A 57,671-nucleotide genomic window follows, 5' to 3' on the forward strand; every position below is an offset into this window, starting at 1 on the left:
ACAGTCAAACTACATCCTATTAGAACTACCATCTAGCACGATCCCTGCCTATACGCTTGAGATGATAAAGCAATTAAAGTCATCTGGCTATATACCAATTTTGGCTCATCCAGAGCGAAATTTTGCCATTCGGGAAAATCCAAAGAAACTGGACACACTTATTCAACAAGGAGTATTCACACAATTGACGACAGGGAGTTTGATAGGTTCGTATGGTAAGGAGGTACAGCGTTTATCACTTGCTTTAGTGAGGGGGAATTACATTCATACGATTGCCTCTGATGCCCACGATACACAAAAAAGGAACTTCTGCTATCAAGCAGCCCTTCAATATCTGGAGAAAAAGAAAGAGGTAGATACGATTAATCGTCTATTAAATAATAATGCAAAGGTTTTAGCAAATAAGCCTATTTTGCCACTTGAATTAGATGACATAACGCTAAAGAAACGATGGTTTTTTTTTAATATGTCTTTGTAGAATTGAGCGTGAGAACCACATGAAATTATTCTACACATTAATGTTCAGCTTACTAATTTTTATGAGCCTCATGCAGCCAGTTGCTGGTATTTTTCATAAATTATCTTTAGTAATTAGCTTGTTTATCATCATAGTTTCTGTTGTCCTACATAAAAAAATAATTGTTCAAAATGTACAAGCTAGTGTTTTCTTTAGTATGTATACCTTTTTTTGTGTCATAGCAGCTGGTGTGAATCAGGACATGGTTTTATTGAAAAACAGTCTACAATTAATGTGTCTATTTTTCGCTGTGTCCATTTTTTTTAATGACCTTGTGAAAGAGCATGTTTTAGAAATTATTTTAAATAGTGTCCAAATCGCCTATATACCATTTTTAGTTTTATGCTTTCAGCAAGCGAATTATATGTATGAAGCATTTGCAGGTGTATTTGAGAACCCAAATACAATGGGATTTTCAATGATTGGTTTAATGATTGTTGTGTTGATGAGGCTATATGATGTGGCAATAAAGATGCTACATGGACAACAACAGATAAAAAATATACTGTCATTTCTGCTCTATACGATCATTTATTTAGTTGGAATGTATGTCATTCTGCTATCAAATGCACGTACTTCATTATTAACAGTGGCTTTTGCGACGGTTGTTGTCATTGTTTGTATTGTTAAAAGCATGAACAAAACCTTCCTGCCATTCATAAAGTTTGTCGCACTCTTTACAGCTGTAGGTGTAGGGCTGGTAATGGTGATGCTGAAAATGGATAGGATGCAAGTGGCAGTGCAAAGTATTCTCTTAAAAATGGAGAGAAAGTCTACAAACATAACGGATGGTCGCCTTGAAATTTGGCAATATGTTTTTGAGCATTTTAATTTTTGGGGACATGGTGTCGAATCTTTGTGGTCTATAGGCGTTTCTCATGCACATAATACATTTATTAATATTTTACAGGAAGCGGGATTACTTGCTCTCATTAGCTATGGCTTGTTTCTTTTGACCATTGCCAAAGGATATCGCCAAATGAATGAACAACTGATCGTATTTACAGGCTTGATTATTGTAGCTGTATTAGGCATTTCCACATTTGAAATTCTTTATTTCAATATGCTCCATATCCTTGTATTTGCTGTAAGTGGAAGCATACGAGATAAGGGCAAAATAGCAACTTTGTCTGAATAACCAATAGGCTTGTTTAATATACTTTATTAGCAATGTACACGATTTGCCTATTAGGAGGGGATCCATTTGTGAATGAAGAAATGACAATACAAAGTCTAGTAAAAGTACTGAGAAAACGCTGGTTCTTCATCCTAATGCTGATGGTTCTATCAATAGGCGTGGCGTTATTGATAAGTTACTTTATTCAAACACCGATTTATGAAGCAGAAACACAATTATTAGTTAATCAAAAAAGCTATGAAAATCAGCAACTTATAGGGGCACAGAACGTTGATACGGATCTTCGGCTCATTAATACGTACAATGTGATTATTAAAAGCCCTGTTATTTTAGCGAAGGTTATTGATGTGCTGGAACTTAATATGACGCCTGAGGAATTAATGAAGCAAATCGAGGTTTCGAGTGCTAATAATTCCCAGGTTGTGAATATTCGTGTGCAGGATGAGAATGAAGAGAAAGCCGTAAAAATTGCCAATACGATTGCAGAAGTTTTTAAGGAAGAAATCCCTGTATTAATGCATGTAGACAATATTAATATTCTATTTGTTGCTCAAAATAGTGAGCACCCAGTTCCTGTGAAACCAAATAAAATGCTGAACCTCATTATAGCGGCTATTAGCGGTTTCAGTTTGGCAATGGTGCTTGCGTACTTTTTAGAAACGATTGATAGGACCATTAAAACAGAGCAAGATATCGAGGAAATCTTATCACTACCAGTGATTGGGATTGTTAGCAATATTGAATCACTTACTAGAAAAAAATCAAGAGTCAGGAGGTCAACATAGTGTTTTTCAAGAGAAAAACAAAAAAATCACCAATGGCTCGTAAACTAATTACTGTTTCAGATATGACGTCGATTCCTTCAGAACAATATCGAACAATCCGTGCAAATATTAAGTTTTCTCAACCTAATCAAGATGTGAAAACGATTTTAGTAACCTCATCTATTGCTGGTGAAGGAAAATCTACAAATGCTGCAAATATTGGTGTGGTATTTTCACAAGAGGGCAAAAGCGTGCTCATTGTCGATGCTGATATGCGGAAGCCTACGTTGCACTATACATTCTACCTTGACAATATTTTAGGGCTGTCCTCCGTATTATCACGGCAATCAGCAATACAGGAAGTTATTCAAGAAACCTTTGTTGAAGGGGTGGATATTATTTCAAGTGGACCGATTCCGCCCAATCCTACAGAGCTGTTAGCTTCAGAAACGATGACCAACTTCTTGACTGAAGTGAAAGCTATATACGATATTATTATTTTGGATGCACCACCATTGCTCTTTTTATCAGATGCACAAATTTTATCGAATAAATGTGATGGGACTCTTTTAATTGTCAATACAGGGGTAGTTGGAAAAGCAGCTGTTGTAAAGTCGAAATCAATCTTAACGGTTTCCAAAGCCAATATATTAGGGGTGATCTTGAATAATTATAAGATAAAAGGCAGTACGTATGAGCATTATTATGGAAAAGAATAAGGGTGAAAAATGGCATTGAAAAAGATTCTGCATATTATTCCAACAACAGATTTTGGTGGGATTACGACAATGATTGTAGATATTTGGACGAATACAAATAAATCATTGTACCACTTTGATTTCGTGTCTTTTAATAAGGGGCAATACCATGAAATGATAACCCAACAAGGCTCTAAGATATTTTACGAAAAATACATTACAGAGCAAGGTCCGCTCGCTTATATCAGGAATATTTATCGCATCCTAAAGCAACAACAGTATGACGCAGTTCACGACCACACAGGTTATCGAGCCGTATTTACATTACTGGCAGCACGATTAGCAGGCGTTCCATGCCGCGTATTACACAGTCATACGAATGTTGCAGAAGAGTGGAATAATAAAGTGATCTTAACTTTGTTAAAAAAACTCAGTGTTTTTAATGCAACAAAGTTAATAGCCTGTAGTAGAAAAGCGGGAGAGTTTTGCTTTGATAAGAAACCTTTTGAAGTAATCGCAAATCCAATTGAACTTCAAAAAATAGAATGTCTATCGCTAGAAGAGAAAAGACGTATGAAAGAAGAATTAGCGATACAAGATGGTGATTTAGTGTTAGGACATATTGGACGGTTTGTCCCCGTAAAAAATCATTCATTTTTAATTGAACTAGCTGCAAAATTAAAGCAACAAGGTATCCCGATAAAATTATTTCTAGTAGGTGACGGCCCTTTAGAACAAGACATCCAGCTTCTTGTCCAACAAAAAAACGTAGAGGAGTGTGTTCGATTTTTAGGGCATCGTACAGATATTCTCAAGCTTCTTCAACTCTTTGATAAGTTTCTTTTACCATCGCAATACGAAGGCTTTGGGATTGTCCTTTTAGAGGCACAAGTTTGTGGTATACCCGCTATTGTTTCTTCCACTTTACCAAGAGAAGTAGATCTAAATATTGGTTTATTGCATTATTTAGACCTGAATGGGGAGATGGATAGCTGGATTCAAGCCATTGTGACAAAAAATGTGAAAGTGGATCATCAAATGATTTGTGACAGTATCAAATGGAAAGGTCTTGATGCAGAAACGATTACAAACAAATTATGTGCCGTCTACATATAAAGAATATAAGTCGAAGGATGAGACTATTCAAAAGAAGATTAAAATTACTCATATCATCACCACCATCGGCCTTGGTGGAGCGGAAGCCATGCTTTATCGCCTCTTACAACACATGGATCGGGATGATTACGAGGTAGAGGTCATTTGTTTAACAGAGATGGGATCGTATGGGGAGCTTATAGAACAGCAATTAAACATCAAGGTATCGATATGCGATATGCGTAGCAATCAAGTAAGTGCATTATTGCATTGTTATCGATTATGTCGAGATAGCGATATTATTCAAACATGGATGTATCATGCTAATTTACTAGGGTATATTTTAGCAATCTTGCTAAAAAAGAAATTAATTTGGGGTATTCACCATAGTAATCTTAGTAAACAGGATAATAAACGTAGGACAATTTTTATTGCCAAGCTCTGTGCAAGATTGTCTAAACGTGTAGATGCCATTATTTCGTGTGGACCTAAGGTGAAGGAAATTCATGAAGCAATTGGCTACAGTAGTAAAAAGCATCGTGTTATTGTAAATGGTATTAATACAGATCTATATAAACCAAGCATGAAAAGGCAATATTTTGTAGAGCGATTTGATATCGTCAATCAATCAATTTTATTGCATGTGGGTAGATGGGACCCATTAAAGGATTATGCGAATTTGATGGCAAGTTTAAATCATTTAAGACAGCAACGACAAGATTTTTATCTATTTTTAGTCGGCTATGAAATCGATCACTCGAATCGAGAATTATTGCAAATGATTAAGGATGCCCATTTAGAGCAGGTGACATTCTTATTAGGCAGTAGAGAGGATATGCCGCAGTTAATGGCAGCAGCAGATTTATTCGTTTTATCCTCAGTAGGAGAGGGACTACCGAATGTATTAGTGGAGGCTCTGGCTAGTGGTACATGTTGTGTCACAACAAATGTTGGGGATTGTGCCTATTTGGTTGGGAATAGTGGCGAGGTTGTAGCTGCTAAAGATGCAGAGGCTTTAGCAAGTGGGATTAATACGGCTTTAAATTACAGTTCACAGCAATATGCACAAAAAGCGAGTCTTGGTCGTGAACATGTTTTAGCAAACTTTCAAATTCAACAGGTCGTTGCGCAATACCAATCATTATATCCAGCGATTTTAAATGAAAGTCCATCCTAATTAATAGAAAGGTGTGCTCATGAAAGAAATAAAGATTGGAGCCATTCTTTCTTATATAACGATCGGCTGTACAATGCTCTCCTCGCTAATTTTCACACCGATTATAATATCACTCCTTGGTCAGAAAGAATTTGGTTTATATTCCTTAATGATAGTACTTGTAGGCTATCTCTCCATTTTAGATTTGGGGTTAGGCAATGCGATTGTACGCTATATTGCTAGAAATCGAGCAGCAGCGGATAAGGTATTAGAAGCATCATTAAATGGATTTTTTCTGAAGTTATTTATTGGCATCGGCTGTCTTACTTTATTGATAGGATTTTTCTTATTTTCCCATGTGGCTATTATTTTTGGGCAAAGCCTATCGGGGGAACAATTAGAAAAGGCTAGGCTAATGGGCTTTATCATGACGATTAGTTTAGCGATGCAATTCCCGTTAGGTGTCTTTACTTCCATCCTACAAGCATATGAAAAATTTATTTTTATTAAATTAACAACATTATTACAGGTGATTGTACAGCCTTTGACAATGTTGTTTTTTTTGTTACAGGGAACAGATGCGGTGACACTCATCTATATTATCGCGATATATAACATACTTTTTTTAGTGTTAGATGCCATTTATTGCATGAAGGTGCTGTCCATCCAATTTACATTTACCTTCAAAAATACAGCACTTATAAAGGAAATCTTCATCTATTCATTTTTTATTTTTATCACGGTTATTGTTGATAAAATTTATTGGCAAACCGATCAAGTATTATTAGGCATTTTAAAGGGAACCGAGGATGTTGCTATTTATGCAGTAGCGATTCAAATTGTGCTGATTTTTATGTCACTAGCTTTAGCGATTAGCGGATTATTTTTACCTCGTATTTCTATGCTTGTAACAAAAGAAGATGGATTAGTAGAAATTAATCAGCTATTTATTAAAGTGGGAGCCATTCAATTTTTAGTAGTGGGGTATATACTAGGTGGTTTTTTCCTTTTTGGTCGTGAGTTTCTACTGTTGTGGCTCGGGCAAGATTTCATTGCCATTTATGCAATTGTACTCATTATTATGTTGCCGTTTAGTATTGATCTCATACAAAATTTAGGTCTTAATGTGCTGAAGGCAAAAAATATGTTTAAATTTAGAACCATTTTATTAATCAGTGTTGCCGTCGCAAATATTGTCGTATCCATTCCAGCTATCTATTTTTATGGCAAGGTCGGCACGGCAATTATTACAGCTTGTTCTTTATTTATCGGAAACGTCGTCATTATGAATATTTATTACCATAAGAAAATCGGCTTGGATATCTTTGGGTTTTGGCGAACTATTGGTAGGCTAGTTCTCGCTTTTGCCATCGCTATTTGCTGTAGTCGACTGTTATGGGAACTAACAAACTTTCATGTTACTTGGCTTTCTATTAGTTTATCTATTTTTTATTATACGCTATTGGCAGCTGCCAGTCTTTTCTGTATTGGCTTGAGGAAAGAACAGAGAACAAAGTGGATAGAGCTTTGCCGTAAAGGAGGCAAAAAGTTTTGGCGTTCAAAGTCTTAGTAAGTGTTATTGTGCCAGTTTACAATGCTGAGCAATATTTGGAGAAATGTCTCGCAAGTATTTGTCATCAAACATTAAAGGATATTGAAATTATTGCTATCAATGATGGCAGTCAAGATCGATCATTATCCATCTTGCAAAAATTTGCCCAACTCGATCAACGCATAACCGTTTTTAATCGCGAAAATGGTGGTGTCAGTCAAGCAAGAAATGTAGGAATAGAACATGCTAAAGGTCAATATGTCACCTTTGTAGATGCAGATGATTGGCTAGAGCTAACAATGCTTGAAGAACTGTATCAAGCATGCAGGTTGACTGGTTCCCATATTGCGAAATGCGATTTATTTTGGCAAGAAGCGGAAGGCAGTAGACAATTACATTATCCAGCCAACACTTACCGTTTTTACAATGCCATAGAGTGTTTACACAAATTATTTACTGAAATAGGAGAACAACATTTTGGTTTTGCCAGCTGCAAATTGTATGAAAAATCCTTTTTAGATTTGCATAAGCTAAGGTTTGATGAGGGGATGAACTTCGCAGAAGATACAGTTTTTCTAACAAGAGCTATCCTCAAAAATCAATCTATCTGTCATGTACCAAGACAGCTTTATTATTATAATGTAACCAATCAATGCTCCTTAACAAGAAAAGCGATGGTTCATTTACGGCATAATTATGATGTATTGTATAAAAAGCTCTTAAAAGAATTACAGTGTGGAGAGGTTTATGGTGAAGTGAAAAATAGCTTTCTGAATTACCAATTCGAAGGGTTATTGATTATTCTTCATCAAAGTGCTACTAAACAAAATATGAAGTATGAGCTTCAATCCTTTTTAAAGGCTTATCCAGACATACTAAAGGTTAAGTTAATAAATCGCAATATGAAACAGCTTGTTTTTTTAAAGCTCATCAAAATGAATTGGCTTACCTTATCCTCGACACTGATTTACATGAATGTGAAAAAGCCCAAAGTGATTTCACGCTGTTAGATTGTATTTTTTATTTTGCGTAATCCTTCGCCTAGCGGTACAATTAGGGATGGTATTCAAGGTGCGAAGTAAAGTCTCTAGCACAATCATAGAGGCGTAATGGAAAGAAAGAGTGGTTAAAAAATGAAGGTTTTATTTATTGGTGATATTGTTGGTTCAATTGGTCGAGATGCGGTGGAAAAATATTTACCTCGCTTAAAAAAGAAGTATAATCCAGATGTTGTTATTGCAAATGGGGAAAATGCTGCGGCAGGCCGAGGGATTACTCGTAATATTTATAACAGCCTGTTACAAATGGGTGTAGATGTCATTACAATGGGCAATCATACATGGGACAATAAAGATATTTTTGATTTTATTGATGACGCGGATTATTTAATCCGTCCGGCAAACTTTTCAAGTGAAGCACCTGGTAAAGGTATGGTCCAAATTTCTAAAAATGGTGTGACATTATCTGTCATAAATTTACATGGTCGTGTATTTTTACCTCCACATGAGGATCCGTTTACAATGGCAGATCAATTGATCGAAGAAGCTCGACAAATATCTCCACTTGTCTTCGTGGATTTTCATGCGGAAGCGACTAGTGAAAAAATTGCTCTTGGTTGGCATCTAGATGGGAAAGCTTCAGCGGTTGTTGGGACACATACACATGTGCAAACAGCAGATGCGCGAATTTACCCAAAAGGTACAGCTTATATTACGGATGTTGGTATGACGGGTCCGTATGATGAAATTTTAGGTATGACAAAGGAAAGTGTCATCTATAAATTCCAAACAAATATGCCATCTCGTTTTGAAGTACCGAAAAACGGACGAGAGGTTTTAAGTGGTTTCTTTGTAGAGATGGATGATCGAACAGGAAAAGCCATTGCCTGTGAACGCATTTATATAAATGAAGATTATCCATTTCAAGGATAGATAAGTCGAAGAATGTTTTTTTACGTTTCTTTTACGAGGATATAGGTTTCTTTGTCAAATTAGTCTATTTCCGTTTTACGGAGCATAAAATGTGCTACGGACAATAACTTGAGGTCCAAAAAGGGGGACATGAGTTGTTGAGCGTAAACACTATTCGCGAAACGGGGAGGAATAATTGTGGATTCATTAAAAGTATCATCACGCTCTAATCCAAATTCAGTTGCAGGTGCATTAGTCGCGGTAATCAGAGAAAAAGGGCAGGCAGAAATGCAAGCAGTTGGGGCGGGGGCACTTAACCAAGCCGTGAAAGCAGTGGCCATTGCACGCGGATTTGTAGCGCCAAGTGGCACAGATTTAATTTGCGCACCGGCGTTTGCCGATATTTTAATTGCTGGCGAAGAACGTACAGCCTTGAAGCTGCTAGTGGAAAAACGTACTCGATAAAAAAGTAATGAAGTAAAATGCTCTGTCACATAATAATGTGGCGGGCATTTTTTTCGTTTTCCTGTTTTACATATGATAGATGTCACTTGAAATAGGTGCGTGATTTTGCTTGGATTTGAAAATTACAACTTTATGAACAGGATTTTCAGTCAAAGGTCTGATTTTCACCTAAATCGTGGAGAAACAATAGTCCAGACGGTTTCTTCGTGTTAAACTTATGAAGGAAAAATAATAGTACACATTGGATTTAAGGAGTTGTTGACATGTTACATCAGCTTTCATGGAAAGTCGGTGGGCAACAAGGTGAAGGGATTGAGAGTACTGGTGAGATTTTCTCAATGGCAATGAATCGTCTAGGCTATTTCCTATACGGTTATCGTCACTTCTCTTCTCGAATTAAAGGTGGCCATACGAATAATAAAATTACAGTTCGTCCAACAGAAGTACGTGCAATTGCGGATGATTTAGATATTTTAGTGGCATTCGATCAAGAAACAATCGATGTCAATTATAAAGAGCTTACAGAAAAAGGTATTATTTTAGCTGATGCAAAATTTGATCCTGTTAAACCAGAGGATTCCAAAGCGCCATTATTTGCAGTACCGTTCACAGAAGTAGCAGCTGAGCTTGGTACTTCGTTGATGAAAAACATGGTGGCTATTGGCGCAACAGCGTCATTGCTAAACCTAGAGGATGCAGTATTCCAAAATGTTGTCGATGATATTTTTGGTAAAAAGGGCGAAGAAGTCGTTCAAAAAAATATGGAAGCTATTACACGTGGTCGCCAAATCATGAATGAGCTTTTAGTTGATCGTATAGGCGAATGGGAGCTTGCACCTGCAGATGGCAAACGTCGTATGTTTATGATTGGGAACGATGCAGTAGCGCTTGGCGCATTAGCAGCTGGGACACGCTTTATGGCAGCCTACCCAATTACGCCGGCTTCAGAAATTATGGAATATTTGATTAAAAAATTACCGAAATTTGGTGGTACGGTAATTCAAACGGAAGATGAGATTGCAGCAGCAACAATGGCAATCGGAGCTAACTTTGGTGGCGTACGTTCCTTTACCGCTTCAGCGGGTCCTGGTCTTTCATTGATGATGGAAGCAATCGGTCTTTCAGGTATGACAGAGCAACCATTAGTAGTAGTGGATACACAACGTGGGGGCCCTTCAACAGGATTACCAACAAAGCAAGAACAATCTGACTTGATGGCTATGCTTTACGGAACACATGGAGAAATCCCTAAAGTAGTCATTGCACCTTCGACGATGGAGGAAGCTTTCTTTGATACAATCCAAGCATTTAATATTGCAGAGGAACTACAATTACCAGTCATCTTAATGACAGATTTACAATTATCTCTAGGAAAACAATCTGTTGAGCCATTTGATTATAATAAAATTGAAATTCGTCGCGGTAAAATTGTGATTAATGACCTTGAAGAAGCGGCAGACAAAGCCTACTTCAAACGCTATGAAGATACAGAGGATGGTATTTCACCTCGTGTATTACCAGGTACACTACATGGTATTCACCACGTTACAGGTGTTGAACATGATGAAACAGGGAAGCCGTCTGAGGCAACGGGTAATCGCCAAACACAAATGGATAAACGCTTCCGTAAATTAGAGAGTTTGAAATTTGATAACCCAGTCTTTGTCAATGCACCACATGAGGAAGCCGAGATTTTATTAGTAGGCTTTAACTCAACAAGAGGCGCTATTGAAGAAGTACAAGAACGACTGAATGCGCAAGGAATGAAAGTGAATCACGCACACATTCGTTTAATTCACCCATTCCCAACTGCAGAAATGACATCTCTAGTTGCACAAGCGAAAAAAGTGATCGTTGTAGAGAATAACTATACAGGTCAATTAGCTAATATTATGAAGATGAATGTTGGTGGTCACGATAAAATCGCGACAATCACTAAATATAATGGTACACCATTCTTGCCAGGTGAATTAGAAAATCGTGTGAAGGAGTTGACTCGCTAATGGCAACATTTAAGGATTTTCGTAATACAGTGAAACCAAACTGGTGCCCAGGTTGTGGAGACTTCTCTGTACAAGCAGCTATTCAACGTGCTGCTGCAAATGTCGGTATTGAACCAAATGAACTTGCGGTCATTTCAGGCATTGGTTGTTCTGGTCGTATTTCAGGTTATATCAATTCTTATGGCTTCCATGGCATTCATGGTCGTGCACTTCCAATTGCACAGGGCTTAAAAATGGCTAATCGTGATTTACATGTCATCGCTTCTGGTGGTGATGGTGATGGATTTGCAATTGGTATGGGGCATACAATTCATGCAATTCGCCGTAATATTGATATTACTTATATTGTTATGGATAACCAAATCTATGGTTTAACAAAAGGTCAAACATCACCACGTTCTGCTGCTGGATTTATTACAAAATCTACACCAGGTGGAGCGATTGAACCATCATTAAAACCATTAGAGGTAGCATTAACAAGTGGTGCAACATTTGTGGCACAAGGCTTCTCTACAGATATTAAAGAGTTAACAGCTTTAATTGAAGCTGGTATTAACCATAAAGGCTTCTCATTTATCAATGTCTTTTCACCTTGTGTAACGTATAACAAAGTGAACACATATGATTGGTTTAAAGAGAACCTAACAAAGCTAGCGGATGTCGAAGGTTATGATCACTCAGATCGTGGTATGGCGATGCGTACAGTGATGGAGCACGAGGGCTTAGTAACAGGCATTATTTATCATGATACAGAAACAACGTCGTATCAAGAAAAAGTACCTGGCTACTCAGAGCTACCATTAACAGATATCGATATCAAAATGAGCGAAAATGATTTCAATGATTTAGTAAAAGAATTTATGTAAAAATGATAGAATCGAAGCATTTGGAATGATGACATTCCAAATGCTTTTTTTATGCTTTAGTAAGGAACCGCGAGTAAATATACTGCTTTCGCGAGTATTTAGTGATCAATCGCGGGTAAACGCATAGCTACCGCGAGTATTTAGTAATCAATCGCGGGTAAATACATAGCTTCCACGAGTAATTGATAAGGTTAGGATTACAGGTTTATCTCGAGAGTAGATCAAAGTCATTGCTCTAATGATTCCTTCATGTTACCCTAATAGTAAATTTAGTCCTTTTTATTGGAGGTAAGGTTTTACAACTAACTATCCTTATAAAGGACTTTTTCTATAGAAAAAAATGTTTTATGTGTACTTAAATGGAGGAGTTTTTTATGGCAGAAAGAGGTAGACCTAAAGGCGCAAGTGGAGAAGAAAGTCGCGCATTATTACTTGAAATTGCAGCGAAAGAGTTTGCGCAGCATGGATATCATGAAACGAAGGTGAGTACTATAGTAAAAAGTGCATCATTAAGTCAGCCTACTTTTTATCTGTATTTTAAAAATAAAGAGGCCATTTTTGAAGAATTAGAAAATCTTTTTCGCTTACGAATGATGGATTTAGCTAAAAAAAGCCGCTTACAGCCTGCATTGGAGCAAGGGACAGTAAGAGCGCGTATTATCTATAATGTTAAGGAATTATTAGCATTTTTTGCCAAAAACCCTAATTTAACACGGATTGGCTTTTATTTATCAACAAAGGCTGATGAAATAAAGGTACAAATTGTCAAGCAAATTAAAGAGAATCTGGATTATGAAGTAGATGCTGGCTACTTTCGCAAAGATATAGATACACATATAGTGGCAGAGTGCTTAATAGGCATTATTGAGCGATTAACATTTGTTCAACTACTGCCAAAGCTAAAAAAGCCAGAAGAGATAGCCACTGAAATTGTAGACTTACTCATTGAAGGAATGTTGAATAGAGAACAAAGTGTCCAATAGTTCAACTGCACCGTTAGGGAAAAAGGAAAATACAAATTTTTTCTTTTTTGTAGTTGAATATTACTTTTCAGTAATATAATATGAAATTGGAAATAAGTAACGGTTATAGCCACTAGATATTGTTATACATGTGAGTCTATTTATTTTAGTAGTAAGGCATATCAGATAGGAATCTACAGAAAGAGGGGAAGATATGGCAACAGTTGTATCGTTTTATTCGACAGGGTAGCAGTGCTTGGAATTCAAACGATGACGCAAAATGGTATTTTGTACCTTTATATTATTTTTGAGTAATATAAGTTGGAATTTGATAGAGTAACGGTTATAGCTTTTATTTCTAGAATATTGGATCCTATTTGGAAGACTCATACAAAAAGAGGTTATTTTTATAAAGTAATAAGAAAGAAGGGCTGTTATGAGAAAAGTGTGGCAACAGTTGATGTTGCTTTTTACCATCTGTTTATTATTTGCACAAGCTTTATTTGGTAGTATAACTGTGTCTGCAACAGCTAATGAGCCACTTACAATTATCCTGACAACAGAAGGAGAACCTTATATAGAAGGACATATCGCTTTAAATCCTGTCACGATCCAAATGGCAACTTCCTCGATTGATAGTGAAGGTATGCAAGTAGAGTGGTCAGTCAATGAAGGGGATACATGGGAGATATTCGATATGATGGATCCACTTGTCTTAACTGATGCAGGTGATTATTCAATTTGGTTTAGAATTATCGGACAACCAAATATCAGTAAGCATACTATTCGTGTTGCAGGATCTCAGCCTTCACTATTATCGGAAAGTAATTCCATTATTTATGTGAATCTGAATACTGTTGAAGGAAGTAATGATGGTACAAATTGGGTAAATGCCTTTGATAATTTACAATCAGCATTAGATAAGGCACAAAGTGGAGATCAAATATGGATTGCCCAAGGAACATATACGCCAACTAGAAAAGTGAATGGTAATGATCCACGTAGTGCAACATTTCAAATGAAAAATGGCGTGGGGATTTATGGTGGTTTTAAAGGTGATGAAACGACATTAGCAGAGAGAGATTTTGAGACATACAAAACCATATTAAGTGGCGCACTACCTAATGGTAGTAGTGCTTATCATGTTTTTTTCCATTCCTATTTCCTAGAGTTAGATAAAACAGCAGTTCTCGATGGTGTCACGATTACGAAAGGAAATGCTAATGGGAGCACTATGGATTTATATGGAGGAGGTATGTTCAATATTAGTAGAAATAGTCCGACTTTAACGAATGTTAATTTTTATGGTAATAAAGCGGGCCTTCAGGGCGGTGGACTCTACAATCATAGTGAAAGTAATCCTATCTTAACAAATGTGACATTTACTGAAAATGAGGCTGGCTTCCAAGGTGGCGCTATCTATAACTATAATAGTGGACCGACTTTTCAAGATGTAATTTTTGAAAAAAATAAGACAACTGGGTCACAAAGTGAAGGTGGGGGTATCTACAATTATGGGAGTAGTCCTATTTTAACAAATGTAACATTTATTGAAAATGAAGCAGAGAATAAAGGAGGGGCTATGTCCAATACGAAACAAAGTAATCCTAGTTTAACAGGAGTGAGTTTCGATGGAAATAAGGCCTTAATTTCAGGGAAAGGAGGAGGAATGTACAATAGCGAAAGTAGTCCAATGTTAACAAATGTACAATTTAATAAAAATGTAGCAAGCTATGATGGAGGTGGTATAGCTAATGAGATGAGTAACCCGACCTTAATAGATGTATTATTCACCAGCAATACGGCAAGTAGTTATGGGGCAGGGATGTACAATGCAAGTAGTGATCCGAGCCTAGACAATGTAATATTTATTGGAAATGAGACATTTATGTATGGAGGGGGTATGTACAACGATAATAGTAACCCAACTTTAACAAATGTAACATTCAGCGAAAATAAGGCAGGGTATGGAGGGGGGATATTTATAACTGGTCGTGACAGTACCCCAGTCATAAGAAATACGAGATTTAATAATAATCAGGCACTTCAGATAGGTGGAGGTGTTTTTACTTCCAATTATAGTAGTCCTAGCTTTGATGAAGTGAAGATTAATCAAAACCGTGCCATCAATGGAGCTGGTATGCATAATCAAGATAGCAGTCCAATTATTATGAATACTTTATTTAGCGGAAATACAGCAAACTATGGTGGAGGGGCTATGTCTAATAATGGTTCTAGCAGCCCGATTTTGACAAATACAACATTAACAAGTAATGATGCATATATTGGAGGGGGCCTGTTCAATCAAGATAATAGTAGCCCTAATCTAAGAAATGTATTATTCACTGGAAACAAGGCAGAATTTGAAGGAGCTTCTATAAGTAATGACTCTCCAAATAGTAATATAATCTTAACAAATGTGACTATTAGTGGGGATATTCCAAGATATGGGGAGAGTGCTATTTATGGAGGTGATCTAGTTAGTAAAATTCAAAATACTATTATTATTGGAAATAGTAGGAAAATTGCTATTTCGAATTATAAGGGCAAAGTTGAAAATAGTTTGCTAGATGTACAGGTAGGAAGGAATGTACGAGGGAAACTTATTGATGGGGACGGGAATACTACAGATACATCCAACTATATACCAACAGATATTTTTATGGATTCTAGCAAGAAAGATTATCGCTTAAAAGTTGACTCACCAGCAATAGATAGAGGGAAAGTTAATTATCCTGAATTAGCAGATGTAACAACAGATATTGCTGGCAACAAACGTATTCAGGGAATAACAATCGATCTAGGCGTATATGAAGTGACACCATTCTACTCAGTAATATATGATGCAAATGAGGCAACAGCGGGTCAAGTACCAGAGGATAGTGCACAGTATGAAGAAAATCAAACGGTGACAGTCCAAGGAAATGTCGGCCAGTTAATGAGGACGGGCTATACATTTACGGGATGGAACACCAAGGTAGATGGAAAAGGTATAGCGTATAAAGCGAATGACACTTTTCGAATAGGCACAACAAATGTGATCCTTTACGCACAATGGACAAAAAAACAAACTGCAACATATACGGTTACCTATGATGCAAATGAGGCAACAGCGGGTCAAGTACCAGAGGATAGTACACGGTATGAAGAAAATCAAACAGTGACAGTCCAAGGAAATAGCGGCCACCTAGAAAAAGCAGGTTATACATTTGTAGGATGGAACACCAAGGTAGATGGAAAAGGTATAGCGTATAAAGCGAATGACACTTTTCAAATAGGCACAACAAATGTGATCCTTTACGCACAATGGACAAAAAAACAAACTGCAACATATACAGTTACCTATGATGCAAATGAGGCAACAGCGGGTCAAGTACCAGAGGATAGTGCACAGTATAAAGAAAATCAAACGGTGACAGTCCAAGGAAATGTCGGCCAGTTAATGAGGACGGGCTATACATTTACGGGATGGAACACCAAGGCAGATGGAAAAGGTATAGCGTATAAAGCGAATGACACTTTTCAAATAGGCACAACAAATGTGATCCTTTACGCACAATGGACAAAAAAACAAACTGCAACATATACAGTTACCTATGATGCAAATGAGGCAACAGGAGGTCAAGTACCAGAGGATAGTACACAGTATGAAGAAAATCAAACGGTGACAGTCCAAGAAAATAGCGGCCACCTAGAAAAAGCAGGTTATACATTTGTAGGATGGAACACCAAGGCAGATGGAAAAGGTATAGCGTATAAAGCGAATGACACTTTTCAAATAGGCACTTCAAATGTGATCCTTTATGCACAATGGGCAAAAAAACAAACTGCAACATATACAGTTACCTATGATGCAAATGAGGCAACAGGAGGCCAAGTACCAGAGGATAGTGCACAGTATGAAGAAAATCAAACAGTGACAGTCCAAGGAAATAGCGGTCACCTAGAAAAAGCAGGTTATACATTTGTAGGATGGAACATCAAGGCAGATGGAAAAGGTATAGCGTATAAAGCGAATGACACTTTTCAAATGGGCACAACAAATGTGATCCTTTACGCACAATTGACAAAAAAACAAACTGCAACATATACAGTTACCTATGATGCAAATGAGGCAACAGCGGGTCAAGTACCAGAGGATAGTACACGGTATGAAGAAAATCAAACAGTGACAGTCCAAGGAAATAGCGGCCACCTAGAAAAAGCAGGTTATACATTTGTAGGGTGGAACACCAAGGCAGATGGGACAGGAACAGTGTATAAAGCAAATGAAACTTTTCCAATTGGTAAAGTGCATGTCATATTATATGCTCAATGGATAGTAAATCCACCATCATCAGGTGACAATACCACATCACCCAACGATAATGACTACTCTTCATTATCAACTGTGAAAATCACTTTTCATACAAATGGTGGTACACTACTTCCTCCACAAGAGATTACTTATAATACAAAAATACGTGATTTACCTTTACCTACCAAAGATGGTTTTCGCTTTGATGGCTGGTATGAGGATGCAGCATTTAAAATTGAATGGGATGAGGATACAGTTATTCGAAAGAATATAGTAATATATGCAAAGTGGATACCTTTGCTAGTGGACGAATCAGACACACCACTACCCAAAGAAATGGTAAGGTTTTATGATATGGATAGCCATTGGGCAAAAGAGATAGTTGAGGAACTAGCGATACTTAAGATTATCCATGGTTATGAAGATGGCACTTTCCGTCCAAATGAACCGATTAGTCGTATGCATGTGGCAGTATTATTTGCACGCGCCTTCGAGTTTGAATCAATTCGCTCAGCAAAAGCCTTTTCTGATATAGCAACAAATCATGTCTACTATGAAGAGATCAACACGCTACAGCAAGCGGGAATTATTGATGGGATGGGTGACACATTCCATCCAGTAGAAGCTATTACACGTGCACAAGTAGCAAAAATTTTAGCAAAAACATTACGACTACCTTCTGAGGGTACAAGTTCATTTAGTGATGTTTCTAGTAATCATTGGAGCACGGGTTATATTGCAGCACTAGAACAGGCTGGGATTGCATTTGAGAGTAATGGTGAATTTCATCCCGATGTGCCAGTAACACGTGCAGAGCTAGCGACATTTTTATACAGGGCACTCCAATTTTAAATATCTTTTTGTGTAATCTAACAGCTTCACATCGTTATGAACACAGTAAAATCAAATATTACTTTAGGATAATATAGATTAGCTAGAAATAGATATTTTTATTAAAACATTGAAGCTACTTAATTTAAAGAAGACAAAGATGATGGATATTACGAATAATGTGTAGCAACAAAGGGAAAAATATTTTTTGTTTGTAAATAGTCTAATAGATAGAGGAAATTATAAATTAAGTTAGTCTATTATTAGAAGTAAGAAAATACTGATTTTTCTATTTTTCTTGTTGTATATTACTTTGAAGTAATATAAAATCGAAAATAAGTAGTGATTATCATTAGCTTATCTGATGGTTGTTCACTCAATAAAAAAGAAAGTGAGGTGAAAAATTTTGATGTTTCCACCAATAGTGAATTTCCCAAAAGGTGATACAAAGCCCTTCGGTAAATAATTATTACCTCAAGGTCTGACTTTTTAGTCAGACCTCATCTTTTGAAAGAAGGCTGTTTAACATGCTTGAACCAATATATGAATTAGAAAATGTAACTTTCTACTATAAAAAAGGTAAATTTAAAGCAAATAATGGCATTTCACTGACCATAAATAAAGGAGAAATTATTGGCTTATTAGGGCCGAATGGAGCAGGAAAAACCACATTGATTAAGCAAATGATTGGACAGTTAGCACCAACAGAGGGATCAGTGAAGTTTCATAACCAAGAAGTATCCAAGAATACGAAGTATGTATTGAGACAGACTGCCTATTATTCACAAGAGACTTTTGCTTTATCATTTTTAAAAACATGGGAAGCCATTTATTTTACGGGTAGGTTAAAGGGGCTTTCAAAAAAAGAGTCGAAACAACAGACTGATGACATTTTGCTGAGGTTAGGCATGGAAGCTTATCGAGATAAGCTATTATCAAAGCTTTCGGGTGGCCAAAGAAGACTCATTAGTTTAGGAACTACTTTGATTGGTCAGGCATCCGTCATGATTTTGGATGAACCTACAAACGAGCTAGATCCATTAAAACGGAAATTAGTATGGGACATCATTCGTGAGCTTAACCAAAAGGGTACAACAATTATTTTAGTCACTCACAATATTTTGGAAGCTGAAAAAGTTGTCCATCGTGTGGCTGTTATAGATAACGGAAAGCTTTTAGCCATTGACCATATCGAAAAGCTGAAGAAAAGGGTAGACCAAAGAATGCGTTTAGAAATTTATGCGCAGGAAGCCTCTATTCAAAATATCCAAGACAGACTAAAAGCTTTTGGGCAAGCTGAATTAGTAGAGGATACAAAACTCACCCTGCTAATTGAGAAAAACGCGGTCCGTACTATTATTGAAATAATACAGGATGAGACATTGAACATCAGTCAGTACTCTCTGTTACCTCCAAGTCTTGAAGATGTCTATTCATTACTTCAAGAGCAACAAAGGAGTGAATAGCTTATGAATTCCTTTATTCAATTCTTTGTTGAATTATTTATTCTATTTCGTATACAAATAGCCATCGTAAGGCATCAATTATTATGGATCATTGCAATGTCTTCCATTTTTCCAATGGTTACTTTAGTGTTTCTTGAATTTTTACTGGGTGAATCAAGTTCAGAACAATTGGCACGATTAATTATTGGTAATATGATTTTTAGTATTCTGTTAATGGGAATGAATATTTTAGGGCAGGATATATCGTATCAAAAATTCGGAGGTTATTTTACATATTATTCATCCCTTCCCATCCGTAAAGTTAATTTTATTTTATCTTTGTTGTTTTATGGTATTTTAACTTCCTTACCCTCTTTTATTATTGTATTTACTTTCGGTCAGCAAATTTATGGGGTGAATCTTCATTTCGAGTGGCTTTTAATACCAGTAGCATTATTGGCGATTTTTAGTGTAGTGGGCATTGGTGTATTAATGGGGTTTTTATCTCCAAATCCACAATTTACAAATATTGTAGCCCAATTTTTACTGATGTTTGTCACTTTCTTAACACCAGTTATGATTGAGATGAAAGATCTTCCTATTATTCTTCAGTGGATTTCCTATGTGCTACCCACAACGTATGTAGCGAATGTATTACACGGTATGCTAACTGTTGGATGGTCCAATTCTACATTAATAGATGTTTTGATTCTACTTATTTTTTCATGCTTTTCTTATCTATTAATCAGTAAAAAAATACATTGGCGTGTTCATTAAAATATTAAAAATTGGGAGTTTAACATAGAATGAAAACTTTTGAAACTAAAATAGAACAGTACGCGGAGTTGGTCATTAAAGTAGGAATAAATATTCAACAAGGACAGACTTTAGTGATTTCTGCCTCAATAGCTGCTGCCGATTTTGTTAGAAGGGTTTGTCGACATGCCTATCTCAATGGTGCACATTATGTTTATATAAGGTGGATTGATGAAGAGCTTGCTCGAATTGAATATGAATATATGACAGAGCAAGGCTTAGCCTATACACCTGATTGGCTTGTGAAAGGGTATGAAGAAATGGCGAGTAGTGGTGCCGCTTTTCTTTATATAATTTCACCCCACTTGCAAAATATGGAGGGAGTAGACCCTGTTAAGGTAGAAAAAGCAGAGTATGCTTCTGCACTTGCTTTTCGCTCGTTTACCGAAAAATTGATTAGAATGCAAGTTAGTTGGACTGTTATTGTTTATCCGACGGAGCAATGGGCAGGGTCTATTTTCCCCGATTTAGAGCCCAAAAATGCTCTGGAAAAGTTATGGGAAAAGTTTTTTGAAATACTAAGATTAGAAGAAGAAAATCCACTAAAAGCCTGGAGGCAACATATCCAAACATTAAATAAAAGGGCAGCTTTATTGAACGATAAGTATTTCCGTTATTTACATTTCATTAGCGAAGACACAAATTTAAAAATTGAGCTACCGCAAAATCATCGTTGGGTTAATGGCTTAGAAACGAATGACAATGGAAGTTCATTTATTTGTAATATGCCGACTGAAGAAATTTATACAACACCACTCAAAAAAGGTGTAAATGGGATAGTCAAAAATACAAAGCCATTAGTTTATGAAGGGCAGATCATTGATCAATTTACACTTACGTTTAAAGATGGAGAGATTATTGATTTCTCAGCTGAAAAAGGAATGGAAGCATTACAAAATATGCTTAATAAAGACGAGGGAGCAAGATATATTGGCGAAGTGGCATTGGTTCCTCATGATTCTGCAATCTCCAGAAGCAATCTACTATTCTATCATAATTTATTCGACGAGAATGCATCCTGTCATTTAGCTATTGGGCAAGCCTATACATCAGGCTTGAAAGAAGAAGATCGTGCGAATCTAGAAAACATAAATAATAGTATGATCCATATTGATTTTATGTTAGGTTCACAAAAATTACAGGTCAATGGTATACGTGAAGACGGTACTGTCGAAGCCATTTTAGTGAATGGTAAGTGGGCCCACTAAATAAGGGGGAAAAGGAATGGAAATAGTGCAATGTAAGACTGACAAGGATTATGAAAAATTCGCGGTTTTCTTTTTGCAAAATAGAAATATATTTGATGATATGTATCCAATTTTAGATACACTAGGTAGTTTATATGTCATGATAGAAGAGACAAATCTGCTTCTCTTTCAAAATCCACAACAGGAAGTAATCGCGGCGGCGAGCTATACATTGGGTATACGAGAAGATCAATTTAAAAATAAAAATATCGTTTTTATTGATTGTGCGCTATTAAAAAAAGATTATCAAAATAGTCGATCCTTTGTTAATGGTTTTCTACAAATGCTTAATCATATTTTAGAAGAACATCCAGAAGTGAAGGAAGTCCAGTTTTATGCTTATCGCCATCATGGCTATATTCATCGTCTTTATAAAAAGTTTGCCACGGTTATTGATGAAAAAGAGGGCTATTTTGGTATGCAAGATGTTTTCTCTGTGGAATTTCATCAACTGACTACTTTTTTAGAGGAATTTACTAAAAAACAAACCATTTAAATCAAGCTTATGAGGAAGCATCCAATAGAACGATTTTTTTACACAGTTTGAGGGCTTTATTCAGATGGAACATCGCCACTTCATACCCTTGTCATTGGTGAATAAAAATGCCTAAAGATCTTTCTATTATAGAAAAGAGTGGGGCTATTTCAGGCATTCTTCCTAAAAAAAATGCTACAATAAAAGAAAAAAAGAGGCGATGAACGTGAATAACGTCATTGATTTTATTGCAAAAAAAAAGGAACGTGAAGACCGAAAGCGTGCTCAGGATTTAGAACGTTATGTAGCTACACAATGTAATTTTCAGCAGCCTGAAAATATTGATGCTCTTGTAGAGGACAAACTGATTGAAGTCAAAGATCATACGTTATTTCTTGGCTTTCTATCCATTTTAAAGGATGAGCAAATAGAGCCGCTAGATATTTTTCAAGATGTCTTTTCATTAGAACCTTCTCGTTTTGAGATGTCGTACAATATGAGATGGTGGTCAGTTGTACAACTGGCATTTACATTTTTAACAATTCTCAAGGAAAATGAGCCGCATACATATGCTGATTTTTTAGGTCTCTCCAAATAACCTAGGTATGTGTACGTCTGTAAAGCAAACGTACACATACCTAGGTTTTTCCTTATTCTCCTCATACAACTTTACAATTCTACTTCACTTATTCATTATTTTCATAGATATTTATAATTCCTCAATAATTTTTACTAAATATTTTTAACACCTCCATACTTGCTTAATGTTTGTTTTATACCATTACGGATGTAAGCAAATAAAAATAAAGCAAAACAAATGGAGGGTCCAACACATGGCAATTCAAAAACTGTGGAAAAAAGGTCTAATCGGTGCATTAGCCATTTCCATGTTGGCAGCTTGTTCTGACAGTTCATCTAGTGCAAATGAGGTAAACAAGGATTTATCGCTTGAAGAAATTACAGAAAAAGCAAAAGAAGAGGGCACTGTTAATTCTGTTGGTATGCCAGATACATGGGCGAACTGGGTAGAAACTTGGGAGGAACTCGGGACCGAATATAGCATCAAACACAAGGATACGGATATGTCGAGTGCCGAGGAGTTAGCGAAGTTTGAAGCAGAGAAAGATGATGCTACAGCAGACATTGGAGATGTCGGAATTGCTTTTGGACCAATTGCTAAGGACAAGGGCTTAACATTACCATACAAAACGTCGTATTGGGATGAAATACCTGATTGGGCTAAAGACGAAGAAGGACACTGGATTGTTGGCTATACAGGAACCATTTCTTTTTTGACAGATAAAAATAATGTGAAGAATGCCCCAACATCATGGGAAGATCTGAAAAATGGGAATTATACAGTCAGTATTGGGGATGCATTAACGGCTAACCAAGCACAGTTTGCTATTTTAGCAGCGGCAATGGCCTTTGGAGGGGATGAGTCGAACATCCAGCCAGGCATTGATTTCTTTGCCGAATTAGCGAAGCAAGGGCGTTTACAGGGAGATCCATCAGTAGCGAACCTAGAAAAAGGTGAAATAGATGTTGCAATCTTATGGGATTTTAATGCACTAGGCTATCGTCACCAAATCGATGAGGAGCGCTTTGATGTAGTGATACCAAAAGAAGGGTCTGTCACTTCTGGTTATGCAACGGTAATTAATAAATATGCCAAAAACCCACATGCTGCCATGCTAGCACGTGAATATATTCTTTCAGATGCTGGTCAAGAAAATTTAGCAAAAGGCTATGCGCGTCCGATTCGAGATAAAGTAGACCTTCCTCAGGAAGTAAAAGACTTATTATTACCAGCAGATATGTATACGAATGCACAGCCAGTAAAAGATCAAAAGAAATGGGAAGACACGACGAAGCAAATCCCTCAGCTTTATCAAGAGCAGGTGTTAATCCATGCAAAATAACAAAGTGGTTCTTATTGTCATCGATGCATTGCGTTTTGATACAGCCTGTACACATATGGGATTTTTGCACCATTTAGTCGAGCGTCAGGTGGCTGCTCGCTATAAGATTTGCGCAGAGGTACCATCATTATCCAGACCATTGTATGAGACGATTTTAACGGGTACACCCCCCATTGTGCATGGCGTTACTAGCAATATGACTGTGCGTTTATCGAATCAACAAAGTGTCTTTCATGTCGCAAAGGAGCATGGTTTGTCCACCTCCGCCTCCGCCTATTATTGGGTAAGTGAGCTTTATAATAGAGCGCCCTTTAATCATATGGAAGACAGGCTACAACTTGATACGCAATTACCAATTGACAACGGTATGTTCTATTTTGAGGATCATTATCCAGATAGTCATGTGTTTGCCGATGCAGCATGGTTAATGGATCAAAAGCAACCTGATTTCCTTTATATTCATCCAATGAATGTTGATGATGATGGCCACAAATTTACGGCGGATTCTGCTCAATATCGCAATCGTGTTTTAGCGATGGATGCCTTACTTTCATTATTTATTCCAAAGTGTATGGCACAAGGCTATGAGATAATTGTGACAGCTGACCATGGTATGACAAGTGATGGCAATCATGGTGGAACAACGCATGAGGATCGTTATGTCCCACTGTTTGTCATATCAGATTCCGTAAAGGCTGGTATAAAGGAAGGCATTATTTCGCAATTACAAGTTGCGCCACTGTGCTGTCATTTATTAAATATGAAGCCTGCAGAAGATATGGTGCCACTTTTGCTAGAAGGTGTGTATACAGCAAAAGAGGTGTAACTAGGAGTAGTCGCTCCTTTTAGGTTGGAGCGACTACTATCCCTCTTGAGCCGCAAGTAATTATAGAAAGAAGTGGTTGTGTTGATATCGAAGCGGCAGTCCATTGCTTGGCTTTCGCCTTTTCTTGTTCTACTCTTATTATTTTTCCTAGTACCTTTACTGTATATGCTTATTACGAGCTTTCAAAATAGTGAGGGCTTTACACTGGCGCAATACAAGTCCATTTTTACGAACGATTATATTTTGCAAGGATTTAAAAATAGCATAACATTGTCCGTTATCTCGGCTGTCATTGCATTGTTTGTCACATTGTTTGCTGTCTATGCCATGATGAAGTTTTCTGAGCCAGTACGGGAGAAAATTTTAATACTAACGAACTTAACATCCAATTTTTCAGGCATTCCGCTAGCATTTGCTTTTATTGTTTTACTTGGTAATAGTGGATTATTTACATTGTTATTTGACAAATGGGATATTGATGTGTTGACGTCCTTTTCTCTTTATAGCTGGGGCGGTTTGTTACTTATTTATATTTATTTTCAACTACCATTAGCGCTTATGCTGCTATATCCCATTTATGATGGGATACAGCAGCAATGGAAGGAGGCAGCAGCCCTTCTAGGGGCATCTAGCTGGCAGTTTTGGCTGAAAATTGGTTTACCGGTTATGCTTCCAGGGATTGTGGGAACCTTTAGTGTATTGTTTGCCAATGCAATGGGGGCGTATGCCTCTGCTTATGCATTAACAAGCAGTAATTATAATTTAGTGGCGATTCGTATTGGCTCCTTAATAAAAGGTGATATATTTGCTCAGCCAGAGCTAGCCAGTGCCATTGCGGTCATATTAGCAGTGACAATGGTGACGGCCATGCTTATTAGTGAGTGGAGTATCTCTAAAACAAGGAGGAAAGTAAAATGAAAAAGCGTGGCTTGGCTGATTTTTTCTTCCTTCTGTTAGTGGGGTATTTACTATTACCAGTGTTGGCAACGATGCTCTATGCGTTTGCAACAAAATGGAATAAAACGATATTGCCAGAGGGACTCACATTCAAATGGCTTGCCACATTGTTTCAGGATACCGAATTTATTCAGGCATTTGGCCGTTCAGTACTTTTAGCAGGTGGTGCAGTTAGTATCGCACTCCTCGTTATTGTGCCAGCCATCTTTGTCATCGTCCTGTACTTTCCTAAATATGAGAAATGGATACAGATGGCAGTGGTGATGGTGTATTCTTTCCCAGGAATTATTTTAGCAGTAGGGCTTATACGTGTTTATAGCAAAATAGGTATACCGATGATATTCGTTGTTTTAGGCGCCTATGTTGTGGGAATTCTTCCTTATATCTATCAAGGTACACGAAATAGTTTAAGAAATATAGATGCGAGGCAGCTACTTGATGCGGCTCAATTGCTAGGTGCATCCAAAAGGCAAGCATTCACAAAAATCTTACTGCCTACCGTTTATCCTGGCCTATTTGCAGGCGCATTGTTATCCTTCTCTGTCTTATTTGGTGAATTTGTCTTGATTAATCTTGTTGTTGGCTCTCGCTTTGAAACAGTTCAAATTTATTTAATGAAAAAGCTTAGCACAAGTGGACATATTGCTAGTGCAGTTGTTTTCATCTATCTCGTGCTAATTGGTCTATTAACATTTGTCATTGCAATCGTAACGAAACGATCGAAAGGTGCTACAAATCTATGAGTTATCTTGTTATTGAAGGACTTCATAAAAAATATGGACAAGCAACTGTTTTAACCAATATTCATATGGAAATTCAAAAGGGTGAATTTATCACACTGTTAGGTCCTAGTGGCTGTGGAAAGAGTACCATTTTGCGCATTGTTGCTGGCTTAACAGATGCATCGGCAGGTAAAATTTTGATTGAAGGAAAAGATATGAGTGGCGTACAACCGAAGGATCGTCAAGTGGGCATGGTCTTTCAATCCTATGCACTTTTTCCTAATATGACTGTGCTAGAAAATGTTGCTTTTGGTTTGCATATGCAAAAAGTCAGTAAGGCAGATATTGAACAGCGTGTTCAAGAAATGCTAGCACTTGTTCATTTAAGTGAGAAAGCCAATGCTTACCCGAAAGAATTATCTGGGGGACAACAGCAGCGTGTTGCTCTGGCACGTGCATTAATTGTCCGCCCTAAAGTACTGTTATTAGATGAACCGCTTAGTGCGCTTGATGCTCAAATTCGCAAGAAACTACAAGCCGATTTAAGAGCAATTCAACGAAAATTAAATATGACAATGATTCTTGTTACACATGATCAGGAGGAGGCGATGGCTGTTTCGGATAGAATATTCGTCATGAATAATGGCCATATTGCCCAAAATGGTACACCAACAGAAATCTATACGCGACCGAATAATGAATTTATTGCTAATTTCATCGGTCATTATAATGTCTTTCCACGCCAGTCTTTAGAGAAAATGCTTGGAAAATCTTTAGTAGAGCTATCCTCTAAATTTGCCATTCGACCTGAAGCATTGCATCTCGATCAAAGAGATGGAGATTTGTGTCTCTCCGGAATTGCCAAACAATCATTAATGAGTGGCAATATTATTCGTACTACGTTTGATGGGGAAATGGCGTTTACAATGGAACAACTGCATCAACAAGGCTATTCGATTGAAATGGGAAAAACCTATAAGTGTTATGTCGCACAAGAAGATGTGATTGCATTAGCATGACTTACGCAAAACTGGAAAGATTTGAATTTATTTTAAAACAATTAGATATAGAAGGAAAAATTATTGTTGCCAATATTGCCGATGCCCTTCAAGTAGCACCAGAAACCATTCGCCGAGATTTTGATGAATTAGAGCAACAGCATTTATTATCAAGAGTTCATGGTGGGGCTATTAAATACACAAACGTACGCAATGAACCGGTGTTTTTACGCAAGCTACAAATGCAAAAGGAGGCAAAGCGACAAATTGCTCGTATGGCAGCAAAACGCATTTGCGACGGCGATACTATTGCAGTAGATACAGGTACTACAACAGTGCATATGGCCGATTTTTTATTAGCTGTCGATGATATAACAGTTGTCACGAATTCGATTGCAGCAGCTATTCAATTTAATTTAGCTATTGAAGAACGACGCATGACAGGCAAGGTCATATTACTAGGGGGCACTGCGAATCCAAAACAATCTTCAGTTGCAGGTGCTATGACGTTAGAAATGCTAGATAATATGAATTTTGATAAGGCCTTTTTATCGTGCGGTGGCATTAGTGAGGGCATTGTTTATGATTACGATTTGGATGAATCTCTTATTTCTAAGAAAATGCTCAAGCATAGTAAAGTGAGTTATTTATTAGCGGATGCAGCCAAAATCAATGGCAAATCATTTTTTCAAATCTGTCATCTTGATGAATGTACAGAAATTCTTTGCGAAAGCACTTGTCCATTAGAATGGCAAGCTTATGAGGAAAAATGGACGGTATGTAATGGAGGGAAGAGCTGATGACAATTGATTATCATGTACATTTAGAAGAGGGACCCTATTCATTTCGCTGGCTAGAGCGTACATCACAGGCACTGGCGTTTTTCCATCAGGAGGATGAGATGGAAAAGGGCTCTAAGCAACAAATGACCTGTCAAGTACAGCGGCTAGCACAACGTGTGAAAAATGGCTGTTATAGTGAGGAATGGTTGGATTTATATCTCGAACAGGCAAAGCGGCTTGGCTTGCGTGAGGTAGGTATTGTTGATCATTTATATCGTTTTCAAGAAACACGGCCCTATTTTGAGCGCTTTATGAGGCTAGATGATAGCGAAATTGGACAAATACAGCGCTATTGGCTGGATCGCGTGATGACAGAAAATATAGATGCTTTTGTCACGACCATTCAGCAGGCAAAGGAAAAATGGCGTCAACATGGCATTACACTGAGGCTTGGTATAGAGGCAGATTATTTTGTTGGTGGGGAGGAGGAATTAACGGCTTTACTGGCTGGTTATCCTTGGGATTATGTGATTGGTTCAGTTCACTTTGTTGATGGTTGGGGCTTCGATAATCCGCAAACACAATATTTTTTTGAGCAAATGGATCAGCCCACTTTACAACAAAGTTATGAGCGGTTTTTTGGAGTAGTTGAGCAAATGATTCTTTCTAATATGTTTGATTTTGTTGCCCATTTAGATAATTTTAAAGTATTTAATTATCAAGTGGAGGATCGTACTTTTCTTGAAGTTTGGTATAAACGTATTGCACAGGCACTAACGTCTACTCAAACCGCCACTGAAATCAATGCCGGGCTGTATTATCGCTACCCTGTAAAGGAAATGTGTCCGGGTCCTCTTTTTTTACAAACCTTACTTGACCATGGAGTTGCTTTTACCGTATCCTCTGATGCGCATTTCCCGGATGATTTAGGTAAATATACATTTGCCAATACTGAGCTACTAAAGGGTTATGGCGTTCAAGCCATTGTCGCTTTTGAGCAGCGAGTTAAAAAAATGATCACGTTATAGGTAGAGAAAAGGCACTAAAGTTTCATTGTAGTGCCTTTTATTCGTATTACATAAGTACAATTTAGCTTGCATACAAATGATTAAATTCATTTTTATAATGTGAGGCGAATCAAATTGACATCCATTAAAGAACAACCTTTTTTGCCAATTATTATACAATCGGGTCAGCATGCCTATGGGGTAGCCCGCTCTTTTTATGAAGCCTATCGCATCAAAAGTCTTGTCATTGAGCCAGCTAAAAAAGGGCGAACGATGCGCTCACTCTTTTTGGGAGGCTCTCAGGGAATTGCCACGCAAAATAGCGGTATTCTGGATTTTCAATATGTGGAACATTTAGATGATCCTAGCCGTTTTGTACAAGCGCTAGTCGGATTAGCCATGCAGTGCCAACAAAAGAAATTGATTTTATTAGTTTGTGACTGCTACTATGCAGAGCTTATCATTAAAAATAAAGAGCTGCTTGAAAAGTACTTTATTTTACCTTATATTGATCAGGCTTTACTAAAGATGGTGCAAACAAAGGAAAAGTTTTACCAGCTTTGTGATAAATATCAGTTAAAATACCCCAAAACCATGATCATCACAAAGGAACATCATGCAAATAGTGAACTCCCGATCCAGTATCCCATTATTATTAAACCTTCCAATGCCGTGACCTATACGAACTGTTCCTTTCCCGAGAAGAAAAAAATATTTTTAGTGCATGATGCAGACGAGATGCAGCACATCATTCGCAGTATTTATCGTTCTAGCTATCAAGATGCCTTAATCGTTCAAGAATTTATTCCAGGCGATGATTCCTATATACGTGTACTAGATGTATATGTAGGAAGGGATCAAAAAGTAAAGTTGATGTGTGTAAGCAACAAGCTACTTGAAGATCCATCTCCGCAAAACAAAGGTATTTCTTTAGCTGTCATGACGGACTATGATGAACAGCTAATGGAATCAATTCGCCATTTTTTAGAGGAAATTGGCTATACAGGTTTTGCTAATTTTGATATGAAATATGACGCTAGGGATGGGGAATATAAGCTATTTGAAATGAATTTGCGAGCAGGGGCTTCAAGCTACTATGTAACAGCGAGTGGTCATAATTTAATGCAGTATGTGGTGGATGATTATTTATTCCAGGTTAATCATGAGCGAACATATGTCCAGACGAAGCATGTATGGTCACTACTTCCTCCAAAAACATTATTTAAATACATGAAGAATGAAAAATTAAAAATTGAAGCAAAGCAATTAATGAAAGAAGGGCAATACACGAATGCATTACTGTATAAAGAAGATATGAATATAAAGCGTTGGATGAAGTTGAAATTGTATGATTCGTATTTACATGTAAAGTACAGCAAGTATTTTAATGAAAGCAATGGTTAGCATATGCAAACAGAAGGATCGCGCTTCGAAACAGGAGGATACAAAGCCCTAACGGAAGGATAGAACATCAAAGCGGATGGATAATTACGCCTATCTTCATGTAATTAAGTCGAAACCACGACATTTGAGGCGCAAACCTTGTAGGAAGTATCAACTATTCAGTATAATAATAAAATGGGAATTCAAGTGCATGGATTTCGTTTGAAAGGAGTTACCTGATTGCGATGAATGAGGAACAACGCTTAGCTAATCAACAAGTCAATCAACCAAAAAAAGAAGACAAGCCTGAAAAGGATTATAGTAAATATTTTGAGAGGGTCTTTACGGCTCCTTCCTTAAAAGATGCTAAAAAACGTGGGAAAGAAGATGTCAAGTATCATAAGGATTTTAGCATTGCAGAAGAGTTCGCAGGAATGGGCAAAGATCGCACCTTCTATATTCGTACTTATGGCTGCCAAATGAATGAGCATGACACAGAAGTAATGGCTGGGATTTTTATGCAGCTGGGCTACACACCAACAGAGGTGATTGAAGAGGCTGACGTTGTCTTGCTAAATACATGTGCAATTCGTGAAAATGCAGAAAACAAAGTATTTGGAGAACTTGGTTTCCTGCTGAAATATAAACGAAAAAACCCTGAGATGCTAATCGGGGTTTGTGGCTGTATGTCGCAAGAGGAATCTGTTGTTAATAAAATTTTAAGAAGCTATCCACATGTCGATATGGTATTTGGTACACATAATATTCACCGTTTGCCAAACATTTTAAAAGAAGCTTACATGTCGAAGGAAATGGTGATAGAGGTTTGGTCTAAAGAAGGCGATGTCATTGAAAATCTGCCGAAAAAACGTCTTGGTTCCATTAAGGCTTGGGTTAATATTATGTATGGGTGCGATAAATTCTGTACGTATTGCATCGTTCCGTATACACGAGGTAAAGAGCGTAGTCGCCGACCAGAGGAAATCATTGCTGAAGTACGTGAGCTAGCGGCAGCGGGCTACAAAGAAATTATGTTGCTGGGACAAAATGTCAACGCTTACGGCAAAGATTTTGAGGATATTGATTATCGTCTTGGTGATTTAATGGATGAATTAAGAAAGATTGATATTCCACGGATCCGTTTTACAACGAGTCATCCACGTGACTTTGATGATCATTTAATCGAAGTGCTTGCAAAACGTGGCAACTTAGTTGAGCATATCCATTTACCAGTACAATCTGGCTCGAATGATGTCTTAAAAATTATGGCGCGTAAATATACACGCGAGCATTTCCTAGGTTTAGTGGACAGAATTAAAGCTGCTATACCTGAAGTAACATTAACAACAGATATTATCGTTGGCTATCCGAATGAAACAGAGGAGCAATTTGAGGAAACATTGTCCTTATACCGTGAAGTCGGCTTTGAGGCAGCGTTTACGTATATTTATTCTCCACGTGAGGGCACACCAGCTGCAAAAATGATCGACAATGTACCTGAAGAGGTGAAAAAAGAGCGTCTTCAACGTTTAAATGAAGTAGTGGGTGAATACTCACGCAAAGCATTAGAGCGTTTAAATGGTGAGGTTGTCGAAGTATTAGTTGAAGGTACAAGTAAACGACGCGACGATGTGTTAGCAGGCTATACGCGGAAAAATCGTTTAGTTAACTTTAAAGCACCAGCAGAAGTAATTGGTCAATTAGTAAAAGTAAAAATAACAGAGACTACATCTTATTCACTTACTGGTGAATTTTTGGAAGTCGTAAAAAATGAAAAGGTGGAAGCGTAAATGACACAAGTCTTATATACAAAAGAAGATTTAATTAAAAAATCACATGAAATTGCACATATGATTGCAAATACGCCAGAGGTTGAATTTTTCAAAAAGGCAGAAGCACAGATTAATGAAAATCAACAAGTACGTGAACGTATTGCCAGCTTAAAAAGCTTACAAAAACAAGCGGTTAATTTCCAACACTTAGGGAAAGAAAAAGCATTAAAAATGATTGAAGATAAAATTGCTAAAATCGAAGAAGAAATTAATGCCATCCCAGTTGTGCAACAATTTAAAGAATCACAAGGCGATGTGAATGATTTATTGCAACTTGTTTCAAATACCATCGCGAATAATGTTACAAATGAAATTATTCGCTCAACTGGTGGCGATGTTCTTCGTGGTGAAACGGGTTCATACGTAGAAAATACTCAGCCAGGTAGCTGCTCTTAATAAACCCTTGGAAATCAAAGCTCGAATGACAGCATTCGAGCTTTTTTCATGTCTTCTTCTATTGAAGCATTCCCACGCTATAGCAGACCTCTCACGGAAAAAGATCTGGACGATACTTTTCATTCTCTAAAAATATATGTTCACCCAATGGGCGCTACCTGCATATGATGGAGTGAAAAGAGTCGAAGGAGGAATTGCGCTGAAACGTTTACGACAAATCGTGACGAAAGCAGTAGTTGCCAAAGGGAAGAAGAGAACGGAAGAACGTGTGACATTATCACCAACAAATAAACCGACAAGTATTTTAGGATGCTGGGTAATCAATCACACTTGCTCTGCAAAAAGAGTCGGGAAATTTGTAGAAGTAACAGGGAAATTTGATGTCAATGTGTGGTATGCCTATAGTAATCATTCGAAAACAGCTGTGTTTTCTGAAACGATTCACTATAAAGACAAAGTGAAGCTTCACTATCGAGAAGGTGAAATTAGCGTTGGTGATGACGTTCGTGTACGTGTGATACAAGAGCCAAATTGTATTGAAGCGATTATCTCTCCATGTGGTACGAAGTTTGAAATTGTAGTGGAACGTGAAGTAGTTGTGGAAGTAATGGGTGAAACAACAATTTGTATTAGTGTCCATCCACTAGACTATGAAGAAGATTGGAGCCTGAATGATGAGAGTTCATCTTCATCCTCATCAAGCTCTAGTTCCAGCTCATCTTCAAGTCCTGAAGGAGAAGGTAGGTATGTGTTAGAGTCTTCATCGTTTCCTGATGAACGACCAAGATAAGTTTAAAAAACATCATTTTTTGATACATGCGAAATGCTAGCATCTTAAAAAAGGTGAATGAAGCGTTTCGCATGTATCTTTTGTTATAATAAAAATATCTATAAGGCAAGAGCGAGGGAAATAGTGATATGACAACTTATACACCAATGATGCAACAGTATCTACAGGTAAAGGAAGATTACAAAGATGCCTTTTTATTTTTTAGATTAGGTGACTTTTATGAAATGTTTTTTGAGGATGCTATCAATGCCTCACAAATTTTAGAGATTACATTAACAAGCCGAGATGCAGGCGCAAAAGAGCGAATACCAATGTGCGGTGTGCCGCATCATTCGGCTAAAAATTATATTGAAACACTTGTGCAAAAAGGCTATAAAGTGGCCGTTTGTGAACAAACAGAAGATCCAAAGCAAGCAAAAGGTGTGGTCAAACGTGAAGTGGTTCGGCTTATCACACCAGGAACAATTATGGAAGGGAAGGCACTTGATGGTAAATCCAATCATTTTATTGGCGCGGCAGAGCAACTAGATGCCACAACATTTGGCTACGCTTATTTAGATTTATCAACAGGTGAAGCAGTGGCGTCGTCTATTGAAGGCGATGGGAAAGCATTATTAATGCAAATGCAGGCTTATGGTATTCGAGAGCTTATTGTAACGGATAGTTTGCAGCTATTGTTAGCAGAGCATGCCGTCAATGCTGGTATCGTGCTTTCGATTGAAGTGAATGAAATGTCTATGGACAAAGCAGCAAGCTATTTAGAAGCTGTACCACAACCGTTACAAATTGCGTGTCTTCGCTTGTTAGCTTATATCGATCAAACGCAAATGCGATCTTTATCACATATTCAAGCATTTACGTTTAATGAAATCAAAGATTATTTACGCATTGATTCTAGCTCTAAGCGAAATTTAGAGCTTATTCAATCGATTCGTGGTGGAGATCAAAAAGGGACACTTTTATGGCTATTAGATGACACCGTGACAGCGATGGGTGGGCGAAAATTAAAACAATGGCTACACCAGCCGCTTGCCACACGTTCAGCTATAGAAGCTAGACTAGCGATTGTTACGGATTTATTGGAAGAATATTTTATACGAACAGAGCTCCAAGCATCCTTAAAACAAGTATATGATTTAGAGCGGTTGGCTGGTCGTGTTGCTTTTGGCAATGTGGGTGGACGAGATTTAGCCCAGCTGCGTGATTCTTTACGCCAAGTACCGGCTATTCAGCAACAGTTGATGGGGTCAAATAAAGAAACATTACAGCAATTAGGTGTGGAACTTGATACATGTACAGATGTCGAGGAACTGTTAGCAAAAGCGATTACAGATAATCCACCTATTACCATTAAAGAAGGGGATGTCATCCGTGATGGCTATAATGAACGCTTAGACGAACTGCGCTATGCTGCTCGTAATGGTAAGGATTGGATTGCCCAGCTTGAACAAGAAGAGCGTGTGAAAACGGGGATTAAAAATTTAAAAATAGGCTATAATCGCATTTTTGGTTACTACATTGAAATTACAAAATCAAATATTCATTTAGCGGATTTAACACGCTATGAGCGCAAACAAACGCTGGCGAATGCGGAGCGCTATATTACACAGGAACTAAAAGAAAAAGAAGCATTGATTTTAAATGCTGAAGAAGAAAGCTTAACATTAGAGTACAACCTGTTTGTGGAAATTCGTGATGCATTAAAAGCTTATATTCCACGTGTCCAAGCACTGGCAGCAAGCATTAGTGAGCTAGATGTTTTACTAAGCTTTGCGAGCGTCTCAGAAAAATACCGTTTTACGAAACCAGAATTTCATGGTGGACGTGCCCTAGAAATTATTGAAGGACGCCATCCTGTAGTTGAAAAAATGCTGAATAAGCAAATGTATGTGCCAAACGATTGTGTGCTAGAAGAGCAGAACAATATGATGCTTATTACAGGGCCGAATATGTCTGGTAAAAGTACTTATATGCGTCAAGTAGCATTAATTGTTGTCATGGCGCAAATGGGCTGCTATGTACCTGCTGAAAAAGCAAAATTGCCTATTACCGATCAAATTTTTACTCGAATTGGAGCGGCCGATGATTTAGCAGCAGGGCAATCTACATTTATGGTGGAGATGCTTGAATCGCAACATGCTATTATGCATGCAACGAAAAATAGCTTGATGCTATTTGATGAAATTGGACGTGGAACATCAACCTATGATGGTATGAGTTTGGCACAATCGATGATGGAGTATATTCATGACAAAATTGGAGCAAATACGTTATTTTCTACGCACTATCATGAATTGACAGCACTTGAAAAGGATTTGCCACGCTTACAAAATGTGCATGTTTCGGCCACTGAAAAAAATGGTACGGTCGTTTTCCTGCATAAGGTGAAAAAAGGCGCGGCTGATAAATCCTATGGTATCCATGTGGCACAACTTGCTCAATTACCAGAAGAAATTTTAGCTAGAGCACGTGTATTACTTGAGAACTTTGAGGCAGGGAAAGAGGTAGTTGCCGAAACACAGGTGATAGCTGAACAACCAGTGCAGATGTCTTTATTTGCAGAAGCAGAGCCGCTTTCACCAGCCGAGGCAGAGGTGCTAAAGAAATTAGAAAAGGTAAATATTTTAGGTACATCACCAATGCAGGCGATGAATATTTTATATGAGCTACAGCAAGAGCTAGTGAACGCTAAAAAATAAAGGAGTGATACGTTAGTGGGAAACATACAAATTATGGACGAATGGCTATCCAATAAAATCGCAGCAGGAGAGGTAGTAGAAAGACCAGCTTCTGTTGTCAAAGAGCTAGTGGAAAATGCTATTGATGCTGGAAGTACGTCCATTGATGTTTTTTTACTAGAAGCGGGTCTCACTTCCATTCAAGTAATAGATAATGGTAGCGGTATGGATGAAGAGGATGCAGTAATATCATTCTCTCGTCATGCTACTAGTAAAATTCATCAAGAACATGATTTATTCCGTATTCGAACACTTGGCTTCCGTGGCGAGGCTTTAGCATCTATCGCCTCTGTTTCCAAAATGACATTGATTACATCAAATGGTGAATCTGGTACTCATTTAGAGCTTGAAGGTGGACATATCCTCACTCATAAGCCTGGTCCGTTGCGCAAAGGGACTGATTTAACAGTATCACAGCTATTCTTTAATACACCCGCCCGCTTAAAATATATGAAAACCATTCAAACCGAACTTGGGCATACAATAGACCTGATGAATCGCCTCGCACTTGGTAACCCACAAATTGCATTTAGATTACTGCATAATGGTCAACAATTACTGCAAACAAATGGTCGAGGAGATGTACAACAAGTACTTGCTGCTATTTATGGTGTACATAATGCCAAGAAAATGGTGTCATTTCAAGGCGAGTCATATGATTATCGAATTTCTGGCTTTGTAACCTTACCAGAGGTAACACGTGCTTCTAAAAATTATATGTCCCTATTTGTCAATGGTCGCTGGGTCAAGCATTATTTAGTACAAAAGGCTATTGTCGATGCCTATCATACGTATTTACCTATTGAGCGTTTTCCAATAGTTGTTCTTTATATAGAGGGTGATCCCTACTTAACAGATGTGAATGTGCATCCTGCAAAACATCAAATTCGTTTAAGTAAAGAGCCTGAGCTTTTGAAGTTAATAGAAGAAACCATTCGTGAAAAGATACGCAACATTATTCGAGTCCCACAAATGGAGAAGAAAGAAAAAATCGTTAAACCAGTTACGGAGCAATTAAATATTTGGAAGCCTGCCCCTAAGATTAATGTGGAGAAAATGAATGCCATCGTAGAAAAACTTTATGATGTCCAAACCATTCAAGAAAACAATCGTGAACAGATAGTGGAGCCTATGCCTATTTCTACTGTTCAGGAGGAAAGTTGGCAGCCAACACCACAAATGGACGCTGAAACAGTTGATGAAGTAACGATCGTTGCACATTCGGAAGTATTGGAAGAGGCACCTACGAAGGAACCTTTTCCTGAACTAGAAGTAGTAGGGCAAATCCATGGCACATACATTGTCGCGCAAATGGAGGATGGTTTTTACTTAATTGATCAGCATGCCGCACAGGAACGCATTAAATACGAATTTTTCCGTGAAAAAGTCGGTCAAGTCAATCCTCATGAACGTCAGGCATTATTGTTGCCACTAACATTCCATTATGCAGCTGATGAGGCACTGATATTAAGAGAGCACAAGCATGAGTTAGAAGCTGTAGGCGTATTCTTAGAGGAATTTGGACAGTCATCTTTCGTTGTGCGTGAGCATCCGAGCTGGTTCCCACAAGGGGAGGAACAGGAAATCATAGAGGATTTAATTGAACAGGTGCTGACAACTAAAAAGGCTGATATCAAAAAACTACGTGAGGCAGCAGCGATTATGATGAGCTGTAAGAAATCGATCAAAGCCAATCATTATTTAACAAAAGAACAAATGGAAATATTGCTACGAGATTTACGCAATGCAGATAATCCATTTACATGCCCACACGGACGTCCAGTGCTTATCCATTTTACATCATATGAAGTGGAAAAAATGTTCAAACGGGTTATGTAATGAAAAGGGGGAAAATGGATGGGCGAATTTATTTTAGCGATTGATCAAGGAACGACAAGTTCAAGAGCCATTTTATTTAATAAAAAAGGTGAAATTGTTCATGTCGCACAAAAGGAATTTCAACAAATTTTTCCAAAGGCTGGCTGGGTAGAGCATAATGCAAATGAAATATGGGGCTCTATTTTGTCCGTTATTGCAGCCGTATTGACCGAAAGTGGGCATGAAGCAAGTGAGGTTCATGCGATCGGTATTACCAATCAGCGCGAAACGACCGTTGTGTGGGATAAACACACAGGTCAGCCGATTTACAATGCGATTGTCTGGCAATCACGCCAAACACAGGACATTGTGAATGCCTTAAAAGAACAGGGGCATGAAGAACGTTTTCAGCAAAAGACAGGGCTACGCCTAGATGCTTATTTTTCAGCGACAAAAATTAAATGGATCTTAGATAATGTGGATGGCGCCCGTGAAAAGGCTAACAATGGAGATTTATTATTCGGCACGATTGATTCCTGGATAGTTTGGCGATTATCAAAGGGAAAGGCTCATGTGACCGATTACTCAAACGCAGCTCGAACTTTGCTCTACAATATTCACGAATTGCGGTGGGATGAGGAGCTTTGCCAGCTTTTAGATATTCCGATGTCCATGCTCCCTGAAGTAAGGAATTCATCAGAAATATACACAGAAACGGCTCCAAGTATATTCTTTGGAGAAAAAATCCCGATTGCTGGTATTGCGGGTGATCAGCAAGCCGCGCTCTTTGGTCAAACTTGCTTTACCAAAGGAATGGCGAAAAACACGTATGGCACAGGCTGCTTTATGCTATTAAATACTGGACGGCAGGCAGTGACATCTGAAAATGGTTTATTGACGACCATTGCTTGGGGAATAGATGGGACGGTGACCTATGCATTGGAAGGTAGTGTTTTTGTAGCAGGGTCAGCTATCCAATGGCTTCGTGATGGACTACGGATGATTCGTACAGCTGAGGATTCTGAAACCTATGCTAGAAAAGTAGACAATACGGATGGCGTCTATGTTGTCCCCGCCTTTGTTGGGCTCGGTACACCTTACTGGGATACTGATGCTCGTGGCGCCATTTTCGGCTTAACACGAGGAACATCAAAAGAACATTTTATTCGCGCAACACTTGAATCATTAGCCTATCAGACGAAAGATGTACTGGATGCAATGGAGGAAGCAGCGGGTACTCCGATTGAAGTACTCCGTGTAGATGGTGGAGCTGTCAAAAATCAATTTTTAATGCAGTTCCAAAGTGATGTTTTACAGCTACAAGTTGAACTAGCAAAATTGAATGAGTCGACAGCACTCGGTGCAGCCTATTTAGCGGGGCTCGCGACACGCTTTTGGCCAAACCAAGAGGCTTTATCCACATTATGGGTGAGTGGGCAAACCTACCAACCTCACATGGATGAAGTGCAAGCCACAGCTCTGTACACAGGCTGGCAGAAGGCTGTAGAGGCAACACGAATTTTTAAATCATAGCTATTGGGGGAGAAAGGTATGTTTTCATTTGAGCAGCGACCAAAAATTTTATATTATCTAGAGCACTATAGCTTTGACGTATTAGTCATTGGTGGTGGTATTACAGGTGCAGGAATTGCATTAGATGCCGCATCAAGAGGCCTTTCTGTCGCATTAATTGATATGCAGGATTTTTCAGCTGGTACGTCGAGCCGATCAACCAAACTGATTCACGGTGGCCTGCGGTATTTAAAGCAATTTGACGTAGGAGTTGTAGTGGAAGTTGGGCGAGAGCGTGAAATCGTTTATGATAATGCGGTACATGTGACAACGCCTGAAAAAATGCTATTACCTTTATATAAAAAGGGTTCGCTTGGTCCATTCACAACATCTATGGCACTAAAGGTCTATGATCGCTTGGCGGGTGTCAAAAAACATGAACGTAGAACGATGTTAAACGCCCAAGAAACCCTAGCATTAGAGCCTTTGCTTAATCAAGATGGATTGGTTGGTGGCGGCTACTATGTAGAATACCGTACAGATGATGCCCGTCTGACAATTGAAGTATTAAAAAAGGCTGCAGAATATGGAGCACTTTGCCTCAATTATGCAGAAATGGCGGAATTTATCTACGACAAGAAAAAGCTTGTTGGCATTAAAGTGAAGGATCATGTAACGGGTAACATACTCGATGTCCATGCCGCACAAATTGTAAATGCGACAGGCCCTTGGGTTGATGACGTACGACAAAAAGATAAAGTAGCAGATAACAAGCAATTACGTCTGACAAAGGGCGTTCATATTGTCCTCAAACAGAAGGATTTTCCACTAAAGCAAGCTGTTTATTTTGATATTGTCGATGGACGCATGGCCTTTGCTATTCCTCGAGATGGCAAAACCTATGTAGGGACGACGGATACTGTTTTTGAGGGTAATCCTGTACATCCAGTGGCAACACAGCAAGATGTGGATTATTTAATTGAGGCAGCTAAAAAGGTCTTTCCAACAGCTACTATTACAAGAGAAACAATTGAATCCTCCTGGGCAGGCGTACGACCACTAATTTATGAAAAAGGCAAGGACCCATCTGAAATTTCAAGAAAAGATGAAATTTGGACAGCGCCCAGTGGTTTAATGACGATTGCTGGTGGCAAGCTCACAGGCTATCGCCAAATGGCTGAAACGATTGTCGATAAAATTGTGAAGGCACGTCGTTACAAGCATGCGAGTGCCTGTTTAACTCGTGAGCTAGCACTTTCTGGCGCAAAAGGAATCAACGCTATTAATTTCCCTGATTATATTGCCTATAAAGCACGAGAAGGTGTACAATACGGCTTAAATTATGATGAAGCCAAACAGCTTGTACAAAAGTATGGCACGAATGTAGATGCCTTATTTGATCGTGTGAAATTTTTACATGAACATGGCAGTACAATGCCTCTTGCCCTACATGCTATGCTACTGTATGGCATAGAAGCCGAAATGATCTATACACCTAGCGACTTCTTTATTCGTCGTACGGGCTTATTATACTTTGATATTGAAGCAGTAAAGCTTTATAAGCAGCAAGTGATTCAGGTGATGCAACAACGCTTGAATTATACAGAGGAACAAAAAAACAGGTATATTGCTGAATTAGAGCAAGCCATTATCGATGCAACAAATTTTGTGAAAGAAGGGGAGTAAGAGATGGAGCGTTATATTCAAATGTCGGATGAACATTTTGTCTTCACTCGAACATTGGAGCCTTCAACGCCATGTATTGGACATATTCACATTTTGCATGGCATGGCAGAGCACAGTGGGCGCTATTTAACATTTGCGAAAACACTCAACGCAGCAGGCTATGTCGTGACGATGCACGATCATCGTGGACATGGTGAAACGGCAGCTTATAATGGAACATTAGGCTTCTTTGCTGAAGAAAACGGCTTTGAGCGTGTTGTAAAAGATGCTCATGAGGTGATCACACAATTACATGCATTGTACGCTGATGTACCATTAATTCTTTTTGGTCATAGTATGGGGTCTTTCATTACTAGACGCTATATTCAACTATACGGAGAGCAAGTAGACAATGTTATTCTCTGTGGTACTGGAAATGTGACAGCCTTACATGCTGTTGGAAATATTTTAGCTAAGGCATTAGCAAAGGGGCTAGGGAAAGAAACTGAAAGTAAGCTGTTAAATCAACTGAGTTTTGGTAGCTTTAATAAACAATTTCCGAATCCAAAGACTGCCTATGACTGGTTATGTTCAGTTCAACAAGAGGTGCAAAAGTATATAGACGATCCCTATTGTGGCTTTATTCCAACGAATCAATTTTTTGTAGATTTAACAACGGGCTTTGCAACACTAAATCGTAAAAAAGAATTAGCAAGAGTAAGAAAAGATCTTCCTATTCTCTTGATAAGTGGCAGTAAAGATCCCGTCGGTGAACAGGGGCTAGGCGTTTACACAGTTGCTGAACAGTTAGCAGCGGTGGGCATAGAGGATGTAACGGTTTATTTATTCGAGGATAAACGACATGAAATTTTAAATGAAGACAATCAAGAAGCAGTCTTTCAAGTTTTAATACGGTGGTTAGAAAAATATGATAGAAATTAAATTACAGCAGGCAGAGGTCATAGCGATTGTGGGACCGACTGCCTCTGGTAAAACGGCTTTAAGCATTGAATTGGCAAAGAAATATAACGGTGAAGTCATTAATGGTGACTCTATGCAAATATATAAAGGGCTCGATATCGGGACAGCTAAAATTACGGAAGAAGAGATGGAGGGCATTCCTCATCATTTACTAAGTTTTTTAGAGCCGACAGCATCTTTTTCAGTGGCAGACTATCAAAAATTGGTACGCGCAAAGATTGCGGAAATTCAATCTCGTCAAAAATTACCTATTATAGTAGGAGGCTCAGGCTTATATGTACAAGCTGTCCTCTATGATTTCCAATTTACTGATGAAAAAGTAGATGAGCGAGCACGTAAAGCCTACTATGAGGAATTAGCAAAGCTTGGCCCTAAGGCAATGCATGACAAATTAAAACAACTAGACCCTCAAGCAGCGGAGACAATTCATCCAAATAATACACGACGTGTTATTCGTGCATTAGAAATGCTGGAATTAAGCGGTGTCTCGAAAGCAGCCGAAGCACAAAATCGAGGGGAAGTACCCCTTTATAAGCATGTTATTTTGGGACTAGGTCAAAATATGTCTCGTGAGGTGCTTTATGACCGCATTAACCGTCGTGTTGATTTGATGATGGAAAATGGCCTTTTGGAAGAGGTAAAGGGATTATGGCAGCAAAATATCCGAGGTGTGCAGTCTATACAAGCCATTGGGTATAAGGAATTATATGATTATTTGGATGGCAAATGTACCCTAGAAGCAGCCATTGATAGCTTAAAACAAAATTCCCGTCGCTATGCAAAAAGACAGCTTACTTATTTCCGCAATAAAATGGATATCCATTTTATTACGGCAGATGACCGATTATAAGAATAAAGAAAAATTTCTAAAAATTACTAATTGATAAATTGGTAGAACGTGCTACTATAGGAATGAAGAGGTAGAAAGTTAGTAGGGAGGCTATTTGATGAAATCAATCAACTTGCAAGATACGTTCTTGAACCAACTACGAAAAAACAGTGTTTTTGTAACTGTATTTCTGTTAAACGGATTTCAGTTAAAAGGGACTGTGAAATCATATGATAATTTTACAGTTTTACTGCTGGATGCTGACAATAAGCAGCACCTAATCTACAAGCACGCCATTTCTACATTCGTTCCAGCAAAACAAATAGAATTTTTAGAGACAGAAGTATAAAAAGATTGTTAAACAGTTAGTGTTCTCCACACTGGCTGTTTTTTTTGCTACAAGCTATAATGATAGTGGAATTTGATATTTTGGAGGACAAAGTTAATGAAAACAATGGAAACAACACAATTATTAGATCTTTTAGATGCAAATGAGGACCTATATATTATTGATGTTCGTGAAGAAGATGAAGTAGCACACGGCATGATTCCAGGCGCTCAGCATATTGCACTTGGAACAATCCCTGAACGTTTAGAGGAATTAGATGTAGAAAAGCCATATATTATTGTGTGTAAGGCTGGTGCTCGTTCTGCCAACGCCTGTGCTTACTTAGAGGCACAAGGATTTGATGTAACAAACCTTGAAGGCGGCATGCTGGCTTATGATGGAGAATTAGAATTTAAATAAACCATGAAAAAAGAAAGAGCATATACTCTTTCTTTTTTTATGTTGTTGAAAAAAATCGTGTCACTAGCAGAAAAAGACCTTTTGGCAAGGTAAGGGGTTGATTTCCGCTCTGCCAGCGTCCTTTCCAGGGGGCGTCCGAGGAGCTTTCCCTCACTAGCGTTCGCCCACAGGAAAGCAAGTAGCCTGCAACGGAAACCATTTTCACCTTTCACAAAAAAGCTATTGCTGGTTTTGTTTTTCTTATGCTTGTTTTTTCAGGGAGTCCATGATGAAATTAAAATTCTCCTCAAAATTTTTGTAGAGATGAACATTTTTTTGTCCCTGCACCTTTGAAGCATAGCTAGCAAAGTTTAGACCAGCGCCATAAATTTGTAGTGCTCCATTCGCCAAATCACCCTTTTGGAGAAGCTCAATGCCGTCTTTCAAGAAATTTTGACTCTCCTCGAAATGACACTCCGTAATGTATTTATCACCACTATGAAATAACTTTAAGTTTTCTAGTATTTTATTTGCTGTCTCTTCATTGATTAATTTTACGAGCTGGGCAATGCGTTTCACAGGTTTCAGCAATGGCGTTTCTTAATTCGTTTGCATTCATCGTATCTTCCCCTAACTTTTCATCGTTTTATTACTTGCTGAACCTTACCCTAATTTTAATATTTTAAATCCCGAATTTTCAGAAATATGTTATGATTATAGTGAATGAAGGAGGGATTTTGTATGTTTCGATCCATAGCACCCCCAACAATGTCTTTGCAGTAGAATCTACTGTTTAGGCATTCGATAATAGCTTGCTCATTTCGATAGATTCTACTGTATAGGCTAAAACGATATACGTAGAAAGTAGGAATTTGTAATGAGCGGAAAATTAGCATTTGTATTGTCCATGATTATTTTTGGCGCTGTCGGTGTTTTTGCGAAGTTTATTCCTTTATCCTCAAGTGAAATTGCCTTTTGGATGAGTATCATTGGCTCTTGTTTTTTGTTGGCCATATTTGTTTATAAAAAGGAAAGCTTTTCGAGGATCACGATTGTCCAAAATAAATGGCCGTTAATGCTTTCAAGTTTAGCATTATGCGGTAATTGGATATTTTTATTTCAGGCTTATAAGGAAACGACCATTGCTAATGCAGCACTAAGTTATTATTTTGCGCCAGTACTAGTCATCTGTTTATCTCCTATTATTTTAAAAGAGAAGTTAGTAGGGAGAAAAATAGTGTATGTTGGTGTAGCATTAATAGGTCTATTTTTGATTGTCCAAAGTCAAAGCATAGACAACAGTGGTCACTTTATTGGTATTGTCTATGGTTTGATCGCAGCATGCTTTTACACGGTACTAACCTTTACAAATAAACGTATTCGTGGTTTAAAAGAGCCCGAAAATACAATTATCCAACTCTCTTTAGCTGCATTTTTCCTCTGTCTCTATATTGTAGGGACTACGGGTTTCCAAGTGATGCAAATTAGTTTTGGGTTCGTTCTAGTATTAATTGTACTTGGTATTGTGCATGCAGGTGTGGGGTTCTTTTTGTTCTTTTTAGGTATGTCTCAGCTAAAAGGTCAAAGTATAGCCATTCTTAGCTATATTGATCCACTGACATCATTAGTAATCTCAACAATGATTATTGGTGAACAAATGACAGTCCTACAAATACTAGGGGCTGTTCTTCTATTAGGCTCAACATTACTAAGTGAATTGGAAAAGACATAAGCCACTTTATAGTTTATTGTTTAGTTTTACAAGTTTACTTTTCACATATTGACAGGAAAAGTGAGCTGTCGTAGATTTAAAGTAGTTAAATAAAAGCAATAGGTGCCCAATAGGGAGAATAGGGAATAAAGTGAAAAGCTTTAGCGGACCCGCCACTGTATAAGGGAGTTTCATAGTGAATGCCACTAGCAAATTGCTGGGAAGGTGCTATGAGATGTTGAACTTGAGCCAGGAGACCTGCCTACATGCTTTAGAAGATATAGATGATGGAAAAGTCTGTAGTTTATTTGTCATGACAATAAACTACAGACTTTTTCTTTTTGTCTTAAAAAGAGAGGAGCAATTATCATGCAATTACTACAAGACACGATACAAAACATCCAAGGTGCTGACCTGAAGGTGATGGAGCAAGCTAGACAGCGTATAGATGCCCTATGTAAGCCCCCTGGCAGTTTAGGAAAACTAGAGTCCATTGCCGTGCAGCTTTCTGGCATAACTGGACAATTATTTCCGGTGATTGATAAAAAAGTCATCATTGTTTGTGCAGCAGACCACGGTGTTTGTGAGGAGGGTGTAACCACGAATCCACAAGATGTGACGGTCTTTCAAACATTAAATTTTCCTAAGGGAGGTACAGGTGTTTGTGCGATTGCGGGCATTACCAATGCAAAGGTAGTAACAGTAGATGTTGGGGTAAAAGAAGATATTCCACTTGATGCAGGTGTCCTCATTCATAAAATTAAATATGGTACAGATAACATGGCACAAGGTCCAGCTATGTCTAGAGAAGAGGCTATTCAATCCATTGAAGTAGGAATTCGTGTGGCAACAGAGGAAATCAGAAAAGGTGCCAATGTACTTGGAACTGGGGAAATGGGCATCGGCAATACAACACCGAGTGCTGCGATATTAGCTGTTCTAACTGACTGTGACCCAATTGAAGTAACAGGATTTGGAGCAGGAGTTGGTCAAGGTGGAATTGCCCATAAAGCGGCGATTATTGAAAAAGCAATTAGCTTAAATACGCCTAATCCTAAAGATGTCATCGATGTTCTAGCTAAGGTTGGCGGGTTAGAGATAGGGGCGATGATAGGCATTATACTTGGCGCTGCAGTCCATCGTAAACCTGTTGTCATTGATGGATTTATTTCAACTATTGCCGCGCTCATTGCTTATAAGCTCGAACCAAAAGTAAAAGATTATATTATTCCTTCCCATGCCTCAGAGGAACCAGGGGCTAAAATTGCCGCTGCATTACTTGGCATTGAACCAATGTTGTACATGAATATGCGTTTAGGTGAAGGCTCTGGTGCAGCCCTAGCCTTTCCCATTTTAGATGCAGCCTGCTCGATGATGAAAAATATGGTGACTTTAGAAGAATCAATGCAGTTGTTAAAAAGATAAAAACAATAAAACAGCCAATGACTTAATTTTTGGTCATTGGCTGAATGGTATTTATGCACGATTTAATTTTCGTAATGGCAAGCGCCACTTCATCATATAGGAAAGAATACGTAACGCTGTAATTACTGCGAATAAAATATAAAGGAAAATGTCCCCTGTAAAAACCTCAAATCCGATTATCAGCCCTGCGAGAGCTGCCCAAACACCATAGACTTCATCACGGAGAACTAGTGGTTTTCGTCTAGCTAATAAATCTCGTACAATACCACCACCTGAACCTGTCAAAACTGCAGCTACAATGACCGCGCTAATTGGCATATCAAGCTTCACAGCATAGAGTGCCCCTTGAATAGCGAATGCTGATAAGCCAATAGCATCTGTGAAGTTACCCCAACGATGCCAATGCTGAATCAGATGATGTGGAAAAATAAAGAATATCGTAATTGCAGCCAGTGCAATTTGAAACATCATATCCTGCCCCCATAGTGTTGTGACAGGTAGTCCGATGAGTAAATTTCGAATTGCTCCACCACCAAAGGCCGTAACAATACCAAGTATATATACACCGAATAAATCGTATTCTTCTTCCATGGCAATGATTGCCCCAGAAATAGCAAAGGCAATTGTTCCTATAATACTAAAAACCTCCCAAGCCATCCCTTTCACCCCTTCTATCAATAAATAAACTTTTTTATAAGTTAAAAGACTTTTTTACGTAACAGAATCTATGAATTTAATAGCCAAAATCAGTCATTAAATACGCTTCTTGAAATAAGTCCGCACATTAGCTTAGCGTAAAATTCCTTTAGAAACAATAGGCAAGTTTTACAGGTGCACATACAAATTGATAAAATGTGATTAAAATAAAGAAAAACATTCGTCAAAAGCATTTATATACCAGTGTTTGGTTAGGGAATTCTAGAGTGATTGATGTCAATTTAGATAGTCAATAAATCTTACTGAATGAAATGCGGGACAATTGTGAAATGGAGAAGAAAGAATGACGTTTACATCAAATTTATCTACACAAACGATATCCTTAGCGACAAAAATAGAGGAGCAAGTGCGGCCTTATCATGCCAAGGTAGAAGAAATGGCATTTTATAACCAGCAGAAGGTGCTAGCAGCATTTCGCAAGCATCAAGTGAGTGACTACCACTTACATCCATCTAACGGCTATGGCTATGATGATGAGGGAAGGGATAACCTAGAACGTGTTTATGCGGAAGTATTTGGAGCAGAGGCTGCCATTGTTCGCCCCCAAATTATTTCAGGGACACATGCAATCACGCTTAGTCTATTCGGTGTTTTGCGTCCTGGTGATGAGCTGCTTTATATTTCTGGTCAGCCATATGATACATTGCAATCCATTGTTGATGGTGGTGATAAAGATACAGGCTCACTGAAAGATTATAAAATCGGTTATCGACATGTGGATTTACTAGATAACCAGGCCATTGATTGGGCAGGTGTAGAAGCGGCCATTACAACACAAACAAAAATGATTGCCATTCAACGTTCAAAAGGCTATGCAACACGTCCATCCTTTACGATTGATGAAATTGCTGATATGTGTGCAAAGGTACGTAAATTAGCCCCGGAAGCTGTTATTTTTGTAGATAACTGCTATGGTGAGTTCGTAGAGGCGCAGGAACCTACAGAAGTTGGTGCTGACTTAATGGCTGGCTCGCTCATTAAAAATCCTGGTGGAGGATTGGCGAAAATCGGAGGCTATATTGCTGGCCGAGCAGATTTAGTGGAGAAATGTGCCTACCGCATGACATCTCCAGGTATAGGTGCAGAAGCGGGAGCCACATTAAATACACTAGGTGATTTTTATCAAGGATTTTTCCTAGCGCCACATGTTGTATCGCAAGCATTAAAAGGTGCGATCTTTACAGCTGGAATGCTGGAGGAAATCGGTATGAACACTTCTCCAAGCTATCATGCGAAACGTACAGATTTAATTCAATCTGTGTCTTTCCAAACAGCGCAGCAAATGATTGCCTTTTGTCGTGAAATACAAGCGAATTCACCAATCAATGCCCATTATGCTCCGGAACCAGCATATATGCCAGGCTATGAAGATGATGTCATCATGGCGGCTGGAACGTTTATTCAAGGTTCCAGCATTGAGCTGACAGCAGATGGCCCAATACGACCGCCATTTACTGCTTTTATCCAAGGTGGACTAACATATGAACACGTTAAATTTGCAATTTGTAGTGCGGTTCAAGCCATTCAAAAATCATAACAAGACAATAGATTAAGCCTAAATATGAATAGTTTTTTACAATTTTCTATGAGATTGAAAAAAATAGTACCAACCATGTTAGATAACCTTACATGGTTGGTTGACAGTGAAAAAATTTCGTTATATGATAAGCGGGTATTGGAGGAGGACTTAAATGAGTCGTGAAATTAGACGAACTATGCCGTTATTATCGATGAGTATTGTGATGCAATTAACAGAGCTTTCGGCAAGACAAATTCGTTATTATGAAGAACACCATTTAATTGAGCCGCACCGAACAGAAGGCAATCGACGTATGTTTTCACTAAATGATGTCGATACATTGCTTGAGGTTAAAGACTACTTAGAACAGGGTATGAATATGGCGAAGATTAAAAAAATATTTGCTAAAAAGAAAAATCCTGTTGCTACAACTGATGAACAAGATTTAAGTGATTCAGAATTACGCCAAATTATGCGCGAAGAAATGCGTCAAGCACAGCGCATGCAAAAATCATCCATCCGACGAGGGGATTTATCTCGATTCTATTAATAAATAGGGTAGGGTAAACATAAAAGCTAGACAAATTATAGGAGTGTGGAAAACTGTGGGTAAATACACAAAAGAGGACATTAAACGTCTCATCGAAGAAAAAAACGTAAGCTTTATTCGTTTACAATTTACAGATATTCTTGGCACAATCAAAAACGTTGAGATTCCTGTAAGTCAATTAGACAAAGCATTAGAAAATAAAATGATGTTTGATGGCTCATCTATTGAAGGTTTCGTTCGAATCGAAGAATCTGATATGTATTTATATCCTGATCTTGATACTTTCGTAGTATTCCCTTGGACTTCTGAAAAAGGGAAAGTGGCACGTCTCATCTGTGACGTATACACTGCGAAAGGCGAACCGTTTGCTGGTGACCCACGTAACAACCTAAAACGTATTCTTAAAAAAATGGAAGAAATGGGCTTCTCAAGCTTCAATTTAGGGCCTGAGCCAGAATTCTTCTTATTCAAATTAGATGCAAAAGGAGAGCCAACGTTAGAAGTAAATGACCATGGTGGCTACTTCGACTTAGCTCCAACAGATCTTGGCGAAAACTGCCGTCGTGATATCGTATTAGAGCTAGAAGAAATGGGCTTTGAAATTGAAGCATCACACCATGAGGTAGCTCCAGGACAACACGAAATCGACTTTAAATATGCTGATGCTGTTACTGCGTGTGATAACATCCAAACATTCAAATTAGTAGTTAAAACAATTGCTCGTAAACATGGCCTACACGCTACATTTATGCCAAAACCACTATTTGGTGAAGCAGGCTCTGGTATGCACTTTAACGTGTCACTATTTAAAGGCAAGGAAAATGCGTTCTATGATGAATCTACAGAATTAGGTCTTTCTGAAACAGCTATGCAATTCATGGCGGGTGTTCTTGCACACGTACAAGGTTTCACAGCTGTAACAAATCCAACAGTTAACTCTTATAAACGTCTAGTACCAGGTTATGAAGCACCTTGTTATGTAGCTTGGTCTGCACAAAACCGTTCACCATTAATTCGTATTCCATCAGCACGTGGTCTTTCAACTCGTGTAGAAGTACGTTCTGTGGACCCTTCAGCAAACCCATATTTAGCAATGGCTGTTATTTTAGAGGCAGGTCTTGAAGGTATTCGTCAAAACTTAACGCCACCAGCAGCTATTAACCGCAATATCTATGTGATGTCTGAAGAAGAGCGTCAAGCAAATGGTATTGAAAACTTACCAGCAGCACTTGATGATGCACTAACATTACTTGCTAAAGATAAAGTAGCGCAAGCAGCTTTAGGTGAGCATATTTATGCAAACTTTAAAGAAGCAAAAGAAATTGAGTTCGATATGTACCGTACAACCGTTCATCAATGGGAACGCGATCAATATTTAAAAATGTATTAATCATAAAGATACCGAGTGCCTCATAAAGGTTACTCGGTTTTTTTGTCTAAACTTATTAGGAACGATGGGGTCGTGTGATAACCCCATCGTTATTTTATGATTAGCGCATATGTTTATGATGGTGTGGCATATGGCAAGGGTTAGGTGGCATACCGCACATTGTATGTGTTTCACAGCATTCGTTAACAACAGACTCTGTGCATGGGAAATAGTACTGATGATCAATCATATGTTTGTTCACCGTTGTAACGTGTGCTGGTTGAACATGGGGAACAACCGTATGGATATAATTTGTGCGAACATATTGCTCTGGTGGTAAAAACTGCGGTGGATCATATTGCATTGGCATCATTTGTGGCGGACAGCAGTGTGGACCTTTTGCCGGATGGCGTCTTCGTTGAAACATGTTATTACCTCCTGTTTTGATAAGTTGTAGTTCATTATTAAGATATGAGATATACGTCGATAGGGTCTATTTATTTGCCTATTAATGCATAGGTAAATCTAACAAGTAACTAAAATGCTAGAAAATCTTTAATCAACTTGCCTACGCCAGTGAGTGAAATGAAAGCATTCCATGTTGTTGAAAAAAGATGATGTCAACGACAAAAAAAGCAAATTTGCAAGGCGAGGGGTGATTTCCGTTCCGCTAGTGTCCTTTTCGTGGGCAATGATCTGCCTCCCCTCAACCATGCTGCAAATCATACTTACAGTAGTGAACAAAATAGCCCATTATTTCTACTTTTTAGAGAAAGGGAAGGCACATATTTTCAATGTGAAGAAGTAATGAGTCATAACAATCATCCATTTGCTTGTTTTCCAACACGATGATTAGGTTGAATAATAAACGTTCTTCCTAGCGTCATTCGCTCATTGTCTAGAGCAATCGAATTGGTTCAATGTCATGAATTTTTAATTTAAAATAAATTTTTATTAAAAAAGTATGTTTTTTGAAAAAATACATATTGTCAATAAAACAAAGGTACAGTATACTCTTTAATTGATAATGATTATCGTTGTCGACTATTTCTTAGGAGGAAATATATGCCAAAATTATCACTACAAAAAAAGAATTTTTTTGTACTTTTCACACTGCTATTAACCTTCGCGTTATTACTAGTGGGTTGTGGGGAGAAATCATCGAACTCCAGTAGTTCACAAGAAAATGACAAAGCAGAAGAAAGTAACACAGAATCAGAAGCTACTAGTCGTGAGATTACACATGCTATGGGTACTACAACGATTGAAGGAACACCTACAAAAATCGTTACACTATATCAAGGTGCTACAGATGTTGCAGTAGCAATGGGCATTAAGCCAGTTGGGGTAGTAGAATCTTGGACTGAAGCGCCTGTTTATAATTATATGAAAAATGATCTTGATGGCGTTGCAATTGTGGGACAAGAAACACAACCAAACCTTGAAGAAATTGCAAAGCTAAAACCAGATTTAATTATTGCTTCTAAAGTACGTCATGAAGAAATCTATGATCAGTTATCACAGATTGCTCCAACCGTTGCTCATGAAACAGTTTTCGATTTCAAAGGAACAGCTGAAATGATGGGTCAAGCAATGAATCAAGAAGATAAGGTGAAAGAATTACTAGGCAATTGGGATACGCGAGTTGCTGATTTCCAAACAAAAATCAAAGAGAAACTTGGCGACAAATGGCCATTCCATGTTTCCGTTGTCAACTTCAGAGCAGACCACGCTCGTATTTATGTGACAGGGTATGCGGGTTCTATTTTATCTGAGCTTGGATTCCAAGGTCCTAAAAATTTAACAGATGATTCATTGGAAATTGTAAAGCTAACTGACAAGGAAAGCATTACACAAATGAATGCAGATGTTATTTATATGTTTATGGAAAATGATGAAACAGTGAAAAAAACTTATGAAGATTGGACAAACCATCCACTATGGAAAGAGCTTGACGCAGTGAAAGCAAATCAAGTTTACCAAGTAGATGAAATCAATTGGAATCTAGCAGGTGGCATTATTAGTGCTAATTTAATGCTAGATGATATTTATGACAAGTTTGAATTAGAAAAATAGTGAATGAGGGATGGGCTGTTAAAAGTGTTAGAGAATACTTGAATAACAGCCCTCTCATTGTAGTGTTTGAGCATAATTGAAACCTACAGCTATATGCATAAGATAAATTGTGGATCAAGAAAGTTGGTATAAAATGAGAATTATTCTTTCTAGTACCTCGATGAAACAAATAGGCTTATTCATCAGTTGTTTGATCCTTTTGCTGGCATTTATAATCAGCATAGCTATTGGTCAAACGTCCATACCTTTCTCGTCAATCTATGATGCTTTTTTTCATTTTGATGCTGCTAATAAGGAGCATGTCATTATTCGAACATCTAGATTTACAAGAGCTGTGATCGCTACAGTAGTTGGCGCAAGCCTTGCCATTGCGGGGGCATTAATGCGAGCATTAACAAGAAATCCTTTAGCAGCTCCTGATATTTTAGGTATCAATGCAGGAGCCATATTTTTTATTGTCAGTGCCATTACTCTTTTTTCCATTCAATCTTTAATGAGCTATATGTGGATTGCTTTTTTAGGAGCAGGTGCAGCGGGAGCTATGGTATTTTTCCTAGGCTCATTAGGAAGAGATGGTTTAACACCGATTAAAATAGTATTAGCTGGTGCAGCGATTACAGCTCTATTTGTCTCGTTTACGCAGGGACTTTTAGTCATTGATGAACAAGGTTTACAAAGTGTCCTGTTTTGGTTAGCGGGTTCTGTATCGGGGCGTAGCATTGAAATGCTCATACCTGTCCTACCGTTTATTTTAGTGGTTACTGTTGTGGCAATATTTATGGGGCGTTCGATAAATATTTTACAATCAGGAGATGATATTGCCAAAGGATTAGGACAACGAACAATGATGACGAAAATCACATTAGGCATCATTATTATTATACTTGCAGGCAGCTCAGTAGCGGTTGCAGGTTCAATAGGCTTTATTGGCTTGATTGTCCCCCATATGGCGATCCATCTTGTTGGGACGGATTATCGCTGGATTATTCCGTATAGTGCGGTGTTGGGAGCGATATTGCTACTGTTGGCTGATATTGCGGCGAGGTATGTGATTATGCCATTAGAAATGCCGATAGGTGTCATGACGGCCTTAATCGGAGCTCCTTTCTTCATCTATATTGCACGAAAGGGGTTAGCAAAAAATGCCTAATTATGTAACAGTTCGAACGAAATCTAATCGTATCTCTTTTCAAATTGCTAAAAGAACAGGTTGGATACTACTACTATTAAGCTTATTATTAGTTATCATAACGATTCTGGGTTTATCTGCGGGTAGCGAATTTATCCATCCTTTTACAGTGGTGAAAGAATTATTGGGCTATGGCAATGGAGATTATGATTTTGTTTTACATACATTAAGGCTTCCACGCGTATTGATGGCATTATTAGTTGGTGCTGCGCTAGGAGTTGCCGGTTTAATATTACAAGGGATTATCCGTAATCCACTTGCTGCTCCAGATATTATCGGTGTAACGAGTGGTGCATCCATGGGGGCAATTATCTTTATCGTGTACTTTATGGGGTCAGTCAGCATTCAATTTTTACCGTTAGCTGCTATTTTAGGTGCAGGCATTGTCTCCTTTATCATTTATCTACTGTCATGGAGAAAAGGCGTCACACCTATACGTATGGTGCTTATTGGTATTGGGATTTCAGCCTTAGCAAAGGCCGTTGTGACGATGTTGCTTGTGATCAGTAATGTAGCCGCAACAACGAAGGCTTATTTATGGCTGACAGGTAGTTTGTATGGGGCGAATATGCAGGATGTCTATTTGCTATTACCATGGCTAGTTATTTTATTACCACTAACATTTATTTTAGCAAGAACGGTAAATGTGAAGGAATTAGGCGATGAAATAGCGATAGGGCTAGGTGTAAAAGTGCAAGTGTATCGTTTGCTTTTTCTACTCATTAGTGTGATGCTAGCTGGCTCTGCTGTCGCTTTTGCTGGTGGCATTGCCTTTGTTGGATTAGTGGCCCCTCATATGAGCAGAATGCTTGTAGGGCGTTCCTTTGCAGGGTTAATTCCTGTGACAGCTATTATAGGTGGAATCATTGTCATTGTAGCTGATATTGTGGCACGAACAGCCTTTTTACCAAAGGATTTACCAACAGGTGTCTTTACTGCTGCAATTGGCGCACCATTCTTTATTTATTTATTATTTAGAACGCGCAATCAATAAAGCTTCATGATAAAAAAGTTAAAAGCGTGAGAAGAAGGTGAAAGGATTTTGAAAAATGTTTTAGAGGCACAAAATTTACATGTAAGCTATGGTGAAAATCTTATATTGGAAGATTTGAATCTTCAAATACCAAAAGGGAAAATTACGGTACTAGTAGGGGCCAACGGTTGTGGGAAATCTACGCTACTACGAACGTTTGCACGGCTACAAAAAGCGAAGTCGGGTGAAATTTTCTTAGATGATAATAAACTCGATGCCATTTCAACGAAAGAGGTGGCGAAACGTTTAGCTATTCTACCGCAGGGTCCTGTTGCGCCAGAAGGATTAACCGTTCAGCAATTGATTAAACAAGGTCGTTATCCGCATCAGAGCTGGTTAAAGCAATGGTCTACAGAGGATGAAAAAATTGTGAACAATGCACTTGAGGTAACGCAGATGACTGAATTTGCGGATCGACCAGTAGATGCATTATCAGGTGGTCAGCGGCAACGTGTATGGATTGCCATGACATTGGCTCAAAAAACAGATCTTATTTTACTAGATGAACCTACAACTTATTTAGATATGGCTCACCAAGTAGAAATTTTAGATTTACTATTTGATTTAAATGAAAATGAAGGCCGTACAGTCGTTATGGTATTGCACGATTTAAACTTAGCCTGTCGCTATGCCCATCATATTGTGGCGGTGCGTAATAAACAGGTCTATGCGCAAGGCAAGCCAGAGGAAGTAGTGACAGCTGAGATGGTACAAGAGGTTTTTCGTATGGATTGTACCATTATTGAAGATCCAATATTTGGTACACCATTATGTGTTCCACATGGCAAGGGACGAACAGTTCAAACCAAGGAACTAGAGGAGGTAGGCATCAGTTGAGCTTAACACTGTCAGCTGAAGAATCATCCGTGCTATTACGAGATTATCGATTGACGATAGAGCCAGCAGTAGACGCTACTTATTCTATATGTGCCCAAAGTCTATTGGATACTGAACAAGCGCTAGATTATTTACAAAAAATTGCCCACTTCTTCCATTCGCCATCTACACTAGTTACGGCATCGTTATTTGCGAAGCGCTATAGCGTCTTAACGATGGCTTCAGCATTCTATGCTATGTCCAGATACGATAAAGGACTACAGTGTGGAATCGAAAATACATGGGTAGAAGCCGAATATGCGAAGCCATGGCTTCCAAATATTCGGCTAATCGATAGCACAGTGTCAATACCTACTGAAGACCGTGAAAAATGGCGTGATGAGGTTCTTAGAGAAATCTTTGCGAATAATTTAGCGAAGGTGTGGCAGTCATTAGCGAAAATAAGTAAAATCCCAAAATCAATCTTATGGGAAAACACAGCTATTTATGTGAATTGGCTCTATGAAACGAAAATAAGGGAAGGGGCCAGCGAGCAAGAAAAGGTTCGTATACAAGAGGATTATCACTATATTGTAAACCTAGCACCAGGCACCCTTTTTGGTGAAAGGAAAAATCCTTTGACGAACTATTGTGGGCCTAAAGTGACCATCAAGGAATCGGAGCAACCTGTACGCTTGAGAAAAACATGTTGTTTCTATTATCACACCTCTGATGAAGCAAATGATTATTGCATCTCCTGTCCAAAAATAAAAAGACAATCATAACCTCAACAAAATATTCTACCACCAAGAGTGAATAGACACTGATGAAATCATATAAGTGTTTATTCACTTTTTCTATCTTCGTAAAATCTAGCATGCCAATAAAACTTCTTTATCAGAATGCTTTCTAAATATGAACGTTAATCTATAACACATTGTCTTGACTATCAATACCTGCCAATAAATAAGGGATTGCAGATTTGATAAATTCTTCGGGCTGTCTCTCCTGAATATTATTTTTCCATTCTATAGAAGCACCATAGATTCCCCAGCTTAATATAACCGCAGTCATTTTTAGCGCTTCGTTCTCAGTCGTTGCATGTTGTTTCAATAACATCTTGTAAAAAATAATTTCAAGCTGT

52 protein-coding genes and 1 riboswitch (2 of these 53 cut by a window edge) are annotated in these 57,671 nt (G+C 38.2%); of the genes, 48 read left to right on the forward strand and 4 right to left on the reverse strand.

Features of this window, described 5'->3' with window-relative positions; translation table 11 throughout:
• The 38 genes from JTI58_RS14825 to JTI58_RS15035 form a co-directional block, all read left to right on the forward strand.
• Positions 1-478 carry the 3' portion of a tyrosine-protein phosphatase gene (locus JTI58_RS14825; protein WP_243456046.1) on the forward strand. The gene continues 320 nt to the left of window position 1, outside the view, so 478 of the gene's 798 nt are visible here — the last part of the coding sequence; its start codon lies off the left edge, out of view; it ends in the stop codon at positions 476-478.
• Positions 479-497: 19 nt separating this feature from the next.
• The gene (locus JTI58_RS14830) at positions 498-1,655 is read left to right on the forward strand and encodes an O-antigen ligase family protein (RefSeq protein WP_205442028.1); all 1,158 of its coding nucleotides are present in this window, start codon (positions 498-500) and stop codon (positions 1,653-1,655) included.
• Positions 1,656-1,723: 68 nt separating this feature from the next.
• On the forward strand, positions 1,724-2,440 hold the full coding sequence (locus JTI58_RS14835; RefSeq protein WP_205442029.1) for a YveK family protein: 717 nt from the start codon (positions 1,724-1,726) through the stop codon (positions 2,438-2,440).
• Positions 2,440-3,138 (forward strand): CpsD/CapB family tyrosine-protein kinase, encoded by a 699-nt coding sequence (locus tag JTI58_RS14840; RefSeq protein ID WP_205442030.1) that lies wholly within the window; start codon positions 2,440-2,442, stop codon positions 3,136-3,138. The genes JTI58_RS14835 and JTI58_RS14840 overlap by 1 nt, the downstream gene beginning before the upstream one ends.
• Positions 3,139-3,147: 9 nt before the next feature.
• Entirely contained in the window at positions 3,148-4,233 is a 1,086-nt protein-coding gene (locus tag JTI58_RS14845) for a glycosyltransferase (protein ID WP_205442031.1), read from the forward strand.
• Positions 4,190-5,389, forward strand: a complete 1,200-nt coding sequence (locus JTI58_RS14850; protein WP_243456048.1) for a glycosyltransferase — start codon at positions 4,190-4,192, stop codon at positions 5,387-5,389. Before JTI58_RS14845 ends, JTI58_RS14850 begins: the two co-directional genes overlap by 44 nt.
• A 19-nt stretch (positions 5,390-5,408) precedes the next feature.
• Complete coding sequence (locus JTI58_RS14855) at positions 5,409-6,938, forward strand: oligosaccharide flippase family protein (protein ID WP_205442033.1); 1,530 nt, start codon at positions 5,409-5,411, stop codon at positions 6,936-6,938.
• Positions 6,920-7,930 carry a glycosyltransferase family 2 protein gene (locus JTI58_RS14860; RefSeq protein WP_205442034.1) on the forward strand — a complete coding sequence of 337 codons (1,011 nt, stop codon included), beginning with the start codon at positions 6,920-6,922 and terminating at the stop codon, positions 7,928-7,930. The genes JTI58_RS14855 and JTI58_RS14860 overlap by 19 nt, the downstream gene beginning before the upstream one ends.
• Before the next feature lie 123 nt (positions 7,931-8,053).
• Positions 8,054-8,851 carry a TIGR00282 family metallophosphoesterase gene (locus JTI58_RS14865; RefSeq protein ID WP_205442035.1) on the forward strand — a complete coding sequence of 266 codons (798 nt, stop codon included), beginning with the start codon at positions 8,054-8,056 and terminating at the stop codon, positions 8,849-8,851.
• Positions 8,852-9,028: 177 nt separating this feature from the next.
• Positions 9,029-9,295 (forward strand): stage V sporulation protein S, encoded by a 267-nt coding sequence (locus JTI58_RS14870; protein WP_053594284.1) that lies wholly within the window; start codon positions 9,029-9,031, stop codon positions 9,293-9,295.
• 263 nt (positions 9,296-9,558) lie between these two features.
• A complete protein-coding gene (locus tag JTI58_RS14875; protein WP_205442036.1) occupies positions 9,559-11,298 on the forward strand; it encodes a 2-oxoacid:acceptor oxidoreductase subunit alpha in 1,740 nt (579 codons plus the stop codon).
• Positions 11,298-12,164 (forward strand): 2-oxoacid:ferredoxin oxidoreductase subunit beta, encoded by an 867-nt coding sequence (locus JTI58_RS14880; RefSeq protein WP_004224896.1) that lies wholly within the window; start codon positions 11,298-11,300, stop codon positions 12,162-12,164. The genes JTI58_RS14875 and JTI58_RS14880 overlap by 1 nt, the downstream gene beginning before the upstream one ends.
• Before the next feature lie 374 nt (positions 12,165-12,538).
• On the forward strand, positions 12,539-13,147 hold the full coding sequence (locus JTI58_RS14885; protein ID WP_205442037.1) for a TetR/AcrR family transcriptional regulator: 609 nt from the start codon (positions 12,539-12,541) through the stop codon (positions 13,145-13,147).
• A gap of 415 nt (positions 13,148-13,562) precedes the next feature.
• The gene (locus JTI58_RS24890; RefSeq protein ID WP_243456050.1) at positions 13,563-18,275 is read left to right on the forward strand and encodes an InlB B-repeat-containing protein; all 4,713 of its coding nucleotides are present in this window, start codon (positions 13,563-13,565) and stop codon (positions 18,273-18,275) included.
• A 506-nt stretch (positions 18,276-18,781) separates the two neighbouring features.
• Positions 18,782-19,720 (forward strand): ABC transporter ATP-binding protein, encoded by a 939-nt coding sequence (locus JTI58_RS14920; RefSeq protein ID WP_205442039.1) that lies wholly within the window; start codon positions 18,782-18,784, stop codon positions 19,718-19,720.
• Positions 19,721-19,723: 3 nt separating this feature from the next.
• Complete coding sequence (locus tag JTI58_RS14925; protein WP_205442040.1) at positions 19,724-20,476, forward strand: ABC transporter permease; 753 nt, start codon at positions 19,724-19,726, stop codon at positions 20,474-20,476.
• Between the two features lie 29 nt (positions 20,477-20,505).
• Positions 20,506-21,723, forward strand: coding sequence for an aminopeptidase (locus tag JTI58_RS14930; protein WP_205442041.1), 1,218 nt, complete (start codon positions 20,506-20,508; stop codon positions 21,721-21,723).
• 16 nt (positions 21,724-21,739) lie between these two features.
• Positions 21,740-22,258: a hypothetical protein gene (locus JTI58_RS14935; RefSeq protein WP_205442042.1), complete on the forward strand. Its 519-nt coding sequence runs from the start codon at positions 21,740-21,742 to the stop codon at positions 22,256-22,258.
• Positions 22,259-22,457: 199 nt separating this feature from the next.
• Entirely contained in the window at positions 22,458-22,835 is a 378-nt protein-coding gene (locus tag JTI58_RS14940; protein ID WP_243456052.1) for an ELKS/Rab6-interacting/CAST family protein, read from the forward strand.
• Positions 22,836-23,070: 235 nt separating this feature from the next.
• Positions 23,071-24,159, forward strand: a complete 1,089-nt coding sequence (locus JTI58_RS14945; protein WP_205442043.1) for an ABC transporter substrate-binding protein — start codon at positions 23,071-23,073, stop codon at positions 24,157-24,159.
• Positions 24,149-24,985: an alkaline phosphatase family protein gene (locus JTI58_RS14950; RefSeq protein ID WP_205442045.1), complete on the forward strand. Its 837-nt coding sequence runs from the start codon at positions 24,149-24,151 to the stop codon at positions 24,983-24,985. Before JTI58_RS14945 ends, JTI58_RS14950 begins: the two co-directional genes overlap by 11 nt.
• 72 nt (positions 24,986-25,057) lie before the next feature.
• Positions 25,058-25,903, forward strand: a complete 846-nt coding sequence (locus JTI58_RS14955) for an ABC transporter permease (RefSeq protein ID WP_205442046.1) — start codon at positions 25,058-25,060, stop codon at positions 25,901-25,903.
• Positions 25,900-26,685, forward strand: a complete 786-nt coding sequence (locus JTI58_RS14960) for an ABC transporter permease (RefSeq protein ID WP_205442047.1) — start codon at positions 25,900-25,902, stop codon at positions 26,683-26,685. The genes JTI58_RS14955 and JTI58_RS14960 overlap by 4 nt, the downstream gene beginning before the upstream one ends.
• On the forward strand, positions 26,682-27,683 hold the full coding sequence (locus JTI58_RS14965) for an ABC transporter ATP-binding protein (protein ID WP_205442048.1): 1,002 nt from the start codon (positions 26,682-26,684) through the stop codon (positions 27,681-27,683). The genes JTI58_RS14960 and JTI58_RS14965 overlap by 4 nt, the downstream gene beginning before the upstream one ends.
• Positions 27,680-28,462: a DeoR/GlpR family DNA-binding transcription regulator gene (locus JTI58_RS14970; RefSeq protein ID WP_205442049.1), complete on the forward strand. Its 783-nt coding sequence runs from the start codon at positions 27,680-27,682 to the stop codon at positions 28,460-28,462. The genes JTI58_RS14965 and JTI58_RS14970 overlap by 4 nt, the downstream gene beginning before the upstream one ends.
• Positions 28,462-29,472 (forward strand): histidinol phosphate phosphatase domain-containing protein, encoded by a 1,011-nt coding sequence (locus JTI58_RS14975; RefSeq protein WP_205442050.1) that lies wholly within the window; start codon positions 28,462-28,464, stop codon positions 29,470-29,472. The genes JTI58_RS14970 and JTI58_RS14975 overlap by 1 nt, the downstream gene beginning before the upstream one ends.
• Positions 29,473-29,586: 114 nt before the next feature.
• On the forward strand, positions 29,587-30,855 hold the full coding sequence (locus JTI58_RS14980; protein WP_205442051.1) for a carboxylate--amine ligase: 1,269 nt from the start codon (positions 29,587-29,589) through the stop codon (positions 30,853-30,855).
• 224 nt (positions 30,856-31,079) lie between these two features.
• Positions 31,080-32,624, forward strand: a complete 1,545-nt coding sequence (miaB, locus tag JTI58_RS14985; protein ID WP_205442053.1) for a tRNA (N6-isopentenyl adenosine(37)-C2)-methylthiotransferase MiaB — start codon at positions 31,080-31,082, stop codon at positions 32,622-32,624.
• Positions 32,625-33,062 (forward strand): YlbF/YmcA family competence regulator, encoded by a 438-nt coding sequence (locus tag JTI58_RS14990; protein ID WP_004225842.1) that lies wholly within the window; start codon positions 32,625-32,627, stop codon positions 33,060-33,062.
• 136 nt (positions 33,063-33,198) lie between these two features.
• Positions 33,199-33,852, forward strand: a complete 654-nt coding sequence (cotE, locus tag JTI58_RS14995) for an outer spore coat protein CotE (RefSeq protein ID WP_205442054.1) — start codon at positions 33,199-33,201, stop codon at positions 33,850-33,852.
• Between the two features lie 128 nt (positions 33,853-33,980).
• Positions 33,981-36,551, forward strand: a complete 2,571-nt coding sequence (mutS, locus tag JTI58_RS15000; protein WP_205442055.1) for a DNA mismatch repair protein MutS — start codon at positions 33,981-33,983, stop codon at positions 36,549-36,551.
• A 15-nt stretch (positions 36,552-36,566) separates the two neighbouring features.
• Complete coding sequence (gene mutL, locus JTI58_RS15005; protein WP_205442056.1) at positions 36,567-38,429, forward strand: DNA mismatch repair endonuclease MutL; 1,863 nt, start codon at positions 36,567-36,569, stop codon at positions 38,427-38,429.
• A gap of 18 nt (positions 38,430-38,447) precedes the next feature.
• Positions 38,448-39,941, forward strand: coding sequence for a glycerol kinase GlpK (glpK, locus tag JTI58_RS15010; protein WP_205442057.1), 1,494 nt, complete (start codon positions 38,448-38,450; stop codon positions 39,939-39,941).
• Between the two features lie 18 nt (positions 39,942-39,959).
• Complete coding sequence (locus JTI58_RS15015) at positions 39,960-41,606, forward strand: glycerol-3-phosphate dehydrogenase/oxidase (protein WP_205442058.1); 1,647 nt, start codon at positions 39,960-39,962, stop codon at positions 41,604-41,606.
• Positions 41,607-41,609: 3 nt separating this feature from the next.
• Positions 41,610-42,527 carry an alpha/beta fold hydrolase gene (locus JTI58_RS15020; protein WP_205442059.1) on the forward strand — a complete coding sequence of 306 codons (918 nt, stop codon included), beginning with the start codon at positions 41,610-41,612 and terminating at the stop codon, positions 42,525-42,527.
• On the forward strand, positions 42,514-43,416 hold the full coding sequence (gene miaA / locus JTI58_RS15025) for a tRNA (adenosine(37)-N6)-dimethylallyltransferase MiaA (protein WP_205442060.1): 903 nt from the start codon (positions 42,514-42,516) through the stop codon (positions 43,414-43,416). Before JTI58_RS15020 ends, miaA begins: the two co-directional genes overlap by 14 nt.
• A gap of 97 nt (positions 43,417-43,513) precedes the next feature.
• On the forward strand, positions 43,514-43,744 hold the full coding sequence (hfq, locus tag JTI58_RS15030) for an RNA chaperone Hfq (RefSeq protein WP_205442062.1): 231 nt from the start codon (positions 43,514-43,516) through the stop codon (positions 43,742-43,744).
• A gap of 96 nt (positions 43,745-43,840) precedes the next feature.
• Positions 43,841-44,143 carry a rhodanese-like domain-containing protein gene (locus tag JTI58_RS15035; protein ID WP_009371183.1) on the forward strand — a complete coding sequence of 101 codons (303 nt, stop codon included), beginning with the start codon at positions 43,841-43,843 and terminating at the stop codon, positions 44,141-44,143.
• A 240-nt stretch (positions 44,144-44,383) separates the two neighbouring features.
• Here JTI58_RS15035 and JTI58_RS15040 read toward each other — a convergent pair whose 3' ends face one another.
• Positions 44,384-44,713, reverse strand: coding sequence for a hypothetical protein (locus JTI58_RS15040; RefSeq protein ID WP_243456054.1), 330 nt, complete (start codon positions 44,711-44,713; stop codon positions 44,384-44,386).
• A 286-nt stretch (positions 44,714-44,999) separates the two neighbouring features.
• Between JTI58_RS15040 and JTI58_RS15045 the strand changes: the two genes are divergently transcribed.
• Together JTI58_RS15045 and cobT are read left to right on the forward strand one after the other, a co-directional pair.
• Positions 45,000-45,854, forward strand: coding sequence for a DMT family transporter (locus JTI58_RS15045; RefSeq protein ID WP_205442063.1), 855 nt, complete (start codon positions 45,000-45,002; stop codon positions 45,852-45,854).
• Positions 45,855-45,937: 83 nt separating this feature from the next.
• Positions 45,938-46,113, forward strand: a riboswitch (cobalamin riboswitch).
• An 89-nt stretch (positions 46,114-46,202) separates the two neighbouring features.
• On the forward strand, positions 46,203-47,258 hold the full coding sequence (cobT, locus tag JTI58_RS15050; RefSeq protein ID WP_205442064.1) for a nicotinate-nucleotide--dimethylbenzimidazole phosphoribosyltransferase: 1,056 nt from the start codon (positions 46,203-46,205) through the stop codon (positions 47,256-47,258).
• 51 nt (positions 47,259-47,309) lie between these two features.
• On the opposite strand, the gene JTI58_RS15055 is transcribed toward cobT, so the two are convergent.
• Positions 47,310-47,915, reverse strand: coding sequence for a trimeric intracellular cation channel family protein (locus JTI58_RS15055; RefSeq protein ID WP_205442065.1), 606 nt, complete (start codon positions 47,913-47,915; stop codon positions 47,310-47,312).
• A 343-nt stretch (positions 47,916-48,258) separates the two neighbouring features.
• On the opposite strand from JTI58_RS15055, the gene JTI58_RS15060 reads away from it, so the two are divergent.
• From JTI58_RS15060 to glnA, 3 genes are all read left to right on the forward strand, one after another.
• Complete coding sequence (locus JTI58_RS15060; protein ID WP_205442067.1) at positions 48,259-49,512, forward strand: methionine gamma-lyase family protein; 1,254 nt, start codon at positions 48,259-48,261, stop codon at positions 49,510-49,512.
• Positions 49,513-49,666: 154 nt separating this feature from the next.
• Complete coding sequence (locus JTI58_RS15065) at positions 49,667-50,044, forward strand: MerR family transcriptional regulator (protein ID WP_004225812.1); 378 nt, start codon at positions 49,667-49,669, stop codon at positions 50,042-50,044.
• A gap of 55 nt (positions 50,045-50,099) precedes the next feature.
• Positions 50,100-51,434 (forward strand): type I glutamate--ammonia ligase, encoded by a 1,335-nt coding sequence (gene glnA / locus JTI58_RS15070; RefSeq protein ID WP_205442068.1) that lies wholly within the window; start codon positions 50,100-50,102, stop codon positions 51,432-51,434.
• A 100-nt stretch (positions 51,435-51,534) separates the two neighbouring features.
• Here the strand turns inward: glnA and JTI58_RS15075 are convergent, their stop codons facing one another.
• Complete coding sequence (locus tag JTI58_RS15075; protein WP_016991980.1) at positions 51,535-51,840, reverse strand: CotD family spore coat protein; 306 nt, start codon at positions 51,838-51,840, stop codon at positions 51,535-51,537.
• Positions 51,841-52,478: 638 nt separating this feature from the next.
• On the opposite strand from JTI58_RS15075, the gene JTI58_RS15080 reads away from it, so the two are divergent.
• The 5 genes from JTI58_RS15080 to JTI58_RS15100 all read left to right on the forward strand — a co-directional run bounded on the left by JTI58_RS15080 (position 52,479) and on the right by JTI58_RS15100 (position 57,312).
• The gene (locus tag JTI58_RS15080; RefSeq protein WP_205442069.1) at positions 52,479-53,489 is read left to right on the forward strand and encodes an ABC transporter substrate-binding protein; all 1,011 of its coding nucleotides are present in this window, start codon (positions 52,479-52,481) and stop codon (positions 53,487-53,489) included.
• A 133-nt stretch (positions 53,490-53,622) separates the two neighbouring features.
• Positions 53,623-54,639: a FecCD family ABC transporter permease gene (locus JTI58_RS15085; protein ID WP_205442070.1), complete on the forward strand. Its 1,017-nt coding sequence runs from the start codon at positions 53,623-53,625 to the stop codon at positions 54,637-54,639.
• Positions 54,632-55,672, forward strand: coding sequence for a FecCD family ABC transporter permease (locus JTI58_RS15090; protein WP_205442071.1), 1,041 nt, complete (start codon positions 54,632-54,634; stop codon positions 55,670-55,672). The genes JTI58_RS15085 and JTI58_RS15090 overlap by 8 nt, the downstream gene beginning before the upstream one ends.
• 48 nt (positions 55,673-55,720) lie before the next feature.
• A complete protein-coding gene (locus JTI58_RS15095; RefSeq protein ID WP_205442072.1) occupies positions 55,721-56,548 on the forward strand; it encodes an ABC transporter ATP-binding protein in 828 nt (275 codons plus the stop codon).
• Positions 56,545-57,312 (forward strand): IucA/IucC family C-terminal-domain containing protein, encoded by a 768-nt coding sequence (locus tag JTI58_RS15100; RefSeq protein ID WP_205442073.1) that lies wholly within the window; start codon positions 56,545-56,547, stop codon positions 57,310-57,312. Before JTI58_RS15095 ends, JTI58_RS15100 begins: the two co-directional genes overlap by 4 nt.
• Before the next feature lie 142 nt (positions 57,313-57,454).
• On the opposite strand, the gene JTI58_RS15105 is transcribed toward JTI58_RS15100, so the two are convergent.
• Positions 57,455-57,671, reverse strand: the 3' end of a protein-coding gene (locus JTI58_RS15105) for a TetR/AcrR family transcriptional regulator (protein ID WP_205442074.1). It continues 356 nt past the right edge of the window; 217 of the gene's 573 nt are visible here — the last part of the coding sequence; the start codon falls outside the window, past its right edge; it ends in the stop codon at positions 57,455-57,457.

Source organism: Lysinibacillus fusiformis, assembly GCF_016925635.1.
GTDB lineage: Bacteria > Bacillota > Bacilli > Bacillales_A > Planococcaceae > Lysinibacillus > Lysinibacillus fusiformis_F.

Bases quoted from the DNA above. Each gene is read 5' to 3' on its own strand.
- JTI58_RS14830 (WP_205442028.1), top strand. From the start codon at position 498: ATGAAATTATTCTACACATTAATGTTCAGCTTACTAATTTTTATGAGC.
- JTI58_RS14845 (WP_205442031.1), top strand. From the start codon at position 3,148: ATGGCATTGAAAAAGATTCTGCATATTATTCCAACAACAGATTTTGGT.
- JTI58_RS14850 (WP_243456048.1), top strand. From the start codon at position 4,190: ATGCAGAAACGATTACAAACAAATTATGTGCCGTCTACATATAAAGAA.
- JTI58_RS14855 (WP_205442033.1), top strand. From the start codon at position 5,409: ATGAAAGAAATAAAGATTGGAGCCATTCTTTCTTATATAACGATCGGC.
- JTI58_RS14865 (WP_205442035.1), top strand. From the start codon at position 8,054: ATGAAGGTTTTATTTATTGGTGATATTGTTGGTTCAATTGGTCGAGAT.
- JTI58_RS14875 (WP_205442036.1), top strand. From the start codon at position 9,559: ATGTTACATCAGCTTTCATGGAAAGTCGGTGGGCAACAAGGTGAAGGG.
- JTI58_RS14880 (WP_004224896.1), top strand. From the start codon at position 11,298: ATGGCAACATTTAAGGATTTTCGTAATACAGTGAAACCAAACTGGTGC.
- JTI58_RS14885 (WP_205442037.1), top strand. From the start codon at position 12,539: ATGGCAGAAAGAGGTAGACCTAAAGGCGCAAGTGGAGAAGAAAGTCGC.
- JTI58_RS24890 (WP_243456050.1), top strand. From the start codon at position 13,563: ATGAGAAAAGTGTGGCAACAGTTGATGTTGCTTTTTACCATCTGTTTA.
- JTI58_RS14920 (WP_205442039.1), top strand. From the start codon at position 18,782: ATGCTTGAACCAATATATGAATTAGAAAATGTAACTTTCTACTATAAA.
- JTI58_RS14925 (WP_205442040.1), top strand. From the start codon at position 19,724: ATGAATTCCTTTATTCAATTCTTTGTTGAATTATTTATTCTATTTCGT.
- JTI58_RS14930 (WP_205442041.1), top strand. From the start codon at position 20,506: ATGAAAACTTTTGAAACTAAAATAGAACAGTACGCGGAGTTGGTCATT.
- JTI58_RS14935 (WP_205442042.1), top strand. From the start codon at position 21,740: ATGGAAATAGTGCAATGTAAGACTGACAAGGATTATGAAAAATTCGCG.
- JTI58_RS14940 (WP_243456052.1), top strand. From the start codon at position 22,458: ATGAACGTGAATAACGTCATTGATTTTATTGCAAAAAAAAAGGAACGT.
- JTI58_RS14945 (WP_205442043.1), top strand. From the start codon at position 23,071: ATGGCAATTCAAAAACTGTGGAAAAAAGGTCTAATCGGTGCATTAGCC.
- JTI58_RS14950 (WP_205442045.1), top strand. From the start codon at position 24,149: ATGCAAAATAACAAAGTGGTTCTTATTGTCATCGATGCATTGCGTTTT.
- JTI58_RS14960 (WP_205442047.1), top strand. From the start codon at position 25,900: ATGAAAAAGCGTGGCTTGGCTGATTTTTTCTTCCTTCTGTTAGTGGGG.
- JTI58_RS14965 (WP_205442048.1), top strand. From the start codon at position 26,682: ATGAGTTATCTTGTTATTGAAGGACTTCATAAAAAATATGGACAAGCA.
- JTI58_RS14970 (WP_205442049.1), top strand. From the start codon at position 27,680: ATGACTTACGCAAAACTGGAAAGATTTGAATTTATTTTAAAACAATTA.
- JTI58_RS14975 (WP_205442050.1), top strand. From the start codon at position 28,462: ATGACAATTGATTATCATGTACATTTAGAAGAGGGACCCTATTCATTT.
- miaB (WP_205442053.1), top strand. From the start codon at position 31,080: ATGAATGAGGAACAACGCTTAGCTAATCAACAAGTCAATCAACCAAAA.
- JTI58_RS14990 (WP_004225842.1), top strand. From the start codon at position 32,625: ATGACACAAGTCTTATATACAAAAGAAGATTTAATTAAAAAATCACAT.
- cotE (WP_205442054.1), top strand. From the start codon at position 33,199: ATGTTCACCCAATGGGCGCTACCTGCATATGATGGAGTGAAAAGAGTC.
- mutS (WP_205442055.1), top strand. From the start codon at position 33,981: ATGACAACTTATACACCAATGATGCAACAGTATCTACAGGTAAAGGAA.
- glpK (WP_205442057.1), top strand. From the start codon at position 38,448: ATGGGCGAATTTATTTTAGCGATTGATCAAGGAACGACAAGTTCAAGA.
- JTI58_RS15015 (WP_205442058.1), top strand. From the start codon at position 39,960: ATGTTTTCATTTGAGCAGCGACCAAAAATTTTATATTATCTAGAGCAC.
- JTI58_RS15020 (WP_205442059.1), top strand. From the start codon at position 41,610: ATGGAGCGTTATATTCAAATGTCGGATGAACATTTTGTCTTCACTCGA.
- miaA (WP_205442060.1), top strand. From the start codon at position 42,514: ATGATAGAAATTAAATTACAGCAGGCAGAGGTCATAGCGATTGTGGGA.
- hfq (WP_205442062.1), top strand. From the start codon at position 43,514: ATGAAATCAATCAACTTGCAAGATACGTTCTTGAACCAACTACGAAAA.
- JTI58_RS15035 (WP_009371183.1), top strand. From the start codon at position 43,841: ATGAAAACAATGGAAACAACACAATTATTAGATCTTTTAGATGCAAAT.
- JTI58_RS15045 (WP_205442063.1), top strand. From the start codon at position 45,000: ATGAGCGGAAAATTAGCATTTGTATTGTCCATGATTATTTTTGGCGCT.
- cobT (WP_205442064.1), top strand. From the start codon at position 46,203: ATGCAATTACTACAAGACACGATACAAAACATCCAAGGTGCTGACCTG.
- JTI58_RS15055 (WP_205442065.1), bottom strand. From the start codon at position 47,915: ATGGCTTGGGAGGTTTTTAGTATTATAGGAACAATTGCCTTTGCTATT.
- JTI58_RS15060 (WP_205442067.1), top strand. From the start codon at position 48,259: ATGACGTTTACATCAAATTTATCTACACAAACGATATCCTTAGCGACA.
- JTI58_RS15065 (WP_004225812.1), top strand. From the start codon at position 49,667: ATGAGTCGTGAAATTAGACGAACTATGCCGTTATTATCGATGAGTATT.
- JTI58_RS15075 (WP_016991980.1), bottom strand. From the start codon at position 51,840: ATGTTTCAACGAAGACGCCATCCGGCAAAAGGTCCACACTGCTGTCCG.
- JTI58_RS15080 (WP_205442069.1), top strand. From the start codon at position 52,479: ATGCCAAAATTATCACTACAAAAAAAGAATTTTTTTGTACTTTTCACA.
- JTI58_RS15085 (WP_205442070.1), top strand. From the start codon at position 53,623: ATGAGAATTATTCTTTCTAGTACCTCGATGAAACAAATAGGCTTATTC.
- JTI58_RS15090 (WP_205442071.1), top strand. From the start codon at position 54,632: ATGCCTAATTATGTAACAGTTCGAACGAAATCTAATCGTATCTCTTTT.